Below are 57671 nucleotides of genomic sequence, written 5' to 3'. Positions count from 1 at the left end.
CGAACGCACTAATGTTCAAGACGTCGCCTTCGGCTTCAGGCAGTTAGTGGACGTTGCTGCGCGGGCGCTCTCCCCCGGGGTCAACGACCCGACGACGGCCGTGCACGTGATGGGGCACATATCTGGCTTGCTGTGCCGCGTAGTGGAGTTGTCGCCGGGCACCAAGTGTCTGTGTGATGACCAAGGCGTGGTGCGAGTGATCCTGTCCATGCCGGGCATGGCGGATCTTTTGGATCTGGCGCTGGCCCAGCCACGGCTTTACGGGATGGGCGACCCCGCGGTTGCCAAGCGATTATTGTCCGTACTGGAGGAAGTATCGTGGTGCGACCGCACTGGTCTTTACCATGCGGAAATCCGAGCCCAAGCGCAAAAGATGGGCATGGCTGTAGAAACCGGCAACCACCTTCAGGAGGAACGCACAGAACTTCTGGCGCTAGTGCACAGGCTCAGCACGAATGAACCGCACCGCAGCCCATGAGGCAACCGCTTTTTTGTCGTTTTCGTACAAATGCGCGCCCTGGACACCAAAAGACATATCCTCGATAAATGGCACCGAAGAATTCCACTCCTGCGGCCCACAAGCCCACAGCCGCGCAAACGTCAATGGCGGCCGGCACCACGTCGGTTACTTTGGAGCGGCTGCGCGCCAACATTGGGCCGCTGTCCACCATGATGCTGCGAGAACTTGAAAAAACCCTCCCGTGGTATCGCCGCCTCAGTGCTGACGAGCGATCCTCTCTTGGCCTTGTGGCACAAAACGGGATTTCAGCATTCGTTTCCTGGTACGAGCACCCTTCGTCACCTAGCTGGGTCCTCTCCGATGTATTCGGCACAGCACCGACGGAACTGACCCGTTCGATCAGCCTCCAACGTGCCCTACAACTGATCCGGACTGTGGTCCAGGTAGTGGAGGACCGTGTTCCGGAGTTGGCGGATGCCCATGAACAAGTCGCCCTCCGTGAGGCTGTTCTGCGCTACTCGCGGGAAGTTGCCTTTGCGGCCGCTGATGTTTATGCCCGTGCAGCTGAAAACCGCGGGGCTTGGGACACCCGGTTGGAAGCCCTGGCAGTGGACGGCATATTGCGCGGAGAGAATACCGATGCGCTCCAGTCCCGCATGTCAGCTTTAGGCTGGAAGACACATAGCAAGTTCACCATCATGGTGGGCCCGGCCCCTTCCGAGACTGACGCCTCATTCTTGGCGACGTTGCGCCGGGCGGCCGCACGTTTCGCCGCAGATGTAATGGTTGGGATTCAGGGCGATCGACTGATCCTAGTGCTAGGCGAGGTGGCCAACCCCGAATCTGCCTATCATCGGCTGAGTGAATTGTTTGCCCCCGGCTCTGTTGTCTATGGGCCGCTAGCCCAGGACCTGGCTGGCGCAACAGCGTCAGCCAAAGCAGCATTTGCCGGCATGGCCGTTGTCCGAGGGTGGACAGCCGCGCCCCGGCCCGTCTCCGCCGACGATCTGTGGCCCGAACGAGTCATTGGCGGAGACGATTCCGCCCGCCGCGCACTGTTGACCAACATCTATCAACCCCTACTGGGAGCCTCCAACGGCCTGGTAGAAACACTGAATAGTTATCTCCAACACGGACACTCACTTGAGGCTGCGGCCCGGGACCTTTTTGTCCACTCCAACACCGTCAGGTACCGATTACGCCGTGTTTGCGACGTCACCGGTTGGGATCCGCTGGTCCCCCGAGAAGCTTTCGTCCTACAGACAGCACTCGTGGTGGGACGCCTCTCTGCTGCCGTGAAGCCAGCGCCTGATCGTCCAGTCCCACGCTCGACCTAACCGCGTTTTAGACGCTGCTCAACGGGCTCATACTGCCTGTCCCTGACAGCTGAAGGTGCTTGCCCCTGACACCCGACGGTGTTGGCGCAACACACACATATTGTAGACTTCCTACAAATCATCCACCTGAGCTTGGTGTGCGCAAACACCCTACAAAAGCTTATAAGTTTGGAAAGCTGGTTAATGTGCTTGCAATAGTCTGCCCTGGACAGGGTTCACAGTCTCCCGGCTTCCTCGCGCCCTGGTTAGAGCGCCCGGGCGTCGAAGCGAAACTCGCTGCGCTCAGCGAGGCAGCTGGCATCGACTTGATCGCCCACGGCACTACCTCCAGCGCCGAAACCATCAAGGACACGGCAGTGGCACAACCGCTGATCGTGGCTGCGGGCTTGATTACGGCTGAGGCCCTTCTGGACGTTCCCTTGGAGTCTTTGAACGTTGTCATGGCAGGCCACTCGGTGGGTGAGATCACCGCCGCCGCCCTGACGGGTACGCTCTCCAGCTCTGACGCCATGGCCTTCGTCAGGGAACGTGCCAACAGGATGGCGGACGCCGCCGCAGCGACGCCTACGGGTATGGCCGCCGTCGTCGGTGGGGATCCGGAAGAAGTCCTGGCAGCGATTGCCGCCGCGGGCTTGGCTCCGGCCAACATGAACTCCAAGGCTCAGACGGTAGCTGCTGGAACCCTGGAACAGATCGCCGCACTTGTCGCAGCTCCGCCGGCAAAAGCCCGCGTTATTCCGCTGCAGGTTGCCGGAGCTTTCCATACCCATCACATGAAACCGGCCGTCTCAGCGCTCACGGCCCTGGCACCGTCGCTTACTCCTCACACTCCCAAGGTGCCCCTGCTCTCCAACTACGACGGCGGCGTCGTCCGTTCCGGGGAAGCGGCACTTGAATCTCTCATTGCGCAGGTTTCACGTCCTGTCCGCTGGGATCTGTGCATGGAGACAATGACCGGCATGGGTGTGAGCGCACTCATTGAGCTCTCCCCGGCAGGTACATTGACCGGGCTGGCCAAGCGCGGCATGAGCGGGGTCGCGACCGTAGCCGTGAAGTCACCAGCTGATTTGGAATCTGCCAAGGAACTGCTGGCCGCCCACGCCCAGCGGGAAGAGGAAAACAAGTGAGTACACCCACATTGAAGCAGCATACGATCCGCAACGGCTCCCGTATCTGGGGTATTGGCGCCTACCGCCCTGACATCATCGTCACGAACGAGGATGTCTGCCAGTGGATAGATTCCTCTGACGAGTGGATCCAGCAGCGCACAGGCATCATCACCCGCCACCGCGCGCCACGTGAGGTGTCAGTGGTGGACATGGCAACTGGTGCCGGCGCCGAAGCCATCCGGCATGCAGGCATCGAGCCCTCCCAAATTGGAGCCGTGCTGGTCTCCACGGTCACCCACATGTACGCCACACCATCCGCAGCCGCTCTGGTTGCCGAGAATCTGGGTGCGTCACCGGCACCGGCCTACGACATCTCCGCAGCCTGCGCCGGTTATTGCTATGGGATTGCCCAAGCCGACGCTCTGGTCCGCGCCGGAACTGCAGAATACGTCCTAGTCATCGGCGTTGAGAAGCTCTCTGACGTCATCGACAACCACGAACGCACCATTTCCTTCCTCCTGGGCGACGGCGCAGGTGCTGTGGTGATCGGCCCATCCGACGAACCCGGCATCAGCCAGTCCGTCTGGGGCTCGGATGGCAGCAAGTGGGACACCATTGGCATGACCCATTCGCTAAGGGATGTTCGTGACTTTAGCGAACAGGCAATGAAGGGCGACGACGTCGCCCTGGCCGCTGCTGATGAAGCTCACGCGACCCTGTGGCCCACTCTGCGCCAAGATGGCCAAACTGTCTTCCGCTGGGCTGTATGGGAAATGGCGAAGATGGCCAAGAAAGCGCTTGAGCTCGCGGGTATCACCGCCGATGACCTGGGTGCTTTTGTGCCACACCAAGCCAATATGCGCATCATCGATGAACTCGCTAAGCAGCTCAAGCTCCCCTCCCATGTGGTGGTCGCCCGCGATATCGCAGATGCCGGGAACACGTCCGCAGCCTCCATTCCATTGGCAACACACCGTCTGCTGGCAGAGAATCCTGAGCTTTCCGGTAAACTCTCGCTTCAGATCGGCTTTGGTGCCGGACTGGTATTTGGTGCCCAAGTAGTGCGCCTCCCCTAGATTCAGACAACGCAGCAAACCATATGTGATGGTTTGCTCAATACCGCCTGAAAAGATCAAGTCCTTGATCGCAAATGAACAACATAGAGAAAAAGGAGCCGTCAATGGCTAGCAACGAAGAAATCCTGGCCGGCTTGGCCGAAATCGTCAACGAAGAGACCGGCCTGGCCCCTGAGGCTGTAGAGCTGGAGAAGTCCTTCACCGACGATCTGGACATCGATTCCATCTCCATGATGACCATCGTGGTCAACGCTGAAGAGAAGTTCGACGTCAAGATCCCTGACGAGGAAGTCAAAAACCTCAAGACCGTTGGCGACGCCGTCAACTTCATCGCCGGCGCACAGGCGTAGTTAGAAGCTGCACGAGCCCTCAGCAACGCATGTGCGTCACAGGGCCACCGCAGATAGCTGGCACCGTCGTGTGCCAGCTATCTGCGGTAGATCCAAAGTGTCCTGTACTTTATTCTTTTTAGAGAGTTGAACCATGGCCCGCAAAGTAGTGATCACTGGACTCGGAGCAACTACGCCGATCGGCGGCGACGTCCCAACCCTGTGGAAGAACGCCCTTAAGGGCGTCTCAGGTGTCCATACCCTGACCGATGAGTGGGTAGAAAAGTACGACATTCCGGTACATTTCGCTGCCAAGGTCAGCAATCTTGCTTCTGAGACTCTCAGCCGCGTAGAGGCCAAGAGGATGGATCCCTCAACTCAGTTCGCTGTGGTCGCAGCCCGCGAGGCCTGGAAGGATTCCGGTCTTGAAGAAGTGGACCACGACCGTCTGGCCGTGGCTTTCGCGACCGGCATTGGCGGCGTCTGGACGCTCCTGGATGCCTGGGACACCTTGCGTGAAAAGGGTCCGCGACGGGTCCTTCCGATGACTGTCCCTATGCTTATGCCTAACGGTCCCGCTGCTGCTGTCAGCCTCGACTTGGGTGCTCGAGCAGGAGCACATACACCCGTTTCAGCCTGCGCTTCCGGCACTGAGGCTATGCACATCGCTCTGGAGCTGATCCGATCCGGCAAGGCCGACGTCGTAGTTGCCGGTGGCGCTGAAGCTGCCATACATCCTCTTCCCATGGCAGCCTTTGCTGCCATGCAAGCACTGTCAAAACGCAATGACTCCCCCGAAACAGCATCACGTCCCTACGATCTGGACCGTGACGGCTTTGTCATGGGTGAAGGAGCTGGCGCGCTGGTCCTGGAGGCCGAGGAACATGCCTTGGCCCGCGGTGCCCGCATCTATGGTGAGCTCGCCGGGACCTCCGTCACGGCAGACGCCTATCACATCACCGCACCGGACCCAGAGGGCTTGGGCGCAACCCGGGCTCTGAAGGCTGCATTGTTTGACGCCCGCGCCCAAGCCGAAGACGTAGTCCACGTCAATGCTCACGCCACCTCCACTCCTGTGGGCGATCGCCCCGAGTCCATTGCTCTACGCGCAGCTCTAGGTGACCACGTGGACAATGTGTGCGTCTCTGCTACGAAGTCCCAGATGGGGCACTTGCTGGGCGCCTCAGGGGCCGTAGAGTCTGTTCTGACTGTTCTGGCCGTCTACCACCGATTGGCGCCGGTCACGATCAACTTGGAGCACCAAGATCCGAGCATCGAGCTGGACGTCGTGACGGGTACCCCGCGGGAACTTCCCGAGGGCCAAGTTTTGGCCTTGAACAATTCCTTCGGTTTTGGCGGGCACAATGCCGTTGTTGCCATCCGTAGCACTGGTCCCAAAGTAGAGATGGTCTAACCCAACCGACATTTTCCACACAAGAGGCGCCCACCATTTTTCAGGTGGGCGCCTCTTGTGTGCAGCTGTCATTCTCTTTTTGCGCTGTCATGTCTCACCCCTGTGTAGACACTTGATGTCTCACTTTGTTGTAGACAGTTGATGTCTCACCGCTCTGTAGACAGTTCGATATTTGGGGAGGCTGGTGATTGCGGTGGTCTGATGGTGTCGGATGTGGTTTTGCGTCTACGCAGGATCGTGGTGGGTGCTGCCTTGAAGCCGCGGGGTTGGTCGTTGCCGACGTAGCGTTGGCCTTTTGGTGGTATGGGATGGCTGATGATTTCCGTGCCGAAGGTGTCAAAGAACATGATCTGAACGTCGTCGTGCATGATGTTCACGGTGGTACTGATGTAGTCCGTGCCCATTCGGAATTGCGTGCCTAGGACGGTGACGTTGCCGTTCTTTTGGACTTTTCGCTGGGTGCTGGATCGGCTGGTTCTCATGGGTTTCTCTGGCTCGGGTGGCGTGGGTGCCGGGGCTCTAGGGGTGGCGTCCCAGGCCTCCTGCGGTGTCATACCCGGTACAAGTGCTTGGTGCTCACGCTCGGTGTTGTAATAGTGGTCGAAAACGTCAATCTGGGCCTGCAGGACGGCTAGAGAAGAGGCTGCTGGCTGGCGGTGGAGGTATTTGTGCAGCGTCTGGTGGAAGCGCTCATTCTTGCCCTGGGTCGTCGGTTTGTAAGGCTTGCCGGTGATTGGCTCAACTCCTTGAGCCTTGAGGAATTCAACTAAGGCCCCGCGCTTGCCGCGCCGAGTTGGGTTGAAAGAGGCACCATTATCGCTGAGGAACCGTTGAGGGAGGCCATGCCGGTCGATGGCGGTTGCGACGATCCGGAGGGCGGCCTCACTGGTCTCGCCGGAGGCTGCCAAGGAAGCCAAGGCCATGCGGGAATGATCGTCCACGAGCTGGAAGATCGCCACTTTCGTTCCGTCCGCCAGTACCCATTCGGTGGAATCAATCTGCCAACACGAGTTTGGCTGGGGATAGGTGAAGCGGATATAGGCGCTACGGGGCTTTTTCCTTGGCTCTGGGACCACGACCCCGGCCCGGGAGAAGATCCTCGCCACTGTCGCCCGAGACGGTGTAGTAAAGCCTTGCCGACGCAGTTTCGCCATCACGGACAAGGGGCCGTGATCAAAGCCGGCATCTTCAAGCTCGGCCCGTGTGCCTAGCAGTAGATCGGTCATGGAATCCGGAGTGGCCTTGGGTTGAGTCAAGGCGATCGGAGGCTTCTTCTCCAAGGCTTTGACTGGTCCGACTTTCTTCGCTGCTGCCCGGACTTGATAGAACCAAGCACGGGAAACATTGTGTTGTTTGCAAAAGGCGCTGACAGCCCCACGAGGAGCATCCTCGGACCAAGTGGCAACAGCATGACGGACTTTGATGGAAGGCTGAGTTTTAGGCACAACCCTTCATCAAAGCCCACCAAGTGTCTACACAGCGACGAGACATAGTGTCTACACAGCGGTGAGACATAAATGTCTCAAAAGGGGTGAGACTTCACAATTCTCTTTTTGCGCGTGAGCGCTTATCGTGAGCGCTTATTTAGCCGACGTGGTGCAACCAACGCACTGGTGCTCCCGCCGCGGCATGCCTAAACGGCTCCAATTCTTCATCCCAGGCTTCGCCGAGTGCCAGCGAGAGCTCGTGGTAGACGGCGGAGGGCTCTCCCTTGCCAGCCTCATAGGCATAACGGATACGGTCCTCCGAGACCATAATGTTGCCGTGGACGTCGGTGACGGCGTGAAAGATGCCCAGTTCGGGGGTGTGCGACCAGCGGGAACCGTCGACGCCAGCGCTGGGATCCTCGGTGACCTCGTAACGAACATTGGCCCACCCTCGGAGAGCAGAAGCCAAACGGGCACCCGTCCCCGCGGGTCCTTGCCAAAGGAATTCTGAGCGCTGAACATTGGGCGCAGCAGGCTGTGCAGTCCACTGCAAGCTGATGCGCCGATCCATCACGCCAGCGATGGATGACTCTATATGCGGGCACATGACAGCCGGGGCTGAGTGCACAAATAAAACTCCGCGCGTCAAAATGACGTTCATTCCATCCTCCATTGCAGTAGGTGCGTCTTCCCCAACGACCTTCTAATGGATGGAACGAGCCTTGCGCGAGATTGATCTACACTGTCCCTGCTGGCCTGCCTTTAATTTCAGGTAAAACGATATCAGCGCCGCTGGTTTTTACCGGCAAACGTTGACACTCTCTTATTGTGCCGCAGCGAAGGCGTTTTCGCCAGCGTATGCTGCCACGAAACTTCTATCGTGTTCTACGCGCGGGGATGGGCTTGCCGGTAGCCATCTCGAAGCCTGTCAACCGATACGTGGGTGTAAAGCTGCGTGGTAGAGAGCGAAGTGTGGCCCAAAATTTCCTGTACTGCGCGCAAATCGGCGCCTCCGTCCAAAAGGTGTGTCGCGGCGGAGTGCCTCAATGTGTGAGGTCCCGTTGCTGATGTGTCTCCCAACTCCGCGAAAACACGTCCAACAACTGCACGCACCGTACGCTGATCGATTCTGCCACCGCGGGCACCCAAAAAGAGTGCGGGACCGCTACTGGCATGGGCTAGCACGGCCCGGCCTTGCCCTAGCCACATCTGCACCGCTTTTTCTGCCGGAATACCGTAAGGTACCACCCGTTCCTTGTCTCCCTTTCCCAACACGGTGAGCGTGCGACGCTCATAGGAAAGATCGTCGACGTCCGCTCCCGTGAGCTCACCTACGCGCATACCTGTTGCGTACAGCAGTTCCACCATGGCATGATCCCGGAGGGCTAGGGGGCTTCCGTCTGCGGCCTGCGCAGCCAGCGAATCCATGAGACGGCGGACCTGCTGCTGTTGTAGGACGGCCGGCAAATTGTGGTCTCTTTTGGGTGCCTTTAGCCGTAGTGCGGGATCGAACCGCAGCAGTTCCTCCCGCAACGCCCATGACGTGAAGCTACGTGCTGTGGCCGAACGCCGTGCCAGCGTGGATCGTGAAAGCCCCGCGGAATTCTGTGTACCCAACCAGCGGCGCAATAGTCCCAGCTCTAATCCGTCCATGGTGGTGACACCCTCCGTGACGGCATGGAGTAGTAGGGAATCGACGTCACCGCGATATGCGCGGACCGTATGGGGTGAGCGTCCCCGCTCGGCAAGAAGATACCGTTCAAAGCCGGCTGCTGCTGCTGCCAGTTCTTGGGGCAGTCTGATGCGTTCTTCGTGGTCCACTCTCCCACTGTGCGCTGTTGCGCCCGCTCGAGCAAGCCACCCACGGGTCAACACCTTCTTTTCCAGCCTGAGTTCGCCCTTTCTGCTAGCCCCAAGAGTTCCAGCCGCCCCAGTCCGGCAAGCACGGCTGTGGCGCCAATTCCGGCCACAATGGTGAGTTTGTCCACGGATGTGACAGACCGCAACGGCAGCGCATCCAAGAGCATAAGGTCCTCAACGCCCAATCCATCATGGACCGCCGGTGCACCCAGTTGCTCTGGAGTCAGCTGGGTTCCTGGAGCACCTGCCAGCTCGGCCACGTCCGCAGCATCCGTGACACAGACGGCAGATCCCTCACGCAACAAGCGATGACATCCCGCGGAATTCGCAGAATATACCGATCCCGGCACGGCGGCCACCGTCCGGCTCAGTCCGTCTGCGTGGTGGGCCGTACTCAGTGCACCCGAGCGCCATCTTGCCTCCACCACCACAGTGACCTCACACAGTGCAGCGATCAAGCGATTCCGTTGCAGAAAGCGATAACGCGTGGGATTGGCACCCGGCGGGACTTCAGCAACGATGGCGCCGTTCTCTGCTACGGCCCGTAATAGGTCCTCATTTCCGGTTGGATAGAATCTGTCCACGCCTCCTGCCATAATCGCTAGAGTTGGCAGAAACTGCCGGCCGGTGGCTGCCCCGATGGCACCCCGGTGAGCCTGAGCATCGATCCCATAGGCACCTCCGCTCACTATGGTGAAGCCACGCTGAACTAGCGTTGCCGCCATCTCCATGGCAACGTTGGCGCCATAACTGGTGCTGTCTCTGGATCCGACCAGCGCTATGCAACGTTTTTGTTCGGGTATGACTAATGCTCGGCCTCTTACCCAGAGCGCAATGGGTTCATTCAGTTCCAGCTCTGAAAGCGCGACTGGCCACTCAGGGTCTTCAGGGACAAGGAGTTGTCCGCCCAAACGCTCGACAACTCGCAGGTCCCGCTCGGGCGCCAGATCTGTCAGCCTAGGTCGCCATCTCAGCAACGCAGCGGCAAGCCCCGGCCATCTCGGCACTCCCGAATCATTGAGTACCGCATTCATCTCCTGTTCCAGGGCGGCACTGGAGGAAGCCCCGCTACTAACGAATGCCAGAGCATCCTCTGGACCCGCCACTGCGATCAACGCCATCCCAGCAAGATCAGATGGCTCCATGAGTCTTGTCAGTGCAGCCCTGGCCACACGGAGACTTTGGCTAGGCGGAGACTGTATGGCTCCTTCGTGATGTGATCGCTCACTGCCGTTCATTGTCCCGCTCCTCGTTGTCGTAAAGTCAGTGCCAGACTGACGTCGTCAGGCCCTGGGTGGGTCCGGCCATTGAGGTCTGCCACGGTCCACGCCAAGCGAAGCACCCGGTCATATCCTCGAGCGGTCAAGATGCCAGCACCCATGGCCCTGTCCACAAATTCAGTGTCTTTGGGCGGCAGCCGTAAGGGGCCCCGCAAAATTTTCCCGGTGAGCTCGGCGTTGTGCTCCAGACCAAAGGGAATCAGCCGTTCACGCTGGCAATCGCGAGCCAGTTGAACACGTTGGGCAACTACGGCAGTGGATTCCCGTGGGGTCTGATCTGAAAGCTGGGATAGCTGAACCTTGTTAACCTGCAGTTGAATGTCCACACGGTCCAAAAGCGGCCCGGAGAGTTTCCCAAAGTAGCGTCGCCGGGCCATGGGTGTGCACTGGCAGTCGATCCCCTTGCCAGTGGCTTTGCCACAAGGACAAGGGTTCGCAGCCAGCACCAGCTGAAAACGCGCCGGGTAGGCTGCCGTGCCAGCTGAGCGGTGCAGGACCAGTTCCCCGCTCTCCAGCGGTTGTCGGAGAGCTTGCAGGACCCGCATGTCGAATTCCGGTGCCTCGTCAAGAAACAAGATGCCATTGTGGGCTCGCGAGGCCGCACCAGGGCGGGGGATGCCGCTGCCGCCGCCAATAATTGAGGCAGTGCTGGCGGAATGGTGAGGCCGTTCATAGGGCGGTCTGCGCACCAGGGCGGTCACACCGTTCCCTGCATCGTCAAGGGAATGAATGGCCGTCACTTCCAAAGCTTCTTGATCCGTAAGCTCTGGTAAAAGCCCCGGCAGTCTCTCAGCCAGCATTGTCTTCCCCGACCCGGGTGGGCCCACCATCATCAGGTGATGGCCCCCTGCGGCAGCAATTTCCAGAGCCAGCCTGGCCTCCGCCTGACCCGCCACTTCGGCGAGATCCACGGCCGCGTGTCCCTTACCGGCCGGCTCAGAGCGCGCCCTACTAGCAAGCAACGAGTCGTTGAATGTGGTGCTCCCGAGCACAAGATTTGGCGCTTTGGCTTCAAAGTCCAAAGCAACCTGGGCCAATGAGTCATACCCACGGACTTTGGCACCGGCGACCAGCTGCGCCTCAGCAAGGTTGGCCTCGGCCACCACGAATTCCACGCACCCGGCGCCGAAGGCGGCCAAAACGGCAGGCAGTACGCCACGGACCGGGCGGAGGCGCCCGTCCAAGCCCAACTCCGCCAGAAACACTGTCCGCTCAGTCCTACGCACGTCACCGGCAGCGTTCAGTGCCGCCATGACGATCGCCAAATCGAAGCCGGAGCCCCGTTTGGGCAGGGACGCGGGAATCAGATTAACCGTTATTTTGCGCCGGCTCAAAGGAATTCCCGAATTCTGTGCGGCCGAACGGATCCGTTCCCTGGCTTCATTCAAGGACGCATCCGGCAGTCCCAGCAGGACAAACGCTGGCAAGGTTTGACCGATGTCGGCTTCGACCTCAATCACGTGACCATTGAGCCCTACAAGAGCCACGGAGAGTGCCCGTCCCAATCCCATTTATGCCACGCCCCGTAGATGGTCAATCCGTGGCGTGGAGCGGCCATCCATGACGATTCCAACAGCGTCTATGCGCAGTGCACCCATGACATGGCGGTGCTCACGCGCCCACAGCACGGCCAAAGTGCGCAGCCGCCGAAGTTTGGCATCTGTCACTGCCTCCAGTGGGTCACCGTACCGAAGGGACCGCCGCGTCTTTACCTCCACGACCACCAGATCCGCACCGTCCAGGGCCACCAGGTCTATTTCACCGGCGGTGCAGCGCCAGTTGACATCGACTACGCGTAACCCTGCATCTTCTAGAAAGTCCGCTGCCAGCTGTTCCCCGGCCCTACCCAGCTCATCCTTTGATCTCATCTCTGCCTCCACGCTCAAGCCTGGCGTAAGAGAATAACTGGAAGAAGTGGGGTCGGGCAGAATGTGGACAGTCCCCTCCCGGGCACCCGCTGTGGAGGGAGGTACGGGGGCCCGCGCTTGGGGCGAAGCCTACAGGTGGCCTAGCTCCCCGTCCTTAGGGATCTGCAGATCATCAGACTTGATTAATTCCTCGACGTTAACGTCCTTGAAAGTGATGACACGCACACTCTTGACGAAGCGGGCGGTGCGGTAGACATCCCACACCCAAGCGTCCTGCAGTGTCAGATCAAAGTAGACCTCGCCGTCGGCCGCCCGTGCTTGCAGATCCACGTGGTTAGCCAGATAGAACCGACGCTCCGTCTCAACAACATAGCTAAAGAGATTCACGACGTCACGGTATTCGCGGTAGAGCTGAAGCTCCATGTCGGTCTCGTAGTTTTCCAAATCCTCAGCGCTCATGCTTCCATCATGCATCACTTGGGCCGCACCCACGAACCCTGCACGCGTGGGACCATAAATCTAGGTCAATCGCCAGCTCTTCCGATGAAAGTCATTGGGCCCGTGGGCGGCAATGGCGCTGCGGTGGGCTGCCGTGGCGTAGCCCTTGTTATGTTCCCAACCGAATTGTGGATAGCTGGTGGCATGTTCAATCATGATGGAATCACGCTCTACTTTGGCCAGAACGCTGGCAGCAGCCACGGAAAGGCACGTCATGTCCGCTTTGATGCGGGTCTGCACTGTCATGGGCACCCCGGGAATCTCCACATCGGCAACCTCGACGCCGAAGCGTAGCTCGGGTTGGACCGGCACCGAAAGCCAGTCCTGATTGCCGTCAAGGATAACAAAGCCGGGCAGCAATTCAGCAGCCACTTGCGCCAGAGCGCGCGTGCCGGCGAGTCGAAGGGCCGCCATCAAACCAACGGCGTCAATCTCGGCTGCCTCTGCGTGGCCCACCGCATGGGCCAACGCCCACTCTTCGATGGCCGGGACCAACGCCTGACGGACCGGCTCGCGCAGCAGCTTACTATCCTTCACCCCAGGCAGTTCACTCGCTGTGGCGGCGTTAATGACGACCACGCCAACGCTGACCGGACCAGCGAGTGCCCCACGGCCCACTTCGTCACATCCGGCTACCAAGGTGTAACCCTGTGCGGCAAGTTCGCGTTCCCATAAGAGGGTGGGCGGCGCTATTGACACTATTTTCCCGCCGGAATACTTTGAGGCGATCCTTGGCTGGTCGACTGCGGCGCAGGAACGTCAGCGAACACGTCTGGATAGTCACCCAAAATTCCCCAGTGAGCCAGCGGCCAGGCGATGACAACGGCGCGCCCTTCAACATCGGCAATCGGGACAAATCCTGTCCCGCTAGTGGCCTCATGGGCACGCGAGTCTTCTGAATTGTTCCGGTGGTCCCCCATGACCCACAAATGTCCGGCCGGGACAGTGACATCAAAAGTGATATCTGAAGGATTGGCGCCAGGAAACAAATATGGTTCGGTGATGGCCGCACCGTTGATGGTTATCTTCCCCTGCGCAGTGGATCCCTTGATATGGTCCCCCGGTAAGCCAATCACCCTTTTGACCAAATGCTGTTCGGAACTATCAGGGGCAAGGCCGACGAACGTCGCCACATCACCTACCCAGGTGAACGGGCCAGTCTTCGGCGCCGCCTGCTTCAGCCAACCCTGAGTGTCCTTGAAGACCACCACATCCCCGCGCTTGAGAGCAAACGGCTCCGGCACCAGCAGGTTGACGAAGATCCGGTCGTCAATGCGCAAAGTGTTTTCCATGGATCCAGAAGGGATGTAGAAAGCGCGAAAAAGGAAAGTTTTGATCAAAAATGACAGCACGACCGCAATGGCTAAGATCGTGACAATTTCTTTGCCCCAGGCCCAGCTCGCATTAGTGAAGCGTTGCAGGGCTGTCGCCTCGGTATGCACGTCTTCGTGCCGTGGAGAATCAAAGTGTCTGGCACCATCGTCATGAGCTACACGGGAATCGGGTTCGTTCACTCGCTCCGGCTGCAGCCGTTCACCATCCTCGCCTGGACCGCCGGGCACGTTTTCCTGCATGGTGCTTCCTTAAAGTTCGTCTGACACGATGGAACTAGCGGTTTCCTACTAGTCCTTTCCTACGGAGCGTTAACGGGGTCGGACTCCAACACGTGAAGTCGGCCCAACGGCCAAACTGTAGCCCAGGGCCGGCCGATGACCCTGCTGGCGGAGATGAGTCCGCCGCCAGGCGCGCCAAGCAACGACCGCGAATCTGCAGAGACGTCTCTGTGGTCACCCATGAGCCATAATTTACCCTGTGGGACACTCACTTCGAACTTCAACTCGCTGGGCAGGTCCCCGGGATACAGGTAACTCTCAGTAATGGGGACTCCATTGATTTCAAGCAACCCCGCGGCAGAACAGCATTTCACGGTGTCCCCAGCCACACCCAAGACTCGCTTAACGTAGATGTTGTTGTTGGGGACCAGACCCAACCATTGCCCGAATCCGACGGCAGAATCCGTGAGCTGGCCCAATCCGGAATTCAATGGCTCAAATGAACCACGCCCGTCAAAAACAACCACGTCCCCGCGCTGGATTGGGGTACTAGCAAAGTCCATCCGTGAGACCAAGACGCGATCTCCGCTTTGGAGCAGCGGCTCCATGGATGCTGACGGGATGTAATACACGTCCACCCACACATTCCTGACCACAGCGGTGAGCAAAAACATCACCACGATGGCCAGAACAACAAAACGCCAGCCCAGTTTCCTGGGCTGGCGTTTTGCTTGGTTCAAAGTGCGAGTCCCCTGTTACTTAGCGGGGATGTTGTCGCGCTTTTCCTTGATCTTTGCAGCCTTGCCGCGAAGGTTACGCATGTAGTACAGCTTGGCGCGACGAACGTCACCCTTGCTGACAACTTCGATCTTGTCCAGGACCGGGGAGTGTACCGGGAAGGTACGCTCGACGCCGACGCCGAAGGAGACCTTGCGAACCGTGAAGGTCTCGCGGAGGCCATCGCCGTGGCGGCCAAGGACGAAGCCCTTGAATACCTGAACACGTGAGCGTGAGCCTTCAATGATGTTCACGTGAACATTGAGGGTGTCACCGGCACGGAAGGGGGGGATGTCGCTGCGCAGGCTAGCTGCGTCAACAGAATCGAGAAGATGCATTTTCTCACTCCAGGTAAACGCCACAGGTCATTTACTTTGTGTCACGGACTCGCTGGATGGCGCAAACCAACCAAGAGAACCGAAAGATGAAAGACCGGTTTTCACTGATGGAATCCCGGTGTGCTGCCCTGTTGACGGCCGTTCCCCCTATGGCAGGGACGAGCCCAGTCAGGCACATCTATATATTTTGCCACATGTTCAGCTCTGTGGACTAATCGTCCCCGCGCAGCACTGCGCGACCCTCAATGACGGCGTAACCAAGTTCCCAAAGGATATTGCGTTCCGTCTTGCTGAAGCTGGACACATCCAAGGCATCGATCAAGTCAGGACGGCGCGTCGCAGTGCGGCGAAGCTGGTGTTCCCGGCGGAATTTAGCAATCTTGCCGTGGTTTCCGCTGAGCAAAACCTCAGGGACCTCACGTTCACGCCAGCTCGAGGGTTTCGTGTAAACGGGATATTCGAGCAGCCCGTCCGAATGCGATTCCTCGATGAGGGATTCGGGGTTTCCCACCACGCCTGGGACCAAGCGCCCGATTGCCTCCACCATGGCCAAGACCGCCACTTCACCACCATTGAGCACATAATCACCGAGGCTGACCGCACGGACGGTAAATTGTTCGCCTGCCCATTCCAGCACGCGTTCATCTATGCCTTCATAGCGACCACAGGCGAAGACAAGATGAACCTCTTCGGAAAGTTCGTAGGCCAGCTTTTGGGTGAAAACCTCACCGGCGGGTGAAGGCACGATTAGCGTGGGCTTGCGCTCTGGAACGGAGGCCGGCGACGTCTCTGCGATCTCCGTCAAGGCCTGCGCCCACGGTTCGGGCTTCATGACCATGCCGGCTCCGCCCCCGTACGGGGTGTCATCCACGGTACGGTGGCGATCCTTCGTGTACGTGCGCAGATCGTGAACGTTTAGCTCTAATAGTCCATCGGTCCGGGCTTTACCTATCAGGCTCAGATCCAACGGTGCCAGGTACTCGGGAAAGATACTGACGACGTCGAAACGTATCACTTGCGTGTTCCCTCGACTCCGGTCCCGTCTCCCGCGTCTTCCTCAACGCTCACTTCCTTGTTCACCGTGAACAGGCCTGCGGGCGGGGTGAGGAGAACGTAGCGTTCCTCAAGATTGACCTCGGGAACGATCTCGTCCACGAACGGAACCAGGACCTCATCGCCCTCGGTGTCGGTAACTATCAGCAAGTCTTGAACGGCCTGCGTACGTAGGCCGGTCACCTTGCCAACCACTTCCGAGCCAACCCTCACCTGAAGGTTTAGTAACTCGTGTTCGTACCAGGCGTCGTCGTCCTCATCATCCTCGGATTCAAAGACCAGCACGGCACCGCGGAGCAGCTCAGCCTCATTGCGGGTGGAGGTACCTTCGAAGCCGAGCAGGAGGATGTCCTTATTCCAGCGCGAACTGCTCACCTTCAGCGGGCCCAGCTTGCCGGACTCCACAGCAAATTCGGCACCCACGGCGAACCTGGAATCGGGTGCGTCGGTGAGGACAAGTGCCGTCACTTCTCCGCGAATACCGTGTGGTTTACCAATTCGGGCAACCTGAACCTGCATGGGAACTCCTCCAAATATGAGCTTAAACAAGGGAAAAAATTTGGCCCCGGCACCATATATGGTACCGGGGCCAAACCAGTGGCTTTAGTGCTGAAACCTTGCCATGTCCCGCCTGAGCGGTACATGGACCTGCGCGAATTGGCTAGCGGCGGCGGTCGGTGTCGATAACGTCGACACGGACCGGTTCGCCGTCGGATAAGGCTGAGACCACGGTGCGCAAGGCACGAGCGGTTCTGCCCTGACGGCCAATAACGCGGCCAAGATCGTCTTGGTGAACGTGCACTTCGAGGGAGTCCCCTCGGCGGTTGTTCTTGACGCCGACCTTGACATCCTCGGGAGAGTCAACAATCCCGCGGACCAGGTGTTCCAGTGCTTCGGCCAACAATTTACTCGGCCTCGGTGGTCTCAGCAGCATCATCGGAGTCGGCCTTCTTGGCCTTCTTGGTGATGGCTTCCTTCACGATGAGGTTCTTGGCCTCGGGAGCAACAAATGCTTCCTTGGGAGCCTTCATCTTCAAGGTGCCTTCTTGACCGTGGAGGCCCTTGAACTTCTGCCAGTCTCCGGTGATCTTCAGAAGCTTGGCAACAGGCTCTGACGGCTGAGCGCCAACGCCGAGCCAGTACTGAGCACGGTCACCCTTGATCTCGATGAACGAGGGCTCTTCTGTCGGGTGGTACTTGCCGATTTCCTCGATGGCACGGCCGTCACGCTTTGCGTGAGAGTCCATGACGACGATGCGGTAGTACGGGGCACGCATTTTACCAAAGCGCTTAAGGCGAATCTTAACGGCCACTTTTGTGGTTACTCCTGTTTCGAGAATGGGCGAATTCCGTTTAACGCTCCCGTGGGGCGGGCCGCTCGGCGGATTTCTAAGGACAGGATCATCGAACGGAGAGAGGGGCCGAACGGATCGAGTACCCAATCATTATGCCAGACGTTGCACCATTTGCGCGACGTGTGAGCCCAATGAGTGCGCGTGTTTTGCGTCATGACCCCAACTGGCCCGCATTTGATGTTCAAAAACTCCCCTTTTCGGGAGTTTTTGAACATCAAATGCGGGCCAGTTACAAATAGGTGTCGGGAGAGACGCTCAGGGATTATTCGGCTGAGAAAAAGAAGAGACCCATTTTGGCGTTTTCCTCGGCTGCCTTAAGAGCAGCCTCCGCCATGGCCGTCAACGCCCGCAGCAACGGCTCCGTGATCTCAGGGGTGGATTCCATCTCTTCGGCGGCAGCCCACTCGGCCGCCAGTTCCACCACGTCCTCGGGATCTTCGCCAGCGTGGAGTTCGGCAAAGACCTCCAGTAGGGCGTCGGGGACGGCAAAGAGCGTATCCAGCTCAATGTCTACCAAACTCAGTTCAGCGGCCACGCCCGTGGCATGAACTTTTTTCACTGCTAATTCTCCCAGCACCTCAATTTCAAAGTCGCTGAGGCCCGGAGTGGGCAGAACTGGTACGTCAACAGCCGTTGGCTTCCTGGACTCTCTGGCCTTGGCGCGGGCAACTGCTTGGTGATGGTCGGCGATGAAGAACTCGGAGTACAGGGCCACGTAGATGCCTTTCGCGAATGATTGTGCCAAGTCAGCGCCAGGTGCATTATGTTCCTAAGCTGCGGCGGGTACATCCTCAACACTAACGCGAATTCGGTTCTTCCATGGATCATCAAAGACTAGTTCAGCTCCGGTGTTGGCAACAGCAATCTTAGAACGCGTTAGCCGCTCCGCCAGGGCACCGACGTCGTCAATGCCGGGCAACAAAATCAGCACCTCACCCAGTCCCAAAGTATCCTTGCGGGGACCTGCTCCGCGGCTATTCCAGACGTTCATGGCCATGTGGTGATGGTACCCACCGGCAGAGACAAAGAGCGCCTGGCCGTTCCATCCGGCAGTCTTCTCGAAGCCGAGGGTATCAACGTAAAACGACTGCGCGGTCTCCACATCTCCCACTTGCAAATGAACGTGCCCGACGGCGGCCGGCGCGTCACGCTGACCGGTCACCCCGTCCTCGCTGAGGTGCTCGTTCAGGTACTGCTGCGGCGGAAGGGCAAGGGTGCCCATCTGGACAGCGCCCTTGCTCCACTTCCAGTTATCCCGGGGCCGATCCCAGTAAAGTTCGATGCCATTACCCTCGGGGTCAGTGAAGTAAAATGCCTCCGAGACCAGGTGGTCGGCACTCCCAACGAAGGCCTGGGCGTCATAGTGGGCAGCGCTGGCAACCGTTGAGGCCAAAGCGGCTTGGTCCTGGAATAGGAGAGCCGTGTGGAATAGTCCAGCTTCCCCGCGGCCGGGGATGTGTAGTCCCCCGGCTGGCATAAGATGCACCAAAGCCGAGGCGCCGCGCCCAAGATACAGCCCGCCGTCGTCCTCGGAAACAACGCTCAGCCCTAGGGCTTTCTGGTAGTAGTTCTCCATGGCGGCCAGGTCACGGACCTTGAGCATCACGGTGCCCATATTCAGGCCGGCGGAAAGCTGGTTTTGCACGTTTGTCATCTTTGCTCCAATAGTTGTTGCTGCTTGAAGCATACTTGAAATAACTTGAAGCTTCAAGCAATTTCTATTGCCATGTGATGTAACGAACGGCGACAGGATGCGCTTTGAGCATGCCGCAGCGGGAGAGTCCAGAGTGGAGAATCTCCGGGGAACGCGCTGTTTGCGCACATGAAGTTCGACGGCGGGCCAGGTTCGCGAGTGATTGCAGCTTCGAAACCGCCCAGATCAAACAGCAGAGATCAAACAGCAGAGATCATGGCTATACGTCGACCAGCAACATCTAAGCCCAGAGCTATTTCCTGCCTACGCACTGCCTGTAAACCGGCGGTGAGTTCCTCCGGGAGAATTTCGACGAAACCGCAGCTTGCATAAAACGGTCCATTGAACGGGACGTCCGCAAACGTGGACAGGGTCATCTCGTGGAACCCGGATTCCCGGGCCCACGCCTTTGCCGCGTGGACCAGAGCCCTTCCAATCCCCTGGCGTCCGTAGTCCAAGCTGACGGCGAGCTGTTCAAGGTGGGCCCGCCCGTCAATCGCCACCAGACGGACGAATCCACGTGGCGGGCGGCCAGCGACCATGATGTGTAAGGCCTGTGCATTGTCCGCGGCCGTGCCTGGCGCAGGAAAATCCGAAGCTGAAATAGGTGGTACGAGGCACTCAAACCTCAGGTCTGCCTCAGCCTCCAGTTCGGGCAGAAGTGAGAACTCACTCAGCGCTGCAGGTCGAATTTCTAGCATGCCACCAGTCTAATGCGGGGATCTTTCCAGCCGTTCGGCGTCAAATATCTTATTCAGAGAGCACCGTTTCTCCCCTACTCGCCGTCCACCTGCGCGATGAACTGGGCAATGAGGGCGGCACCGTCCGAAGTGTCTTGGGGTCGGTGACCTCCCCGGCTGATTTCATGTCTGGCACCGGTGGTCACCAGGTAAGCGGCGATCTCCTCAAAGAGCGGTTCCCAACCACCCGTCACCACTAGGGTGGGCACCCCGGGAACAATGTGTAGCGGCGCCTCCCACGACGGACTTTGCAGGTGGGTGCGTGCAGCAAGCCTGGCGACCGCTTCACTGCCCGTAGTGCCAGCCATGCCCAAGGATGCTTGCGAACCGTCTGGCGACGGAACTTCCATGGCCCCACCCAGTCGCCGGTAGTCAGCCAAAAATTCTGCGTCAGTGAGCGAGGCCCTCCGCGCAAACAGGGGCTCTAGACTCTCACGGTACGCAGCGCTCGCTGGTAGTTCCGCTGAGAGCGAGAGGACCGCCGGTTCCAACAGCACCATTGACCTAACCAGGTCAGGGCGGTCCACAGCCGCCATCATGGCAGAGATGGCACCTTGGGCATGGGCCACCACGTGACCGCCATCCCCCAAAGCATCAATAACCATCCGCGCGTCGGCGGTAAAGTCAGTAGCCATGGCAGGATCGACGGCGTCGAAACCGGTCCGTTTGAGAAAGAGTGCGTCATAATGGCCAGCCAGAAGATGCTGACGCGGCCAGGCCGCAGCCCCGTAACGATCGAGGCCGTGGACAAACACAATCCGGGTTTTGGTCATTGCAGCAGGCTACCGGATGACTCCGGTTGCCGTCCTGGACGCGGTCTACTTGCCGAGGAACTTCTCAAATCCCTTGGGCAAGTTCAGACTGGACGGGTCAAAGTCCTCGGTGGCGCCACCGAATGCGGCTCCGCTGGGCAGCGACTTGGGCTTGTTCGCCTTCTCCTGCGCAGCCTTGAGCTCGGCTGCAGCTTTGGCAGGGTTACCGGAGCGCGCTTTTTTCTTCGGATTTTGCTTCCCTTTACGGGCACTGGCAAACCCTCCCGGCCCTGCCATTCCGGGCATCCCGGGGATTCCGCCACCCTGAGCCATCTTCTTCATCATTTTTTGTGCTTGGCCAAAGCGCTCCAACAGGCCATTGACCTCGGAGACCTGAACGCCTGAACCTTTCGCGATACGAGCACGGCGAGAACCGTTGATGATCTTCGGTGCCGAACGCTCGTGGGCAGTCATGGAACGCACGATTGCTTCAACGCGGTCGATCTCACGCTCGTCAAAGTTTTCCAGCTGCTGACGCATGTTTGCCGCGCCGGGCATCATCATCAACATCTTCTTCATCGAACCCATTTTGCGGATCTGTTGCATCTGGGAGAGGAAATCATCCAGCGTGAAGTCTTCTTGGTCGGCGAACTTGCGCGCCATGCGCTCAGCTTCGCCCTTATCCCAGTTCTTTTCCGCCTGTTCAATGAGAGTGAGGACGTCCCCCATGTCCAAGATGCGCCCGGCCATGCGGTCCGGGTGGAACAGTTCGAAATCATCCAAAGACTCGCCTGTGGAGGCGAACATGACCGGCTTGCCAGTGATCGACGCCACCGAAAGCGCGGCACCACCGCGGGCGTCGCCGTCGAGCTTGGTCAGCACCACCCCGGTGAAGTTCACGCCCTCGTTGAACGCCTGCGCCGTGTTCACGGCATCCTGGCCGATCATGGCATCGATGACGAACAGGACCTCGTCGGGGTTGATGGCGGCGCGGATATTTGCAGCTTGCGCCATCAGCTCAGCGTCAATACCCAGCCGTCCGGCGGTGTCAACGATCACGACGTCGTACAGTTTGGCCTTGGCCTCGGCAATACCGGCCTGGGCCACAGCGACGGGATCACCGGTGGCATGCTCAAACTCGCTGCTGACGCCGGGGTGCGGAGCAAAGACGGGCACGCCAGCGCGCTCACCGTTGATTTGGAGCTGCTTGACGGCATTGGGGCGCTGCAGGTCAGCGGCGACCAGAAGTGGGCTGTGCCCCTGGCCCTTGAGCCACTTGGACAGCTTTCCGGCCAGCGTCGTCTTGCCAGCGCCTTGCAGACCCGCGAGCATGATGACGGTGGGAGGGTTCTTCGCCAGATTGATCCGGCGAGTGGCACCACCAAGGATCGTGACCAGTTCCTCATTGACGATCTTCACGATCTGCTGTGCCGGGTTCAGGGCCTCGTTGACCTCGGAGCCGAGGGCACGCTCGCGAACCTTTGCCGTGAATTCACGCACCACGGATACGGCGACGTCGGCGTCCAAAAGTGCGCGACGAATCTCGCGCACGGTGGAATCGACGTCAGCCTCGCTGAGCCGGCCCTTGCCGCGCAGATTCTTAAAAGTTGCTGTCAACCGGTCAGATAGGGAGTTGAACACGCGCCGTGTACTTCTTTCGTCTGGATACAGCCAGCACCCGCCCGGCATGGCCAAAAATGACCAAGCCGCTGCGGCAGGTGCGGCGTTCGAATTGCAGAATGAGAACGGCGGGCTGCTTGTAGAGGCCAGCCCGCTCCCTTTCCTGTAGGACTCAACTATCAAGGGTATCAAGTGCGACGGCGGCCTTGGGACACGTCCGAAATTCTTTTCTCACCTTGGCTGGCGAGAGCGCTACCGGCAAAGCCGGGAGAGAACTTAGCCATTTTGGCCTCTCCAAAGGAGAAATCTGCAGACCAAAGTGGCATGCTGGAGGTGTGACCACAACCACGAAGAAGCCCAAAGCCACGCCGGATCCACCCGGCACCGCCAAGAACGACGCCGAAGCGCAAGGGGAGGCTCTCGGCTCCCCCAAAGCCTCCGAGAGAATCAAAACTCTTCTAATCCTTGGTGCGTCCGGCGATCTGACCGGACGATTGTTGCTGCCGGGCGTCGCACGCCTCATTGCTTCAGGACGAGCACCCGGACTGGCGCTGGTAGGAGCCGGAAGCGACGATTGGTCGGCACAGAAATGGCAGGAGCGCCTTGCAGAAAGCTTCGCTGACGCTCTAGCTCCCGGAGGGGAGTCGACGCCGGCCGGGATCAAGGAACTGAAGGCCGTGGCGAAAGCGAGCACCTACCACCAGTTGGACGTCACTGCCAAGGGTGAGTTGGGTCAATTCTTGCGGGACGTCCAAGGACCCGTGGCTTTGTACTTTGCGTTGCCGCCAGCCATCAGTCAAAAAGCTTGTCAGGTCCTCAAGAAAAAAGACCTCCCCCGCGGTACCAGGTTGGTCATGGAAAAACCTTTCGGATCCAGCGCCGAATCAGCCCATGCCCTCAACGTCACACTCGCCAAACTTGTCGCCGAGGACCATATTCATCGTGTGGACCACTTTTTGGGAAAATCCACGGTCCTTAACATTATGGGCCTGCGTTTTGCCAACAGATTGCTGGAACATTCATGGAACGGCAATCACATCGAAAAAGTGGAAATCATCTTCGATGAAGACCTAACCCTGGAAAACCGTGCCAGATATTACGATCATGCCGGAGCTGGGCGTGACATGATCCAAAGCCATCTGCTGCAAGTCATGGCGATTATAGCCATGGAGCCTCCTGCCACACTAGGTGAAATGGATGTGCGCTCCAGCATTGCTGCCGTTCTACGGGCCAGCACAGTGGGTAATGCTGCCAAGCCTAACCTTCTCGATTCTAGCCGCCGGGCTCGCTACACCGCTGGGAACATTGGCAAACGCAAGGTCCCCGATTACCTGTCGGAGGACGGTGTTGATCCCGCTAACGACACCGAGACTCTTGCGGAGGTGGAGGTCTACATCAACAACTGGCGGTGGGCCGGTGTCCCCTTCATCCTGCGTTCAGGCAAAGCCCTCGGCCGGGCCCGCAAAGAGGCGGTAGTGACGTACAAGGCTGTCCCACACCTCCCACTTGGCTTCAATGGCCTGGACTCACCTACCCGTCTGCACATTGGTTTTGGCCCGGAGACGCTCACGTTAGATCTGGATGTCAACGGACCAGGCGATTTATTCACGCTGGATCGCGTGCGTCTCGAGACGGAGCTGGCCCGCGATCCTCTTTTGCCGTACGGCGAAGTGTTGGAAGGCGTGCTTAAAGCGGATCCGCTCTTGTCCGTCCGCGGAGACACTGCCGAGGAATGCTGGCGGATCGTTGAACCAGCGTTCGCGGCGTGGAAGGCCGGGACCGTGCCGATGGAGGAATATGCCGCTGGCTCCGACGGTCCTGCAGACTGGACCACCAGCAACGACTGAGATCTTCCACTGCGTTTCCCACTTCCGCGTCCTCCCACGCTGCCGAAAACCTGGCAGCGTGGGAGGACGCGGAACTCGACGGCTAAATCGCTGCCACACCACGTTCGCCGGTGCGGACTCGGACGGCTTCAAACACCTCAAGCATCCACACTTTTCCGTCGCCCGCGTGGCCCGTGTTGGAGCTGGCCACGATGATGTCCACTAGGTCCCAGGCCTGCTCGTCAGAAGCCAACACCTCGATGCGAATCTTTTGGTGTAAATCAACGGTGTATTCTGCGCCTCGGTAGATTTCCGTGTGCCCACGCTGACGTCCATAGCCGTGGGCGCCGCTGACTGTCAGCCCCTGAACGCCATAAGACTCCAGTCCGTTGCGTACATCGTCGAGTTGTTCGGGTCGGATGATGGCGGTGATGAGTTTCATGCTTCTACCTTTACTTCTGTGCGTTCGGCGATGGGCTCAGAGCGGCGGAGGGCTGTTTCACCGTGTGAGGGGAAAACTCCCGGGTGAAAGCTTCCTGACACGCGTCCTGCGAGATCGTAAGCTGATTCGGCGTGCACGGAGATGTCAATTCCGGCGAGCTCATGTTCTGCGGAAATCCTAAATCCCATAGTCTTGTTGATGATCCAGCCGAGAGCGTATGCGATCACGAACGAGTAGAGCAGCACAGCAAAGGCGCCAATGGCCTGCTTGCCAAGGAGTTCAAAGCCTCCCCCGTAGAACAGGCCCTGACCAGCTGCCGGAGAGTTGGGGTCCGCGATGAGACCGATGGATAAGGTACCGATGATGCCGCCAACTAAGTGGACACCGACGACGTCGAGCGAGTCATCAAAACCGAGCCGAAACTTTAGGCCCACTGCCATGGCGCAAACCGCACCGGCCAGTAAGCCGAGCGCCATCGACCACATAGGAGTTAGTGCCGAACACGCTGGCGTGATGGCGACAAGCCCGGCGACGGCCCCCGAGGCGGCTCCTAGGGACGTGGCGTGGCCATCGCGGATCTTCTCCACTAGAAGCCACCCGAGGATCGCGGCACACGGGGCAGCAAGCGTATTGATCCAGGCATAGCCGGCCACGGCATTGGCCCCGAGGGCAGACCCAGCGTTGAATCCAAACCAGCCAAACCAGAGCAACCCTGCACCCAGCATGACGAACGGCATGTTGTGTGGACGGTGACTCGGATCTTTACCGAAGCCCTTTCGCTTGCCCAAGATCAGGCATAAAGCCAGTGCGGCGGCGCCGGCGTTAATGTGGACCGCGGTGCCGCCAGCAAAGTCAATGACACCCAATCCTTGGCCCAACCAGCCACCCGTATCCCTTCCACTGGCGTCCTTAGTGAAGGAAAATACCCAGTGCGCTACGGGGAAGTACACCACTGTGACCCACACAGCAGCAAAAACCATCCAGGCACCAAACTTGGCCCGGTCGGCAATCGAACCGGAAATCAGGGCCACGGTGATAATCGCAAAGACGGCTTGAAAGCCCACGAAGGCGATCTCTGGAATAGTACCGACGAGCGGAATGTCGTGGCCGGTGCCAAGAACACCCTGCAGCCCCAACTTTTGCAGCGGATTGCCCAACAGGCCCCCACCAACGTCATTGCCAAAGGATGCGGAGTAGCCAAACAGCACCCAGAGCACACCTACGACCGCGATGGCCCCGAAGCTCATCATCATCATGTTCAGTACGCCTTTAGCCCGTGTCATGCCTCCGTAAAAGAAGGACAAGCCCGGGGTCATCAGCAGCACTAAGGCTGCCGAGATCAAAACCCATGCGGTGTCACCAGTGTTCATCGGTGTCGCCTTTCGTTGCAGGTAACCATGTCGCCAAGTTTTACTCGGCCAGAAAATCTGGACACCTAGAACTATTCCGCCGGCATGTTTCCGCAGCACGCGTTATAAGTTGCTGTTAAGTTACAAAAGGTGGCGGCAGGTTAATTCCTGCCGCCACCTTTTGTTTCGGGCATGTTTCCCCGCGAGGTCTTCGCGCTTTTTAGAACAGCGAAGTTTAGGACAGCAGCGCGTCCACAAAGCTTTCCGCTTCAAAGGGGGCAAGATCGTCAGCGCCTTCTCCCAGTCCAATGAGCTTGACTGGAACTCCCAGAGTCTTCTGGATAGCTACCACTATGCCGCCTTTAGCCGTGCCATCAAGCTTGGTCAGCACGATCCCGGTGATATTGACGACGTCCGCAAACACCTTTGCCTGAGTCAACCCGTTCTGGCCCGTCGTTGCATCCAGCACCAACAGGACCTCATCCACGGTGGCTTGCTTTTCAATGACTCGTTTGACCTTGCCGAGCTCATCCATCAGACCGACCTTGTTTTGCAGGCGTCCTGCGGTATCGATCATGACCACATCTACTTCACCGTCAATGCCTGCTTTCACGGCTTCAAAGGCGACTGACGCCGGGTCAGCGCCGTCGACGTCGGACTTCACTGTGGGGACACCAACGCGCGCGCCCCACGTGGCCAGCTGCTCGGCCGCCGCGGCACGGAAGGTATCCGCGGCACCTAAAATAATGTCTTTATCCTCCGCCACAAGTACCCGGGCCAGCTTGCCCACCGTGGTGGTTTTGCCGACACCGTTCACGCCTACCACCATGAGCACAGCGGGACGGTCTTCGTGACGGTCAATGTTCAATGACCGGTCCATACTCGGATCCACTAGCTTGATGAGCTCTTCACGGAGCATGGCCCGGACATGTTCGGGCGTGCGGGTGCCTAAGACTTTCACGCGCTCACGCAGGACGTCCACAAGTTCCATGGTGGAGTCCGTACCAATGTCTGCAAGCAGCAGTGTCTCTTCGATTTCTTCCCAGACGGATTCATCGATCTTCTCACTCGAGAGCAGCGCCAATAGTCCCTTGCCGAGCGCGTTATTGGATTTGGCGAGGCGGCTTCGCAACCGTACCAAACGACCTTCCACAGGCAGCGGCGTCTCAAGCGCGCTAACGGTTTGTTCAGCCGTGTCGCCCTGCACGGTTTCCACCGTCGACGGCGGGGCCCCCGCATCAGGGCGCTCTTCCAGCAAGGTGCCGGTGGCGTTTGTGTCAGCTGAGCTGCCCACGGGATCGTTGGCGTCGCGAGGGCCGGTGTAGTTCTGTGTGTTCTTCCGGGCCTTCAAGAAGACAGGGACGAGGCCTCCAACGACGGCGAGACCAATGACGATGTACAAGATGATGGCTAGAGTTTCATTCACGATTCCAGTCTCTCATGTGGTCCCGTCCATTCGGCGGGAGCGGCTGTGGCAAACTCAAGGGTGATGAGCAAAAATTTCCCTGCGTCAACCGCACAGCCTGTCAGTATTCCAAGCGAGATCAAGGTCTTGGTTGCTGCCGCTTTCCTCATAGCCATTGGCTTCGGAATCGTGGCGCCAGTGTTGCCACAATTCGCCCAGAGCTTTCATGTAAGTGTTGGCGCCGCCGCGATTGTGGTGAGCGTCTTTGCCTTCACCCGGCTGATCTTTGCCCCCCTCAGCGGCGTGTTGGTGGAACGGCTGGGTGAGCGTGGCACATACATCACCGGCATCTTGATCGTGGCAGCCTCATCAGCAGCATGCGCTTTCGCCCAAAGTTACTGGCAGCTGCTCCTCTTCAGAGGGCTGGGCGGCATTGGCTCAACCATGTTCACCGTCTCCGCCATGGGCCTACTGATCAGGCTCGCTCCCCCACAGGCGCGTGGCAAAGTTTCCAGCCTATACGCGGGTTCATTCCTCCTAGGCAACATAGCGGGTCCTGCCGTGGGTGGCTTGCTGGCAGGGTTCGGGCTGGCGCTTCCATTTTTGGTCTACGCCGGTGCCCTGCTGCTCGTGGCTCTTTTGGTGGGCACCATGTTGCCGAACACGCGGACAGGGGTAGAAGCAGGAAAGAGCACCCGTACCAAAGCCGGACCCGTTCCTGTCAAAACGGTCAGCCAGGGGGTCTTGCCGTTGCGAACGGCCCTGGGCATTCCGGCGTATCGCGCCCTGCTAGTCTCTAGCTTTGCCAACGGATGGTCCGCCTTTGGCATTCGGATGGCTTTGGTGCCCTTGTTTGCTACTGCGGCTTTAGGTGCAGGCCCGGAAGTCGCCGGCATATCTCTGGCTGTCTTTGCCATCGGTACCGGTGTTGCGCTGACTTTTTCTGGAAAGTTGGCGGACACATGGGGTCGCAAGCCCATGATCCTGTTGGGCTTAGCCGTCAATGGGATCGGAATGGGAATCCTAGGCTTCACCGGTGACGTCATGTGGTTCTTCGCCATCTCCCTGATAGCAGGGTTGGGCAGCGGCTTAATGGGCCCGGCGCAACAAGCCACGGTAGCGGACGTGATCGGGAACAACCGCTCCGGCGGCAAGGTGTTGGCCACCTTCCAAATGTCCTCAGACTTTGGTGCCATCATCGGTCCCATTGCCGCTGGCTATCTAGTGGATCTATTCTCCTACGGCATTGCCTTCTCCATGGCGACTGCGGTAGCGCTTATCGCTTTGATGTTCTGGCTGCCGGCCCGTGGGACCCATCCCACACCCCCAGAACTGGTCCCGGCGCCCGCTGCCTCCTAGCAGAGGAGATGCTGCTCCTCAGACGGGACGACGCGCGGGATCCATGCGTTGGCTGATGACGGTGGAGACGCCGTCGCCCCTCATGGAAACGCCATACAGTGCGTCCGCTATCTCCATGGTGCGCTTTTGGTGGGTAATGATAATGAGCTGACTGGACTCCCGTAGTTCCTCGAAAATGGTCAGGAGCCGGCCAAGATTTGTATCATCCAGCGCAGCTTCCACCTCATCCATGACATAGAACGGTGACGGCCGGGCCTTGAAAATGGCCACGAGCAACGCCACAGCCGTCAGCGAGCGCTCGCCACCGGATAACAGGGAAAGCCGCTTGATTTTCTTTCCAGCGGGGCGAGCCTCCACCTCGATCCCGGTGGTGAGCATGTCCGAGGGGTCAGTCAGCACCAGCCTGCCTTCGCCCCCGGGAAAAAGTCGCCCAAACACGTGCTCAAACTGGGTAGCGGTGTCTAGGTAAGCAGACGTGAAGACTTCCTCCACCCGTTGGTCCACTTCCTTGATAATGTCCATGAGGTCCTTGCGGCTGGATCGCAGGTCTTCCAACTGTGTGGAAAGGAACTGATGACGTTCTTCCAACGCCGCAAACTCCTCCAGTGCCAGCGGGTTGACCTTGCCCAGCGCCGCCAAATCCCTTTCGGCCCGTTTGAGACGCTTTTCTTGTTCTTCACGCACGAAGGGAATGCCTTCTTGAATTTGTTCCCCCGCTTCATCCACTGCTACGCGCAGGGCCGCCCACTTATCCGCTGATTCACCGGGACCGGCTGGAACCGGCACCCCTGGTCCAAATTCCGCCAGAAGGTGATCAACGCTCAGCCCCAGCTCCTCGATGGCTTTGTTTTCCAACGCCTCGATCCGCAGGCGCTGCGCAGCCCGGACTAATTCGTCCTTGTGGACGGAATCGGTCAGCAGCGCCAGTTCTTTATCCAATTCCACGGTGGTGGAGCGGACGGCCATGAGTTCCACGTCGCGTTGAGCCGCCAGTTCCTCCGCAGCATCGCGTTCCTGGGCGGCCAGCGAGATCGACGCCTGCACAAACTCCAAAACACGCTCCACAGCCGAAGCCACTGCAGCCGCCTTACGAGCCTGAAAGTGCCGTCGCTTTGCCCGCTGCTGCGCCTGTTCCCGGGCCGTACGCTCAGTGGCAGCCGCCCGCTCCAATGCTGCGGCGCGATTGCGGAGCGCCCCAAGTTGCTCTTCCGTGCTGCGCAATGCCAGTCGGGAGTCCATCTCCACGGCCCTGGCCGCAACAGCCTGCGCCGTCAGAGCATCACGGCCGTCCATGGAGGGTTCCGTTTCAACAGGGGCTTCTTCTTCTGCCAACGCCAGGCGCGCGGCAATTTCCGAGAGCGCTACTTGCTCCTTCTCAAGGTTGTTTGAGGCTGCCTCAAGAGATTGCGTATGACGCTCGGACTCTCCCGCGGCGGAGCGCAGCATAGCGCCCAGCGTGCCAAGCCGCTCCGTGACAGCGGCCAGACGCGCATCGGAATTGTTCAAGGCGGCCAACGCCTGCGCCTGCGCCTGCGCGGCAACGGTCCGTTGGGACACGGCAGCGGCCAAAGCAAAACGGGCGCGCTCTCCTTCAGCGCTGACGGCGCGCAGTCTCGCATCGGTCTCCTCCACGGCGGCCCGCAGCTCTAGCAGTGACGGTGCGCTGGCGGAGCCGCCGCTCACGGTTCGAGTAGTGATCACATCCCCGTCATGCGTCACAGCGATCAGCTTGGGGAAACCTGCCAGTACCTTCTGCGCCGCGGTCAGGTCCTTCACTAAGATCACTCCAGCAAGGAGCGTGTCTAGAGCCGCGTCCATTCCCGCGGTCCCGCTAACTTGTGCACGGGCGACGACGGACCCGGCCACCGCCGCTACGGCAGCGGACACCTCACCGGATAAAGCGTCAGGTGAGCCCGCACCGAGGGTGTTTTGTGCGCCTCCACCGGCGCTCCCCCGCTCCTCTGAACCCACGCTCCCGGTCACGACCAACGTGACCCGTCCGGCGTCGTCCGCCTTCACCTTGGCAAGAGCTGCAATCGCGGACCCATGGGAGTCCATGGCGATACCTTCCGACGCCGCTCCCAAGGCCGCAGCAATCGCTAATTCATAACCGGCAGTGACAGTCACCAAATGGGCCAGCGCGCTGAGCACTCCCGGATGTCCCGCGGTGAGTAGCTCCGTGGACCCGTCTTTGCCACGCAAGCCCACAGCCAGCGCATCACGACGGGCGGAAAGCGAATCGCGCTCACGATCCGAGGCCCGTTGTGTCGCCGTCAACTCCTCGATGCGCGCATCGAGTTCAGCAAGGATTTGGGCGGCTTCTTCGTGATCGGTGTCTAGACGCTCTTCGCCCTCTTCAGCGCCAGCCACCGCGGACTCAAGGGCCGCAAACTCCTGTGCCGCCGTGCTGTGGCGTTGTGCCCCCGCTGCCCGCCACTCGTGGAGACGTCCGATCTCCGCTTCGGCCGATTCCACGCGAGAATGCGCAGCTGCCACCTGACCGGCCAGCCTCGCAAGGCCCTCGCGGCGATCGGCGGTGGCGCGCAGCAGGTCACGAACACGCTGTTCCTCCGCCCGCACGGCAGCCTCAACGTCCATCTTGATCTCCATGGCCGTCTCCAGGCTGATCCGGCGCTCCTCCAAAAATAGGTCAAGTTCCGCTTCTTCAGCGCGCAGCCGTTCCGCTTGTGCGGCAAGTTGGTCCGGATCGCGGCCAGGATCCGGGACTGCGTCACTGGAACCGAGGTGCCGTTGGCGTTCCGTGGCCAGCTTGCCCAATGACTTCAGCCGCTCACTCGTAGCGGAGAGCTGGTACCAGTTATCCCGTGCCGCATTAAGCAGGGGTATGTCAGCGGCCGCCCGTTGTTCAAGGCTCGTCTGACGGGCACGGTCATGCTGGCGTTGCTGCTCAACAATTTCGCGTCGCTTTTTCAGCTCTGCTTCGGCTGCAACATCAGCTTCAACGGCGGTGGTAAGTCCCACGATCTCATCTGCCAGAAGACGAGATTTCGCATCGCGGACGTCAAACTGTACCGACTGAGCGCGCCGGGCCACTGCTGCTTGCTTGCCCAAGGGCGTGAGCTGACGGCGGATCTCACCGGTGAGATCGCTCAGCCGGGCAAGGTTCGCGGACATCGCATCCAACTTGCGGAGCGTTTTTTCCTTACGACGGCGGTGTTTGAGGATCCCGGCGGCTTCTTCAATAAAACCACGCCGTTCCTCGGGTGTGGCGTGCAGGACTTTATCCAGCTGCCCCTGCCCGACGATGACGTGCATCTCTTTACCCAACCCGGAATCAGAGAGCAGTTCTTGAATGTCCAGCAAACGGCACGCGGCACCGTTGATCGCATACTCCGAACCCCCAGTGCGGAAAAGAGTTCGGGAAATAGTAACCTCGGAGTATTCGATGGGCAGTGCGCCGTCAGCGTTGTCTATGGTCAGGGCCACATGAGCGCGGCCCAGCGGCGGACGCCCTACGGTTCCGGCAAAGATGACGTCTTCCATCTTGCCCCCGCGCAGTGTCTTCGCGCCTTGTTCGCCCATAACCCATGCCAGGGCATCCACCACGTTGGACTTACCGGAACCGTTAGGTCCCACCACGGCAGTGACCCCGGGTTCAAAATCGAAGGTGGTGGCTGAGGCAAACGACTTGAAGCCGCGCACGGAGAGACTCTTTAGATGCAAACTTTTTCTACTCCTGTGCCGGCCCGTTCTTCATTACGACAATCTACCGTGGAAAGCGCATTTTGCCGTGCTTTGGCGTTCAACTCTCACGTTTGCCTGCAACAGATAAAAGTGTGTATGCGTCATGGCGCATGTGCGGATAACCCGCCACAAGGTGCATAGTTAAGCTTGGTCATTAATATCGCAGTGGCGACACAGCATTTGTGTGCCCTGGAGCACGGTCGGTAAAACGCCGGTATTCAATGGCTGGTACCGCACAAGACAATAAAGAGAAAAAGGCTGGAACTTGATCGGCAACGCGACATTTCGTCACCACAACACCGCCTTACTCGCTGTCACAAGCGTCGAAGCTCCGGTGGTAGTCAGCTCCTCCGACTTTGACGAGCGTCTGGCACCAAGCCTCAAGCGTCTCAAGCTCTCCAAACGGCTGCTGGAACGCGTTGCTGGCGTCCAGGAACGGCGCTGGTGGGCTCCGGGCACCTCTTTTGACGACGCCGCAATAGAGGCTGGCGCTAAGGCTCTCGCAGAGGCCGGGATCGAGCCGGGGCAGATTGGCCTGCTGATCAACACCTCGGTGACCCGACGCAATCTCGAGCCCAGCGTGGCAGTGAAGATTCATAACGGACTTTCCCTTCCGTCCTCCGCCATGAACTTTGATTTGGCCAACGCCTGCCTTGGTTTCGTCAATGGCATGACGCTGGCGGCAAATATGATCGACTCCGGCCAGATCAAATATGCCCTCATCGTTGCCGGTGAGGACGCTCAAACGACGCAGGAAACTACTTTCCGCCGGCTTAATGCGGAGACTTCAACTCGTGAGGATTACCTGCGCGAGTTTGCCACACTGACGTTGGGCTCAGGTGCCGCCGCCGCGGTCATGGGCCCGGCAGATGCTCACCCGGGCTCGCACCGAATCCTCGGAGGGGTCTCTCGGGCCGGCACCGAACACCACGAATTGTGTGTGGGTGGTCCTGACGGCATGTTCACCGACACAAAAGGTTTGCTCGACAACGGTCTGGAACTTGTCACGGATGCGTGGCACGAGGCACACACAGATGGTTGGGACTGGCGCTCCATGGACCGCTACGTGACTCATCAGGTTTCTAACTCCTATACGAACGCCATTATCAAAGCGGTAAATCTGGTCAAGAACAGGGTGCCCATCACGTTCCCCAAGTGGGGCAATGTGGGGCCGGCTTCGCTGCCAATGACTCTTGCCCAGGAAGCTCAAACCCTCAACCCCGGAGACCGCGTGCTGTGCATGGGAGTCGGTTCGGGCCTCAATACAGCGATGATGGAAATTGCGTGGTAGCAGAGGCTGCATCCGTCCTTGAAATTCCTGATCCATGGCCGGGAGTCAAAGCCTCTTGGCGCCGCACCCTGTCAGTGCCATCAACGTCAGCCGTGGATTCCCCCGGAACTCGCCACGAATGGCACTTTTTAGACAATGCCGCTGACGTTGCGGCCACAGTGGCTGCCACGGGTGTTCAGCCGGCGGGTACCTTGCTGTGCGTGCACGGCAACCCCACCTGGTCCTATCTTTGGCGTACCTTGCTTTCCGGCGCCACCACAGGCGCCACAGCCACCACAGGGCCGTGGCGCGTCATCGCCGTTGACCAACTGGACATGGGTTTCTCCGAGCGCACCGGCACGTTTCGTCGGCTAGAGGACCGCATCACTGACTTAGGTGATCTAACGAACGCGCTTGGCCTGACCGGCCCCGTCGTCACTGTGGGCCATGATTGGGGCGGCATCATCTCCCTCGGTTGGGCTACACGGCACAGGGATGAACTGGCCGGTGTGGTGCTTACCAACACAGCAGTGCATCCGGCGGGCTTCTCGCTGCCGCCAGCATTGAAGCTGGCCCTCCATCCTGCTGTCCACGGCTGGGGCACCACCACCACATCAGCGTTCTTGCGCGTCACTCACGGTTTGGCTCAACCACCTTTGACCCCCGATGTCCGTGCCGCCTTCATGGCCCCGTACCGATCCGTCTCCCGGCGTGCTGGCGTGGGAAATTTTGTGGCTGATATCCCTGCCACTTCGAGCCACCCATCGTGGTCTGCTCTGGACGAAGTTTCTTCAGGAATCCAAACTCTCGGAGTCCCCGCCTTGATGATGTGGGGACCCAAAGATCCCATCTTTTCAGACCGTTATCTGCGCGACTTAATCCACCGGCTTCCCCAAGCGGACGTCCACCGCTTCGAAGGCGCCAGTCATCTGGTCCAAGAAGATCGCGATATCGCCACTCCGACCTTTGACTGGCTGGCAAAAAACCTAGTCGGCAGAGGCCACGTGCCTGCTATCCCCGAGGCCACACGCGAAGCAGCTTACTCCCCCATGCTGGCCGAACTAGATGCGCGCTGCGAGGACACCTCCGTTGCGATCGTCGATATGGCCCCGGGCTCAGCTTCGAAGGTCTCTAACACTTTAGTCAACCGTTCAGCGTCCTGGGCGGAGCTTGCTCGGGACGTTGACGACCTCGCCGCGGGTTTGGCCGACCTTGGGGTCACTGCGGGCAAACGCGTGAGCTTGCTAGTCCCGCCTGGCATTACCCTGACCACACTTATTTACGCCTGCTTGCGCTTGGGCGCTGTCATCCTTGTTGCGGATGCGGGCTTGGGCACACAAGGCATGAGCCGGGCCATCAAGGGTGCCGGCCCAGACTTTTTAGTGGGGATTGAACGTGCGCTGGCAGGCGCCCGCCTGTACAACTGGCCGGGTATCCGGATCAGCTCAGTGGACTTCCCCGGGGTTACGGGCAGTTCCAAACGAGCGTTGTTCAACGTTGCCGCCACGGTGCCGGAGATTATGGCCAAAGGCAGCGTGCTCCGACGCTCTAACCCGGCCTCGGCGTTCACCCCTGCTGCTCCTGACGATGACGCGGCAGTGCTGTTCACTTCGGGTTCCACCGGACCCGCCAAAGGTGTCGTATATACACACCGTCGGTTGGCTGCCATGCGCGACACCCTTAAAGCCACTTATGCGCTCAAAGCGGGAACTGGACTTGTCGCGGGGTTTGCCCCCTTCGCACTTCTGGGACCCGCCCTCGGTGCCACCTCGGTCACACCCGATATGGATGTCACCTCCCCTCGAACCCTGACGGCCGCTGCGCTGGCGGCCGCTGCGGCTGCGATCGACGCCACCGTTGTATTCGCGTCTCCGGCCGCCATGGTGAACGTGGTGGCCAGTGAAGCCCATCTAACACCCGAGCACAGGACCGCACTGGCCCGAGTCGAACTGGTCCTCTCGGCCGGAGCGCCACTGTCGGAACCCCTTCTGGCAGAGGTTGCGCAGCTGGCTCCCAACGCTGCGATTCACACGCCGTACGGCATGACCGAGGCCCTGCCGGTCACGGATATCAGTCTCGACGGTATCCGCGAGGCCGGGGTCGGAAACGGTGTTTGCGTGGGAAAGGCCGTGAGCGGGGCTGTTGTCGCCATCACTGCGCTAAACCCGGATGGAACGCCCACTCTGGAACCGAGCACGGCCCCCGGCATCACAGGAGAAATCTTGGTCGCCGCCCCCCATGTGAAGGCCCGGTACGACCGCCTGTGGATCACCCAAGAGCACAGCGCGGCCATCCCCGGATGGCACCGCAGCGGCGACGTCGGGCATTTCGACGATGCCGGACGCCTATGGGTGGAAGGCCGGCTAGCACATGTGATTACCACCCCGGCCGGGGTTCGTACGCCTGTGGCAGGAGAGCAAGCTGCGGAACGACTCCCCGAAGTATCCCGTGCCGCCGTCGTGGGCGTTGGGCCTGTTGGGACTGCGGCGGCCGTGGTGATAGTGGAAACGGTGCCGCAGACTAAGCGTGCCGGACTTGCGGACACTGCTTTGGCGGCTGCGGTGCGCAGCGCCGCACGAACCGTGGATCTGGAAGTTGCCGCCGTGCTCTGCATTCCCGAGATGCCCACAGATATACGCCATAATTCTAAAATCGATCGGGCCAAGCTCGCAGTGTGGGCGTCGCGTCTGCTCTCAGGCGGGCGTGCAGGTAAGCCGTAATGGAAAGTTCGACGCCGGCCCCCGCCAACCCGGGCACGTCACCCCTGCGCGTGTTGGTGACGGGAACCAGCGGCATGTTGGGCCGTGCCGTGGCCCAGCGCCTCCAGGATGCCGGGCACCACGTGCGTTCGCTGCAGAGGCGCGCGGTGCATGACCCGTGGGAGTCAGTTCAGGGATCGGTGACGGATGCGGGCGTGCTCACGCGCGCAGTGGACGGTATGGATGCCGTCATCCACTTGGCGGCCAAGGTTTCATTTACTGGACCGTGGAGCGAATTTCAGTCGACGAATATTGAGGGCACGCGGGAATTGCTCGCCGCTGCGCGCCAAGAAGGTGTGCCGGACTTCGTGTTCGTCTCTTCCCCATCAGTGGCGCACTTTGGTTCCTCGATCGTCGGAGCCCCCGCCGGGGCGGCAGATCCCGAGCGTGCCCGAGGTTTCTATGCCCAGTCCAAAGCCGCTGCCGAACAGTTGGCCTTGGCCGCTGACTCCCCGAACTTCCGCGTCGCCGCCATCCGCCCCCATGTGGTGTGGGGTCCCGGCGATACCCAGCTGGTGGAACGGGTGGTGGAGCGCGCTAGGGCAGGACGTTTGCCACTGCTCGACGGCGGCCGCGCGCTGATCGACACCACCTATGTGGACAACGCCGCAGAGGCAATCGCGCGCGGGCTCACCCGCATGGACCACGCACATGGGCAAGCATTGGTTGTCACCAATGGCGAGCCACGTCCCGTGGGAGAGCTCATCGCCGGTATTTGTGCGGCTGCCGGCGTCCCTGCACCCGCGTTCTCCGTGCCGGGATGGTTGGCCCGTGGCGCTGGCTCTGTCCTGGAAAAGGCTTGGCTGGCGGCGGGAAACCGAGGATGGGTTAACGACGAACCTCCCATGACTCGTTTCTTGGCTGAGCAGCTCTCCACGGCCCACTGGTTTGACCAGCGGCACACCCACGATGTCCTGGATTGGAAACCTTCAGTGTCTCTGGATGACGGCCTGGCCAAACTGTCGGACCACTACTCGCAGCACTTGTAGGCCTTCCGCCTGGGCCGTGGCAGCTTGCTGGTCTTCTTGGAGCTCCCTCCAGAACCTCTAGCCGCGGTTACAGCCGGGCGTTGCGGGGCTTGGGCTGGCAGACGGGGCAACTATAGGAGGAGCGATTCATGAAGGTATCACGGCGGATCTTCGTGCTCAGTCCAAGCTGCGCGCAGCGCAGGCAAGGTTCGCCCTCACGTCCATAGGCGTTTAGCGACCGCGAGAAGTATCCCGAAGCCCCATTAACGTTCACATACAACGAGTCGAAGCTGGTTCCACCAGCTTCCAGAGCCCGAGCCATGACGTCCCGGGCGGCGTCGATAATGCGTTCGGTGTCAGGACGGCGGAGGGTATCCGTGGGCCGGGCGTAGTGCATCTTGGCGGCCCAGAGCGACTCATCGGCGTAAATATTGCCGATTCCAGACACTACGCCCTGGTCCAGCAGCGCACGTTTCAGGCCCGTCTTACGTGCACGGAGCCTGCGGTGCAAGGCGTCCACGTCGAAGTGCGGGTCCAAGGGATCGCGCCCAATATGCGCAGCTTCGGCGGGGATTGTGGGCTGATTGCCTAATCCACAGCCACCAGGCCCACCGTCGTCAGTGGGGACCAGGGAAGTAACGAAGAGGCCGCCAAAGATGCGTTGGTCAATGAAGCGCAGTTCCTCCGGAGCGTCTTCGCGAGGCGTAAAAGTAAGCCGAACCTTCAGGTGCTTTTCATACGGTTGTTCGGGTGATTCCACGAGCAACTGACCACTCATGCCCAAGTGGGCCACCAGTGCCGTATGAGGTTCCCGCGTCGATGGCGCATCGGATAACGGCATCCACAGGAACTTGCCACGTCGGACCACATCCAGGACAGTCGTGCCGATCAAGTTCCCGGTGAAGTCTTCCACGCCGAGTCCATGGCGTCGGATGGAGCGCGGGTCAGGGACGGAAACTCCCGTGATGGACCGCCCTGCGATCCAGCGTTCCAGGCCGCGACGGACAACCTCGACTTCAGGCAGCTCGGGCATGGTTAAAGTTCAGGCTTGCCCGCCGAAGCGGAAGATGGTGCCAGAAGAGTGGAGGCCGTTGTTGCAGCCGCGGGGATGGTCGGAGCAGCCGTTGCGTCGCCCACGCAGGAGGCAACGGCGTCGTCCTTTTTAGCACCAGGACGTGACCGCTCCTGCAAAAGCTGCCAACCGGCGGAGGCGGCAGAACGCTCCGCCTCTTTTTTAGAGGGGCCAGAACCCGTCCCGTAGTGATGCCCGCCGATCATCAGCCGGGCGGAGAAAGCCCGGTCATGGTCGGGTCCTGTGCCGGTGATCTCGTACACAATGGTGCCCAAGTGGCGTGCTGCGGCAATTTCCTGGATGTTCGTCTTCCAGTCAGTGCCAGCACCTAAAACATCGGAATCGGCCATGAGCGGACCCACCAGACGCATGACAAGCTGGCGAGCCTCTTCGATTCCATTGCTCATGTAGGTGGCCCCGATGAGAGACTCCATGGTGTCCGCCAAGATGGATGACTTGTTACGACCCTTGGTGAGCCGTTCACCCTGACCCAGATAAATAAACTCGCCAATACCTAATTCGCGAGCAATGCTGGCCAAGGCGCGCGTGGAGACAACCGCGGAGCGTCGCTTAGCCAGATCCCCCTCAGGAAGCGTTGGGTTATCACGGTACAAGGCATCAGTGACGGAGAAGCCCAGAATCGAATCGCCGAGAAACTCTAAGCGCTCGTTAGTGGGAAGTCCGCCGTTTTCATAGGCGTAGGACCTATGTGTCAGGGCAAGACGAAGCGTCCCGGCATCAATAGTGACACCGAGACGCTTCAAAAGCAGTTTGTGAGCGTCCGTAAGATCCGGTGATGGAAGATCTACGGACATGCCACTCCTGCTCTCAGTATTAAACTAATCAAACGGACCAATTGGCCGAACGCAGGTCTTAGACCTCAGCGACCTTACGGCCCTTGTATTCCAAGAACAGTGCAGTGCCAGCAGAGTCGGTGACGACCTTAGCCTGGTGCGGCAGGCTGTAAACAACCTGACCGTTTTCGATGGTTTTGACCAGAGCAGGCGCGGTGGCCTTCCACTGGGAACGACGTGCGCGGGTATTGGCACGGGACATCTTCCGCTTCGGAACAGCCACGGCAAACTCTTTTCTCTCGATAACCCGCAGGCATATGCCCACAGATAAAAACTTATTTGCTAGTTATCTTCGCCGGTTAAGCCTTGAAGGGCTGCCCACCGAGGATCTAGGACCTCGTGGTGGTGCCCCGGCTCATCCGCAAGGAGTATTCCGCATTCAGAACACAAACCCTCACAGTCTTCCCGGCACACCGGCTGGAACGGCAGGGCGGTTACCACTGCGTCCCGCAACACCGGTTCAAGATCGATAGAATCGTGCTCGACCCAACGTTGCTCGTCTTCGTCTTCATCAAGGCCCGCAGGCGGTTCCTCGTAGAAGAAAAGTTCTTGCACATCAACTTCCAAGTCATCCTCGAAGTTTTCCAAGCAGCGAGAACATTCGCCAGTCACATCGACCAACACAGTTCCCGAGACCAAAATTCCCTCGTGGACAGCCTCAAAACGGAGTTCCAGATCCAAATCGGTTCCAGGCGTCACTTTGATGAGCGGAGTGCCAAAATCTTCCGGCACAGGCACCAATTCATTCATTTTCCACATACTGCCGGGGCTTCGCCCAAGCTCCCTAACACCGATGGTGAGGGGCGTGCCATGGTTGGACTTGTTGCCCAACGTGGTTGCGCTAATGTGAACTCCTGAATAAAGATAGGACCGACGTATTATCTTAGCCCGATTATGCGCTGGCTTCAAAATGAACGTCTCCGGGCCAATTCGGCCTTGTCCAGTCTACTGCAGGCATGGCCCGGGAGTCGACTTGGCACTGGTGAGCCGCGCGTGATGTAACTCTCAGCGGGCGTCTATTGTCCAGACTGCCGCTGATACCAGCCCTCCCCCAGCATTTGACTTTCCTCTAGCGCACAACTCAGCGTGAATTCCACGCCGGGTGCACTATGCGCAGAACTCACGGCGAGTTTGGCGCCTGCCGGAACTGGCGGTTACAGCGGCCGGGGAATAATCGGCACCGGACGCGTATCCGGCCCCACGTCACCTTGGAGCCGGCGCAATACCGCTCGGGGCACGTAGTCGGAGACGTCCCCACCCAGAGTATGAATTTCCTTGATCAAGGTTGAGGATAAGTGCAGGTATCTGCTGTCACCGGGTAGAAATACTGTCTCCACACCGGAAAGTTGACGGTTCATCGTTGCCATGGGCAGTTCGTAATCGAAATCTGATGACGAACGCAATCCCTTGACGATCGCGGAGACACCACGGGCATGACAGTAATCTGAAAGCAAGCCCTCACCCATGGGCTCCACCAAGATTCCGGAGAGCGCCGAAAAGGTGGTCCGGGACATTTCCAACCGCTCCGCCAGGCTGAACCGGTAGTTCTTGGCATAGTTGGTAGACACGGCCACGATTACTTCATCGAAAAGTGCAGCAGCTCGTGCGATCACTTCTATGTGGCCCTTATGGAGGGGGTCAAAGGATCCTGGGCATACCGCGCGTCGCATATAAATGAATCTAGCCGACGATTCCCACCGTGTCTGTGTGCCTTACGGCGCGTCTCTGAAATCACGCACGACGGCGGCACAGGCTCGCGCACGAACCTCACTCAAGTGCCACTTCAGAGTGGACGCCAACAACCATGGTTTCTCCTGACTGGCCCATTTTGCCCCACGCGTTCTGATTCGCGCTCTACTGGCCAGTACAAGATTTGTGGTGTACTGGCCAGTACAAGGGAACGTCGAGAGGACCTCAATGAAGAGCACAGCTGATTTCACCGTTTACGGCAAAACCGTCCTGATCACCGGCGCTGGCATGGGGATGGGCCGCCTGTATGCCCTTCGTGCAGCCAGGGAAGGCGCGGCCACGCTCATTTTGTGGGATGTCAATCCGGTCGCCATTGCTGCTGTTGGCACGGAGGTCCTCGCGCTCGGCGCCAAGGCTGTGATCCAAGCACTTGACCTATCAGATCTTGGTGCCATCAAGGACGCTGCACAGGAGTTGCGGACAGTACATGGCATCGAGGCTCCGGATGTTTTGGTCAACAATGCCGGCATCGTCAAGGCAGGACCTTTCTGGGAGCACGATTCTCTCAAGGACACCGGCCCGACCATGAGGATCAACGCTCTGGCCCCAATGTATGTGGCCGCAGAATTCCTTCCCGCCATGATGAAAAGTGGGGAGCCGGGGCGAATACTGAACATCGCCTCCGCGGCAGGGACACTGGCAAACCCGAACATGAGCGTCTATGCGGCGTCCAAGTGGGCGTTGATCGGTTGGAGTGATTCCCTACGCCTTGAGCTCCAACGCGCAGGCTCCCTCATCAAGGTCACCACTTTTTGCCCCAGTTACATCAGCACTGGCATGTTTGAAGGTGTCAAGGGCCCCCTCCTCACACCCATCATGACTCCGGACATCGCCGTCGGGCGCGCTTGGCAAGCCATGCTCCGAGCCCAGCCGTTCAAGCTAACCCCGTGGACGGCCAAACTAGCCGTGGCCCTGCGCGGGGTCCTACCGACCACCGCATGGGACTTCGTGGCGGGCAATGTATTCAAGGTGTATAGCAGCATGGACCACTTCACTGGCCGCCAAGGGTCTGCTCAAACACCAGAACCGGCACCGCAGGGGTTGAAAACGGAGCAATCAGCACAGGTGCCGGCCGATTCTTCGAAAGGGCAGTAATGACAACACCGTGGCAGCGCACCGCGGAGGGCGCAAACCTTTTGGGAACAAATGGCTCCCTCGGCGTGACCATCTTTGAGGAAATTACCACTCTTGCGAACCGGCACAAGGCGATCAATCTGGGCCAAGGTTTCCCGGACGAGGACGGTCCCGCGGAGCTGAGCCGGATAGCCCAGAACGCCATCGCCACCGGTCATAATCAGTACGCGCCGGGCAAAGGCATTCTAGAACTGCGCTTAGCGATCGCCGAGCACCAGGAACGCTTTTACGGGCTCGCACCGGACCCTGAGAGCGAAGTCATCGTCACCACGGGTGCCACAGAAGCCATCGCCGCAGCCATTCTGGCCCTGACCGGGCCTGGGGATGACGTCCTCACGTTTGAGCCGTTCTACGATTCTTACGGAGCCATGATTGGTCTCAGCGGAGCCTCCCACACTACCGCCGCGCTTCTGGCTCCTGACTTCATGCCAGACCTGCTCACCTTGGAAAACAGCTTCAGCAAAAACACCAAGATGGTCATCGTCAACAATCCACACAACCCCACGGGTGCGGTCTTTCCCCGGGAGGTGCTCACGGAGGTGGTGCGGCTGGCGCGTAAGTACGACGCCGTCATCCTCACCGATGAGGTGTACGAGCACCTGACCTTTGGGCCTCGGCACATACCCGTCGCCACGTTGCCTGGTGCCGCCGAGCGCACGCTGACCATTTCTTCTGCCGGCAAGACCTTTTCCTTTACAGGTTGGAAAATTGGTTGGTTATCTGGACCGGCGGAACTGGTTGCCGCTGCCCGGACCGTCAAACAGTTTCTGACGTATTCTTCTGGCACCCCTTTCCAAACCGCCATCGCGGCAGGGCTTCGGATGGAAGAGTCCTTTTTCACGGACGCTGCTGCAACGTTGAAGCGCAAGCGAGACATCCTCAGCGAGGGTCTGCGCGCGGCCGGCTTAGACGTCCTTACTTCTCAGGGCACCTACTTTGTCAACGCGGACACCTCAACACTTGGCATCACCGACGCCACGGCGCTGGCCCGGCGACTACCGGAGCTGGTCGGCGTGGCAGCCATCCCCGTCCCCGTGTTTTGCCATAGTGAGGGCGCTAGTCGAACCCGCTCCTTACTTCGCTTTGCCTTTTGCAAGAAGGAGTCCGTCCTAGAACAGGCTGCTGAGCGGATCGCGACACTCAAGGACAGGCTTTAGTGCCACTCTCCAGCCGCTTCCTGCGCGCCAGCGGCGTTCACGCCACCCTGGACGCCGATCCCTGGCATGTGGAGGCCTTTGTGCTCAGCATTGACAATGCTGAGCAGTCGCACGTGAACTTGGCCGATCCTGCAAACGTGTTTTATGAGTATCTGCGCCGGATCGCCAATGTCGTGGACCTCGTTAAGCCTGATGGTGAAACCGTCAAAGCCCTTCACTTGGGCGCCGGAGCGCTAACGCTGGCCCGGTATATCCAGGCCACCCGGCCCGGCTCGGTGCAGTACGCCGTGGAGCTGGAACGGGAGCTGCTGGACTTCGTCCTGGAACATCTGCCTCTGCCGGCCGGCACAGATCTGACGAGCCATATTGGGGACGCCCGCGAGGCGTTGGGCGAGCTGCCTGCGGGTCTGCTGTTCGACGTCGTCATTCTGGACATTTTTAGCGGTCCGGACGCGCCGGCTCACCTGGCCTGCACTGACTTTTATCGAGAGGCCGCCGCCATTGTGGCGCCGGGCGGTTTCCTGATCGTCAACGTTGGCGACGAACCGGGCTTCACTCTGGTCACCAGTCAGGTGCGGGCGCTGCGCGGCGCGTTTGACGGCGTGGCAGCCTACGGGACCTCTAACCTGTTCACCAGACGGTATCCGGGAAACATTATTTTGATCGGTCATGCCCAGGGCTGGTCTTCGGAATGGTCGGACGCCCTGGTGGCAGCCGGGCCGCATCCAGCCACCGTCTTGACGGGTGTAGAGCTGGACGAGCTTACTAACCCGCTCGCATGAGGCCTAGACGGCACTCGGCTCTGCAAACCAGAGCCGGGTTTCACCATATTTGCGTTCAGCCAACAATTCCAACGACGCCGGCCAGCTAGGCTCTGGTGTGCGGGCCGAACGCTCCACCACCACGATGGCATAAGAGCTCAGCCGTGGACCCAGTAGATCCAGTACGGCGCTGAGCTCGGCTTCGCCCAATGGGTACGGCGGGTCCATGAATACCAGGTCCCACTCTTCTACCCCAGCCTCCGCCACGCGCATAAGAAAGGTCTCCACGCGGGAGCGCTGAACCGTGACTTTCTTGGAGCCAAGCACTTTGTTGATGAGCTCAGCGTTGCGCTGGCAGACTGCTGCGGCCTTCTCATCAGACTCCACCAGCTGCACTGATTTGGCCCCTCGGCTAGCACTCTCCACGCCCAATGACCCGGATCCTGCATAGAGATCAAGCACACGCACATCATCGAGCATATTCATGGATTCCAAGCGCGAAAACAATGCCTCTTTGACTCTGTCCGTGGTGGGGCGGGTCCCATCACCGGCAACGGAAACCAGTACTGTTCCCCCCGCTATCCCGGCCACTATCCGGCTCACAGCAGCACCGCTGTGTGGGGGAATTTTCTAACCACGTTCAAGGAAGGCCTCATTCTTTTCTGTCACAAACGTATCAATTTCAAGTTTTAGGGCTGGGTGCTCTTTCAAGGTGGGGTCCCCGGACACTATTTCCACAGCGTCCGCTCGCGCCCGCTCAATGAGTTTCTCATCCCGCAGAACACTCAACATGCGCAGCCCGGATCTTCCTCCGGACTGTTTGGCACCGAGGATATCGCCTTCACGACGGAGGTTTAGATCCTCGCGCGCCAACAAGAATCCGTCATTGGTCTCGGCAACAGCTTCAAGTCGCTTCCGGCTTGGATGTCCCCGCTCCAAACTAGTCACGAGCAGGCAGGTCCCCGCGTGTCCACCACGGCCCACACGTCCTCGAAGCTGATGCAGTTGGGACATCCCGAAGCGGTCCGCGTCCAGGATGATCATGAGCGTGGCATTGTGCACGTCAACGCCGACCTCAATGACTGTTGTCGCGACAAGAACGTCAATGGCACCGGCAGCAAATTCTGCCATGGTTCCTTGTTTATCGACCGAATCCAGGCGCCCGTGCAACACTTCAATCCGTTTACCAGACAGCGCTGGCAGAGACCGTAGATACTCCACCACTTCCAGCACGCCCGCCCGGGGCCGGTCTCCGCTCTCAAGAAGATCGCCACTTTCAAGAAGCTCGGCGCCGTCATCGGCGCCGTCACCGATTTTGGGGCACACTACGTACACTTGGTGCCCGGCATCGATCTCTTCGCGGGACCGGGCCCAGACGCGTGATTCCCACATCGGGTGCTCGGCCAGCGGAGCCACGTGGGTGATGATGGGTGCCCGGCCAGCGGGCAGTTGCGTCAGTTCGGAGACTTCAAGATCACCAAAGACGGTCATCGCCACTGTGCGGGGAATGGGCGTGGCGGTCATGACCAGCAGGTGTGGCGGCTTCACCGCTTTGGCGCGCAGGGCATCGCGTTGTTCCACACCAAAGCGGTGCTGTTCATCCACCACGATCAACCCCAAGTCAGCAAATTGCACGTTTTCGGAGAGCAACGCATGGGTGCCGATCACGATTCCGGCTTCGCCGGACGCCGCAGCCAGGAGCGCCTTCCGGCGAGCCACGGCGGGCATGGAGCCGGTGAGCAGAGTGATGTTCGTGGCTTGTGGCCCGCCGAGCAGACGCCCTTCCCCGAGCACACCAAGAAGTGCCGAGATGGAGTGCAAGTGCTGGGCGGCAAGTACCTCGGTGGGAGCCAAAAACGCGGCTTGACCTCCGGCGTCGACCACTTGCAGCATGGCACGCAACGCAACCACCGTCTTGCCAGAGCCCACTTCTCCTTGCAACAGTCGCTGCATGGGGTGCTCTGCGGAGATTTCCTTGGACAGTAGCTCTCCTATTTCCTGCTGTCCGGAGGTGAGCGTGTAAGGCAGCTTGGCGTCAAAGGCTTCCAGCAAAGCGCCGGTGGTAGGGGCGCGTCCAATGGCCTGCTGCGCCTTGGTGCCGCTACGCTTTTGGGCCAACGCTGTCTGCAACGCCAAGGCTTCTTGATAGCGGAAGCGCTTTTGCGCCCGCGGCCAATCCTCCATTGAGGCGGGCACATGAATTTGTTCGTAGGCCTCCCACAGCGGCATGAGCTTCTCACGGGCCGCGTACTGGGCTGGGACTGGGTCCGCAATTTTCCGCAAATCCAATGCTGGCAACAACGCTTTGATGACGTTCTCCGTCTTCCAGCTCGGAAACTTCGCCGTGGCTGGATAAACCGGCACCGGCATGACCGCCTGGAGTTCTGCTTCGTGTTCCGCTAGGGAGTCATCCGGGAGGAGAACGTAATCGGGGTTGGTCAGTGACTTGCTGCGCCCGTACAGACTCACGCGACCGGAAAACAAGGCCAAGACGCCGGGGGTAAGTTCCTTCTTTGCTTTATAGCCGTTGAAGAAACTAATTTTTAGTGGAGAAGGCCTTCCGGTGTTGTCAGTAATGACCACGTCGCTGATAGTGCCCTTGCGCTTTTGCATATACCGCGTGGATAAGCCCACCACCCGGGCCAAAATAGTGACTTCTTCCTCTAACGGAAGCTCGTCCAACTGTGTCAGTTCCCCACGGGCCAGGTAGCGCCGCGGAAACTGGTGGAGCATTTCTCCCACCGTGGTGATGTCCAGGTTTTTCTGCACGGACGTCGCGGAGGCCGCGCCTACTAATCGGGAGAGCTCAAGGGCCAGATCGGCAGCTGCCTTGGTCTGTGGGGGTTGCAGCTGCTCCGGCACTCCGCCGGGATCGCTGGCCGGGACTCCGCCGGGATCGCTGGCGTGGAGTCCGCCGTCGTATTCCATAAAACCGTCAGAGGAGGTCATGGGCATCTTCGGTGGCGTTGGGGCTCAAAGCCGAGATGCTGACATTGTTTGGATCACCCACGGCCTGAATGGCATCCAGCGCGATGGCCGGGGACGGCACATGGACATGGACCCGCCAAGGGTAGGATCCGGCGTCGTCCGCCTCTTCGGACACGGCGCTCATGATGACTGAATCGCCAAGCTCATCCAGCTGCATACGCAACCCTGCTGCGGCGAGCGGTGACAAGTTGACGGTACACATGACTTCCACACCGGCTTGTTCGGGCATGGTCAAGGCGATGTTGGGGTCTTGGACTTTATAGCCGGACAGCCCGTCGAGGAGGTCTTCTTGAAGAGGCTCTCCCAGAACCACCGAGCGCAGGCAGTCCAAAATCAGCAGCAGCCCCACTCCACCAGCGTCCACCACTTTTGCCTCGGTGAGAACGCCGAGCTGCGACTCAGTAAGGACCACGGCAGTCCGCGCAGCGGCCACTGCTCCATCGAGGGTGAGGGCAAGCGCATGGTTGGAATCGTCACCGCCCAGAGTTGATTCCACCTCGGCAGCGCCGCGGGCAGCTGCCTCCAAGACCGAAAGAATGGTGCCCGGCATCGGCTCGCTCAGCGCAGTCCAAGAGCGTAGTTGAGCACGGTGCAGGGCGGCTGCCAGCAGCGGACCGTTGAAGCGCGGTTGGCCGGCAAGGGGCTCGGCCATGGCAGCGAGGAAGACCGAAAACAGGGTGCCGGAGTTGCCCCGCGCGGACTCCATGGCTGCCCGCCCTGCGGACGCCAGAGTGGTTCCAACGTCTGCGGGCGGCAAGTGGAGCAGCGCCTGCGAGGCTGAGCGCACCGTCAGGTAAAGGTTGGTTCCGGTGTCAGCATCTGCCACCGGGTAGATGTTGATGGCGTTGAGCCTGTCGCTGTGGTTGGCCAGTGTTTGTTCGGCCATAGCCAGCCATCGGCGAATGACGGGTGCAGTGGCGGTTATCTTAGACTGCAAAATGATCCCATCCCACAGCGCCATCTACGGCGCTTCGAAAGTTCCGTCCGCCCAAGGTCACCGCCGGTTGATTGGCGTCCTCGGACAGTACCGAGCCTATCCTAATGAACCCGGCAGGCAGTGCAGCAGAGGGTGGGAATGTGGACAAGAGCCCGTGGTCTTCCCCTCCTGTGAGTACCCATTTCAGCGGGTCGGCCGCCAAAGCTTGGGCACATTCAGTCAGTTTTTGCGCATACTTTTGCAGTACGACGCCGTCCAGGTCCAGGCGGGTGCCGCTGGCCGCGGCCAACCGACCGGAATCGCGGAGCAGACCATCAGAAATATCCATCATGGAGGTTGCTCCAGCATTTGCAGCGGCGGGTCCAGCTTCCAATGGCGGCCTTGGCCGGTTGAAGAGGTCCGCAGCTTCTTGGAGGGAAGGGGAGTACTTTTCAGGTGCTAAGAGGCTTTCCTGCAGGGCCCATCCAGCTGCGGCCACCCCCAAGTTGCCGCAGACAGCTAGTTGATCCCCCGGCTGCGCCCCGCTACGCAGGACGGGTTCGCGGCCTTGGAGAGATCCGGTGACAGCCACGGTGACCACCAGTTCGGATCCGCCGGAGAGATCTCCCCCCGCTACTGAACACTCTTGGGCTCCCAACGCGACGATCGCCGCGCTCAAGCCGTCAGCCAACGCCTCGACCCAGCACACCGGCGTGGTCCCCGGCAAAGTGAGGCTGACTACCATGGCCGTGCCGTATGCACCCATGGCATTGATGTCGGAAAGGTTTTGCGCGGCGGCCTTCCATCCCACGTCAAAGCCCGTTGTGGCGTACCCGTTGGGCCAGATCAGACGGAAGTCCTTGTCCTGGACCTGAGTGTCGATGGAGATGACGGTGCGTCCGTCCGGGGCGGCGATGATGGCACAGTCGTCGCCAGGTCCCAGCAGCGTGGATGAGCCAGCGTTCAGGCGCGGGAAGATGCGCGCTAGAAGCCCTGATTCGGAAAGCTGGTCAACTGTCAACGTCATTCTTTAACCGTAATGGTTGGGACTGACATTCCTTAACCCTCCTCAGATGACGCAGGCGGGTACACGGCGCAAGATCGGGGCCACCACACGCCACTGCGGTTGCGGCTGCGGCTTCCACCGTCGGCGTCGCCGTCGGCGTCGGCGAGAACTGCCTACTCGCCGTCGGCCGTGCCCTCATTTGGCCCGTCGCGTCGCTCACGCGCGATCCATGGCGCGCGGCCGCGGCATCTTCCGGGCACTGACCGCCGCCAGAGCCCGATCGGCCCTGGCACAGGGGAAAACGCTGGTCCACAGTGATTCTTCCGAGTTTTCCCGCCCCATTCTGGAACGTTCCGGCCTGGTGAAAGTCTCCTCCGCCGTCCCCTATTTCTGGCGACGCTAGAGTACGACGCCGTCCACTCGCGGCAGGCGTCAAACTCACGCCGAGTCTTGCGCCAGTAGCCAAGACGCGTCAAACTCGCGCTGGGTTCTGCGCCGCAGGGGACAAGAACACGTCACAGCACACAGCCGGCTCCGCCTTGGAGGCGACTTCCGTGCTGTGACGCATCAGCTGAAGCGGTCACTGCTCATTCATAGGTATCCGGACACCGCGCTCGGCTGCCACCTCGATGGCACGCTCGTAACCGGCGTCGGCGTGGCGGATGACGCCGGTGCCGGGATCATTGGTCAGCAGCCGTTCAAGCTTCTCTGCGGCCAAGGGCGTGCCATCGGCCACGGAAACCTGGCCTGCGTGGATGGATCGGCCGATTCCCACACCACCGCCGTGGTGAATGGAGACCCAGGTGGCACCGGAGGCCGTGTTTAGCATGGCGTTGAGCAGGGGCCAGTCAGCAATTGCGTCGGAGCCGTCCTTCATGGCCTCAGTTTCCCGGTACGGGGACGCTACGGAACCGGAGTCCAGGTGGTCGCGGCCAATCACGATGGGCGCGGAGACCTTCCCGTCCGCTACAAGCTGGTTGAACATGACACCGGCCTTTGCCCGATCCCCATAGCCTAGCCAGCAGATGCGCGCTGGCAGGCCCTCAAATTCAACGTGCTCCGCTGCTGCGTTAAGCCAGCGGTGCAGATGCGCGTCCTTGGGAAAGAGCTCCTTCAAAGCTTCATCCGTCACACGAATATCCTCAGGGTCCCCGGAGAGGGCAACCCAGCGGAACGGCCCCATCCCTTCGCAGAAGAGCGGGCGGATGTAGGCCGGGACGAAGCCGGGGAAATCAAAGGCCCGGTTATAACCACCCTTGCGAGCCTCATCCCGGATGGAGTTGCCGTAGTCAAAGACCTCGGCGCCAGCGTCCTGAAATTCGACCATCGCTTGCACGTGGCGTGCCATTGCGTTTTGGGACTTCTTGGTGAACCCTTCCGGATCTGATTCGGATTCGGGGGCCCACTCTTCCAGCGTGTATTCGGTGGGGAGGTAGGAGAGGGGATCGTGCGCGCTGGTCTGGTCAGTGACGATGTCCACGGTGAACTCGCCGGCTTGGTGGCGGGCCAGAATCGCCGGGAACAGCTCTGCTGCATTGCCAACAACACCGACGGAAAGAGGCTTCTTCGAAGTTTTAGCCGCTAGAACGCGCTCAAGGGCTGCATCCAAGGAAGGGGCCAGCTCATCCAGGTAGCGCTTTCCGACGCGGCGTTCCAGGCGCTCTGCACTGACATCCACAATCAGGCATGCACCGCCGTTCAAGGTGACAGCTAGAGGCTGGGCACCGCCCATGCCCCCGCAGCCAGCCGTCAGGGTGAGTGTTCCGGCCAGCGTCCCGCCGAAGCGCTTTTCAGCGATGGCAGCAAAGGTCTCAAAGGTTCCCTGCAGGATGCCCTGGGTGCCGATGTAGATCCATGACCCCGCGGTCATTTGCCCATACATCATCAATCCCTCGGCCTCGAGTTTGCGGAATTCAGGCCAGGTGGCCCAGTCCCCCACCAAATTGGAATTGGCCAGCAGCACTCGCGGGGCCCACTTGTTGGTGCGGAATACACCCACGGGCTTGCCCGATTGCACCAGCAGAGTTTCGTCATCTTCGAGCGTCTTCAGCGTGGCCACAATGGCGTCATATGCTTCCCAAGAGCGCGCAGCGCGTCCTGTGCCGCCGTACACCACCAAGTCCTCGGGACGCTCAGCAACTTCCGGGTCCAAATTGTTCATGAGCATGCGCAGCGGAGCTTCGGTCTGCCAGGATTTCGCGGAGAGTTCCGTGCCACGGGCTGCACGGATACTACGGGAGGGGTCATGCATGGTTGCCATGATGTTTCCTTAAACTGTTGTTTCAAAGCCGAAGGCCGACGGCGCGGCAATTATGTCCTAACCCCAATCAAACCTTGTGGGAAGCGCAGATTCTAGGGCTTCCCAACGCGAGGTGTCTGTGATCTAAGACAGCAGGACAGAAGCTAGTGGTGGTCGTTAGACCCCTACCAGCTGGAATGAAAGCGTCTCTTTGGAGAGCCGCACGCATACAAAACATCAACAAGACCGCGCTCCTGATCAGGCTCCATTCTCGGCACGAATGATCTTCTTACAGCCTGGGCTTTTACCCCAGCCCGGCAGTATTCAGGTAGGCCTTGAGCGAGTCCGTGGACAGCGCCGAACCGATAGCGGCAATGGCGGCGTCATCGCGCACGACGATCGATTGCCCGTCTGCGCTGGTACCGGTCCCCAGTGTGGGCAGCGTGAAGGAAAGCACGTCAGGACCACGAATATTACGCAGGCTCAAAGCTAACTGCCCAGCCGTGACCGAGTCCAGCCCCTGGTCAACACTGACGAACGGCGAAAATTCGGTGACTAAGTTTGTCAGGGCAGCAGGGTTCGCTAAGTTTGCCGGTGTAAGGACAGTATTCAGAACGGCCTTGAGGAAAATTTGCTGATCCTTCACCCGCTGGTAGTCACCGTCGCTAAACGCATACCGCTCCCGGACAAAGTCCAGGGCCCGGTCCCCATTGAGCTTTTGCGGGCCCTGCGCGAATTTTACTCCACTTTGATAGGAAGTGAACGGCAACGGCACATCAACCGTGACACCGCCTAAAGCGTCGGTGATCGCTTTGAAGCCTTCAAAATCAACGATGGCCACGTGATCTATTCGGGACTTGAACAGCCCTTCTAAGGTTTCCACCACCAACGGGACCCCGCCGTACGCCATCGCTGCGTTGATCTTTGCTTCGCCGAATCCGGGGATGTTCACCCAGGTGTCACGCATGATCGACATCATGAAAATATTTTTTCGGTCTGCCGGGATATGGATCCAGATCATGGTGTCCGAGCGTTGGTTCGACGGCAGCCCCTGCTTGGCCAAGGTCAGGGAATCGCCTCTGCTATCGCTGCCCAGCATCAAAATATTGACCGCGTCGGACGCCGGACCGTCCGTGGGTTTGAGCGGTCTGGACGCATCATTGGGAAAGGCTTGGCTAATCTTTTGGGTCTTTGTGTCAAAACTATGAGCCAAGTTGTAGACGAACATCGCGCTGACGACAGCAGCAATCACGAACACGGCGAGCACGCCCAACACGATGACCCGGCGAGTCTTGCTGCGCCGCTGGTTGAGCGCTGGCCCGACTTTCTCTTCACTCATGGCGTCATCTTCTCACCTTGACCTTGGTTTCTACCTCAGAGTCTTAGCTATTTTCTGCATCGTTGTGCTGCCGTGACCTGCCTGACTACCCGGTGTGGCAGCTAGCGAGGCACACCCTGTCCACCTGGGCAGATCTGAGCGGATAGGCTTGAAGCATGCGTGCGAACTCTTTGACCCGACTGTCTGCCCTACCGTTTTTGCTCGTCACTGTCCTTGCCGTGAGTGGCTGCGCCTCAACAGTTGAGGTGGCTTCGGCCAAAGATTCCAACAATCCCGCGTGCGCGCCGATGATGGTGGCACTTCCCGATGCACTGGCCGACGCCGGACGGCGCACCACCTCCAGCCAGGCCACGGCCGCTTGGGGAGACCCCGCAACGGTTGTCCTGCGATGCGGGGTGACCCCGCCCACTCCCACCACGGATATTTGCGTTGGTGTAAACGGCGTGGATTGGGTGATCAAGGAAGGCGATCCCACTTGGACGCTCACCACTTACGGCCGCGAGCCAGCCACTGAAATTCTTTTGGACCCGAAGAAAGTCAATTCCAGCACGGTTTTGGCCCAGCTTTCCAGCGCCGCCAATAAGCTCCCGCGCCTACGCGGCTGCGTGGGCCCCTCCGATGTGGAAAACCTGCCAGCTACCGGCTAAGCAGACCCCCAGAGTAGTTCTCAACGCGTACGCAGTCTCCACAAGGACGTGATCTCAAGTGTTCGGGCGCTAAAGAAGGGGTCCTTGTGATCCATGGACCGCGGATGCCTGGCTGGCGTTTCCATCCTGTCCACTACCTGCAGACCCCCAGCATCAATCCAGCCCAATAATTCCTCGCGTGAGCGCAATCCCAGATGCTCGGCGAGGTCGGAGATGACGAGCCAGCCTTCTCCCCCGGGTTCAAGGTGTTTCCCAAGGCCAGCAAGGAACGCCTTGAGCATGCGGCTTTTTGGGTCGTAGACAGCGTGATCAAGCAGCGTATTGGCGGCACCGGGCAGCCACGGCGGATTGCACACGATCAGCGGCGCCTTGATACCGGCAAACATGTCGCCAAATAACACGTGGACTTGTCCATCGAGTCCCAGTCGTGCCATATTTTCCGCGGCGCACGCAATGGCCCGAGGTTCGGTATCCGTGGCAATAACTTTCTTCACACCGCGTCGGGCAAGAATGGCTGCCAGCACTCCGGTTCCAGTGCCAACGTCAACGGCTAGCACAGTGGACGGCAACGGTGCCTGTGCCACCAAGTCCAGGTATTCATTACGGATCGGCGCAAACGTGCCGTAGTGCGGATAAATCACAGCATCCAAAGCCTGAACACGCACACCATTTTTGTGCCACTCATGGGCGCCGATGGCACCGAGGACATCTTGAAGTGAGACGGCGCTGGGCCCTGCGACATCCCCAAAGGCTGCTAGCAGCGCATCTTGCGCTGCGGGCGCACGGCGCAACGCAACGGCGGGTCCGGGCTGAAGGGGCACTAGCAGCGATCCTAAAATTCTGGCACGCTGGGATCTGCCCTGCCGGTGACGGTAGAAGGCCATGGCGACCTCTTCGCCGTCGTGCTTCTTACCCCCAGGGATTCGCCGAGCCATCGCGGAGAGCAGCTGGCGAGCATTGTGGTAATCGCCAGTGAACATAATTGCTGTCCCTTGGACCGCCAGACGGTAGGCATCATCAGCGGTGAGGGAATCGTCCGCCATGACCACGTTCTTAGCCGGCTTGGTCCCGCTGGCGCTGATCCACGCCGCCTCCGCAGGCACGCCGAGGTTCATCCACGTGATAGTGGGCGAAGAATCCGGGGCTGGATCGGTGATTATGTGAGCTCCTGGCAGTGCGGGGTGAGAGTGCGGGGGGGTGAGAGGGGAAGCGAGCGGCGTTTCTACCGCAGGCCAATCTTGCGGCTGAGTGCCAACTGCAGGAGTTCATCGATCAGCTGTGGGTAAGGAAGGCCTGATGCGGCCCACATCTGCGGGTACATCGACGACGGCGTGAAGCCTGGCATGGTGTTGATCTCGTTGATGATGAGCTCGCCGGAAGGCGTATAGAAAAAGTCCACCCGGGAGAGACCCTCCGCTCCCACCGCATCAAATGCCACGGCGGCCAGGTCACGCACGCGGGAGATATCAACCGCAGGCATCTCCGCGGGGCAGCTGAGGTTGACTGCGGTACCCTGGACGTATTTGGCGTCGAAATCGTAGAACTGGTGAGTCCCATCCACCACTGAGATTTCCCCAGGTAGCGAGACGCGGGGCCTGTCACTACCCCGTCCTTCCAGGACTGCCACCTCAATTTCGCGCCCGGTAATTCCGGCCTCGATGACCAGTTTCAGATCGTACTTTCGGGCTTCTGCAATAGCAGAGTCCAAGCCATCGGGGCCATCCACTTTCGAAATCCCCATGGATGATCCTCCCCGCGCTGGCTTGACGAATACGGGGAAGCCCAGTGCTGCTACTTTTGCCCGCACGCTCTCCGGGTCCACACTCCATGCCCGGTCGCTCACAGCAACGTACGGTCCCACTGCCAGCCCAGCGGCCTCAAAAACGACCTTCATGAAGTGCTTGTCCATCCCAATGGCGGACGCAGCAACACCGGCACCTACGTAGCGGGTGTCAGAAAGCTCCAGAAGCCCCTGAATGGTTCCGTCTTCACCCCATGGCCCATGCAGCAGCGGAAAAACCACATCTACGCCACCCAGCTCTTCCGGAACACGGCTCGATTCGCTGATCACCAGCTGGTGGCCGCCACCCAGGTGGGACAGGGACACTGATCTTCCTGCGGGCGAAACTTCAGGCATGGCTCCCGAGGTCAAAGACCAGTCTGCGATCTCAGTGCCAGCCAAAACCCACTGGCCGTTCTTAGCGATACCGATCGCGACGACGTCGTACTTGTCCTTGTCTATGGCACCCAGCACGCCTGCAGCAGTGACACAGCTGACGGCATGCTCACTGGACCGGCCGCCGAAAAGGACAGCAACTTTGATGCGCCCGGGCACGGGGGCACCTGCGCTAGGGGAATCAGTGCTCACGTCTAATCGCCTTCGGATTTCAATTCACGGGCCAGCAGTAGCGGCCCTAGGTCATCGACGCTCAGTTTACCTTCCAGAACTGCCACTACTGCGTTCGTAAGCGGCATCTCGACACCGACTTTGGCGCCCAAGTCCTTCACGGCCCGCGCGGATTTAATACCTTCAGCGGTTTGCGTCATCCGGTTGTTGACCTCATCCAGGGTGAGCCCCTCCCCCAGCATGCGCCCGGCAGTATGGTTACGGCTCAGGGATGAGGAACACGTCGCCACAAGATCGCCCAGCCCGGCCAACCCAGACAGGGTTTCTGCCTTGCCACCTAAGGCCAAGGCCAAACGTGTGGTCTCCGCCAAACCGCGCGTGATGACCGACGCCTTGGTGTTGTCCCCCATCTTGCGCCCCTCGCAAATACCAACGCAGAGGGCAATGACGTTCTTGAGGATCCCACCGATTTCCACGCCCACCACGTCTGCGTTGGTGTATGGGCGGAAGTAAGGCGGCGTGCAGACCGCAGCCACCCACCCTGCCGTCTCTTCATCAGCGCAAGCCACCACAGATGCCGTGGGTTCTTGACGGGCAATCTCCATCGCCAGATTGGGCCCTGAGACAACTACCACCCGGTTCGGCGTCAAGCCAAGCTCTTCCATGATCACTTGGGACATCCGCTGGTCGGTGTGCAGTTCCAGCCCCTTCATCAAACTCACGACGACGGCGTCCTTGGCCAGGTGTGGCGCCCATCCGCGCAGTTGCTCACGCAGGGTCTGTGCAGGGACCGCCACAATCACCAGCTCTGCGTCCTTGAGCACAGCAGAAATGTCCGTGGAGGCTGTGATGTTAAGGGGCAGTTCAGTGCTGGAGAGATAGCGTGGGTTGCGGTGGTGATCATTGATTTGCTCCACCACTTCCGCCCTGCGGCCCCACAAAATTATCTTGCGCTCAGTTCCTTGGGCGGCATCACCGAGAATCTTGGCAAACGTGGTTCCCCAGCTGCCGGCCCCCAGCACTGCAATCTTTGCCGGCACCAAGCCATCTACATAACTCACTAGCTCTCTCCTGCTTCCGACGTGTCCGCTGCGTTCTTGGGCTTTTTCGTTCCTCGTTCAACAAAGCGGCCATGGCTCGATTGCTGGTGAGCAGCCGGATCCCAGCGCTCGGTGGGAGCTTTCTCCCCTCGCAGTGGCTCCAACAACGCAGTGATGTCTTTCATAATGACTTCGGTCATGGCTTCCAGCGTGGCTTTATCCCCTGTTTTACCCATGAAGGCACTCAAGTCCACTGGATCCCCGACCACCACGTGGGCCCGTTTCCGCGGGAAAATTTTGAAACCTTTCCCATAGCGGGGGAACACTTCCTGAGCACCCCAGTGGGCTACCGGAATTACCTTCGCACCGGTTGCCAGTGCCAGCCGGGCTGCACCTGTGCGCCCTTTCATGGGCCACAAGTCAGGGTCCCGTGTCAGCGTCCCTTCCGGGTAGATGACCACGGCATCGTTAGCGTCAAGGACTCTCTGGGCAGCTTCAAGGGATGTCCCCGCCGCAGCACCGCTTCGCTCAACACGGATCTGATGCGCGCCACGAAGCAAGAATCCAAGGAAGGGAGTGCTAAAGAGACCATCTTTGGCCAAGAAATGCGGCATCACATTCTGGTTATAGAGCATGTGGCCCACCACGATGGGGTCAATCTCCGAAAAATGATTAGGGACCACGATGAAGCCTTCACCTGTGGGTAATTTTTCCAGCCCCTGCCATTGCTTGCCGATCAGCACATTCATCACAGGCCGGGCGACGTCGGCCACGAAGGAGAAAAATAGTCGAGTCTTCCA

At 59.7% G+C, this 57671-nt stretch carries 55 protein-coding genes and 1 pseudogene (2 of these 56 cut by a window edge); 17 read left to right on the top strand and 39 right to left on the bottom strand.

Annotation, left to right across the window (positions count from 1 at the left end):
* The 6 genes from LOH53_RS10565 to fabF all read left to right on the top strand — a co-directional run.
* Positions 1-478 carry the 3' end of a DUF2254 domain-containing protein gene (locus LOH53_RS10565; protein ID WP_230067697.1) on the top strand. Its footprint begins 857 nt before the window's first position, so 478 of the gene's 1335 nt are visible here — the last part of the coding sequence; the start codon falls outside the window, past its left edge; the stop codon is at positions 476-478.
* A 68-nt stretch (positions 479-546) separates the two neighbouring features.
* Entirely contained in the window at positions 547-1797 is a 1251-nt protein-coding gene (locus tag LOH53_RS10560; protein WP_376991363.1) for a PucR family transcriptional regulator, read from the top strand.
* Positions 1798-1982: 185 nt separating this feature from the next.
* Entirely contained in the window at positions 1983-2924 is a 942-nt protein-coding gene (locus tag LOH53_RS10555) for an ACP S-malonyltransferase (RefSeq protein ID WP_230067696.1), read from the top strand.
* Positions 2921-3982, top strand: coding sequence for a beta-ketoacyl-ACP synthase III (locus LOH53_RS10550; protein ID WP_230067695.1), 1062 nt, complete (start codon positions 2921-2923; stop codon positions 3980-3982). The genes LOH53_RS10555 and LOH53_RS10550 overlap by 4 nt, the downstream gene beginning before the upstream one ends.
* 104 nt (positions 3983-4086) lie before the next feature.
* Positions 4087-4332 carry an acyl carrier protein gene (locus LOH53_RS10545; RefSeq protein WP_230067694.1) on the top strand — a complete coding sequence of 82 codons (246 nt, stop codon included), beginning with the start codon at positions 4087-4089 and terminating at the stop codon, positions 4330-4332.
* A gap of 133 nt (positions 4333-4465) precedes the next feature.
* A complete protein-coding gene (fabF, locus tag LOH53_RS10540) occupies positions 4466-5725 on the top strand; it encodes a beta-ketoacyl-ACP synthase II (protein ID WP_230067693.1) in 1260 nt (419 codons plus the stop codon).
* Positions 5726-5871: 146 nt separating this feature from the next.
* On the opposite strand, the gene LOH53_RS10535 is transcribed toward fabF, so the two are convergent.
* The 20 genes from LOH53_RS10535 to ffh form a co-directional block, all read right to left on the bottom strand.
* Positions 5872-7170 (bottom strand): DDE-type integrase/transposase/recombinase, encoded by a 1299-nt coding sequence (locus LOH53_RS10535; protein WP_230067692.1) that lies wholly within the window; start codon positions 7168-7170, stop codon positions 5872-5874.
* A gap of 139 nt (positions 7171-7309) precedes the next feature.
* A complete protein-coding gene (locus tag LOH53_RS10530; RefSeq protein ID WP_230067691.1) occupies positions 7310-7813 on the bottom strand; it encodes a DUF3145 domain-containing protein in 504 nt (167 codons plus the stop codon).
* Positions 7814-8037: 224 nt separating this feature from the next.
* Positions 8038-8973 (bottom strand): tyrosine recombinase XerC, encoded by a 936-nt coding sequence (locus tag LOH53_RS10525; RefSeq protein ID WP_230067690.1) that lies wholly within the window; start codon positions 8971-8973, stop codon positions 8038-8040.
* A gap of 47 nt (positions 8974-9020) precedes the next feature.
* The gene (dprA, locus tag LOH53_RS10520) at positions 9021-10157 is read right to left on the bottom strand and encodes a DNA-processing protein DprA (RefSeq protein ID WP_230067783.1); all 1137 of its coding nucleotides are present in this window, start codon (positions 10155-10157) and stop codon (positions 9021-9023) included.
* Between the two features lie 89 nt (positions 10158-10246).
* Positions 10247-11803, bottom strand: coding sequence for a YifB family Mg chelatase-like AAA ATPase (locus LOH53_RS10515; protein ID WP_230067689.1), 1557 nt, complete (start codon positions 11801-11803; stop codon positions 10247-10249).
* On the bottom strand, positions 11804-12160 hold the full coding sequence (locus tag LOH53_RS10510; RefSeq protein ID WP_230067688.1) for a YraN family protein: 357 nt from the start codon (positions 12158-12160) through the stop codon (positions 11804-11806).
* A 129-nt stretch (positions 12161-12289) separates the two neighbouring features.
* Positions 12290-12619: a DUF2469 domain-containing protein gene (locus tag LOH53_RS10505; RefSeq protein WP_230067687.1), complete on the bottom strand. Its 330-nt coding sequence runs from the start codon at positions 12617-12619 to the stop codon at positions 12290-12292.
* Between the two features lie 60 nt (positions 12620-12679).
* Positions 12680-13357 carry a ribonuclease HII gene (locus tag LOH53_RS10500; RefSeq protein ID WP_230067686.1) on the bottom strand — a complete coding sequence of 226 codons (678 nt, stop codon included), beginning with the start codon at positions 13355-13357 and terminating at the stop codon, positions 12680-12682.
* Entirely contained in the window at positions 13357-14232 is an 876-nt protein-coding gene (gene lepB / locus LOH53_RS10495; protein WP_230067685.1) for a signal peptidase I, read from the bottom strand. The genes LOH53_RS10500 and lepB (LOH53_RS10495) overlap by 1 nt, the downstream gene beginning before the upstream one ends.
* Before the next feature lie 59 nt (positions 14233-14291).
* Complete coding sequence (gene lepB, locus LOH53_RS10490; protein WP_230067684.1) at positions 14292-14951, bottom strand: signal peptidase I; 660 nt, start codon at positions 14949-14951, stop codon at positions 14292-14294.
* 15 nt (positions 14952-14966) lie between these two features.
* Positions 14967-15326: a 50S ribosomal protein L19 gene (gene rplS / locus LOH53_RS10485; RefSeq protein WP_230067683.1), complete on the bottom strand. Its 360-nt coding sequence runs from the start codon at positions 15324-15326 to the stop codon at positions 14967-14969.
* Positions 15327-15537: 211 nt separating this feature from the next.
* Complete coding sequence (trmD, locus tag LOH53_RS10480) at positions 15538-16338, bottom strand: tRNA (guanosine(37)-N1)-methyltransferase TrmD (RefSeq protein WP_230067782.1); 801 nt, start codon at positions 16336-16338, stop codon at positions 15538-15540.
* Positions 16338-16898 carry a ribosome maturation factor RimM gene (gene rimM, locus LOH53_RS10475; protein WP_230067682.1) on the bottom strand — a complete coding sequence of 187 codons (561 nt, stop codon included), beginning with the start codon at positions 16896-16898 and terminating at the stop codon, positions 16338-16340. The genes trmD and rimM overlap by 1 nt, the downstream gene beginning before the upstream one ends.
* A 142-nt stretch (positions 16899-17040) precedes the next feature.
* Positions 17041-17283, bottom strand: coding sequence for an RNA-binding protein (locus tag LOH53_RS10470; RefSeq protein ID WP_230067681.1), 243 nt, complete (start codon positions 17281-17283; stop codon positions 17041-17043).
* Between the two features lies 1 nt (position 17284).
* Positions 17285-17692: a 30S ribosomal protein S16 gene (gene rpsP, locus LOH53_RS10465; RefSeq protein ID WP_230067680.1), complete on the bottom strand. Its 408-nt coding sequence runs from the start codon at positions 17690-17692 to the stop codon at positions 17285-17287.
* Between the two features lie 304 nt (positions 17693-17996).
* On the bottom strand, positions 17997-18479 hold the full coding sequence (locus tag LOH53_RS10460; protein WP_230067679.1) for a hypothetical protein: 483 nt from the start codon (positions 18477-18479) through the stop codon (positions 17997-17999).
* 24 nt (positions 18480-18503) lie between these two features.
* On the bottom strand, positions 18504-19388 hold the full coding sequence (locus LOH53_RS10455; protein WP_230067678.1) for a VOC family protein: 885 nt from the start codon (positions 19386-19388) through the stop codon (positions 18504-18506).
* Positions 19389-19627: 239 nt separating this feature from the next.
* Positions 19628-20128 carry a GNAT family N-acetyltransferase gene (locus tag LOH53_RS10450; protein WP_230067677.1) on the bottom strand — a complete coding sequence of 167 codons (501 nt, stop codon included), beginning with the start codon at positions 20126-20128 and terminating at the stop codon, positions 19628-19630.
* Between the two features lie 74 nt (positions 20129-20202).
* Positions 20203-20940, bottom strand: a complete 738-nt coding sequence (locus tag LOH53_RS10445; RefSeq protein WP_230067676.1) for an alpha/beta hydrolase — start codon at positions 20938-20940, stop codon at positions 20203-20205.
* Between the two features lie 45 nt (positions 20941-20985).
* Positions 20986-22560: a signal recognition particle protein gene (gene ffh, locus LOH53_RS10440; protein WP_230067675.1), complete on the bottom strand. Its 1575-nt coding sequence runs from the start codon at positions 22558-22560 to the stop codon at positions 20986-20988.
* Between the two features lie 425 nt (positions 22561-22985).
* On the opposite strand from ffh, the gene LOH53_RS10435 reads away from it, so the two are divergent.
* Entirely contained in the window at positions 22986-24386 is a 1401-nt protein-coding gene (locus tag LOH53_RS10435) for a glucose-6-phosphate dehydrogenase (RefSeq protein ID WP_230067781.1), read from the top strand.
* 82 nt (positions 24387-24468) lie between these two features.
* On the opposite strand, the gene LOH53_RS10430 is transcribed toward LOH53_RS10435, so the two are convergent.
* The 3 genes from LOH53_RS10430 to ftsY form a co-directional block, all read right to left on the bottom strand.
* Positions 24469-24807 (bottom strand): P-II family nitrogen regulator, encoded by a 339-nt coding sequence (locus LOH53_RS10430; RefSeq protein ID WP_230067674.1) that lies wholly within the window; start codon positions 24805-24807, stop codon positions 24469-24471.
* The gene (locus tag LOH53_RS10425; protein ID WP_230067673.1) at positions 24804-26177 is read right to left on the bottom strand and encodes an ammonium transporter; all 1374 of its coding nucleotides are present in this window, start codon (positions 26175-26177) and stop codon (positions 24804-24806) included. Before LOH53_RS10425 ends, LOH53_RS10430 begins: the two co-directional genes overlap by 4 nt.
* A 214-nt stretch (positions 26178-26391) precedes the next feature.
* Positions 26392-27582 (bottom strand): signal recognition particle-docking protein FtsY, encoded by a 1191-nt coding sequence (gene ftsY, locus LOH53_RS10420; protein WP_230067672.1) that lies wholly within the window; start codon positions 27580-27582, stop codon positions 26392-26394.
* 63 nt (positions 27583-27645) lie between these two features.
* Here ftsY and LOH53_RS10415 point away from each other — a divergent pair, with 63 nt between their 5' ends.
* A complete protein-coding gene (locus LOH53_RS10415) occupies positions 27646-28920 on the top strand; it encodes an MFS transporter (protein ID WP_230067671.1) in 1275 nt (424 codons plus the stop codon).
* 18 nt (positions 28921-28938) lie between these two features.
* Here the strand turns inward: LOH53_RS10415 and smc are convergent, their stop codons facing one another.
* Positions 28939-32604, bottom strand: a complete 3666-nt coding sequence (smc, locus tag LOH53_RS10410; protein WP_230067670.1) for a chromosome segregation protein SMC — start codon at positions 32602-32604, stop codon at positions 28939-28941.
* A gap of 286 nt (positions 32605-32890) precedes the next feature.
* Here smc and LOH53_RS10405 point away from each other — a divergent pair, with 286 nt between their 5' ends.
* Genes LOH53_RS10405 through LOH53_RS10395 form a run of 3 tightly spaced genes read left to right on the top strand, consistent with a single transcriptional unit; the run spans position 32891 to position 37643 of the window.
* Entirely contained in the window at positions 32891-33916 is a 1026-nt protein-coding gene (locus LOH53_RS10405; protein ID WP_230067669.1) for a 3-oxoacyl-ACP synthase III, read from the top strand.
* Positions 33910-36615, top strand: a complete 2706-nt coding sequence (locus LOH53_RS10400; protein WP_230067668.1) for an alpha/beta fold hydrolase — start codon at positions 33910-33912, stop codon at positions 36613-36615. Before LOH53_RS10405 ends, LOH53_RS10400 begins: the two co-directional genes overlap by 7 nt.
* On the top strand, positions 36615-37643 hold the full coding sequence (locus tag LOH53_RS10395; protein ID WP_230067667.1) for an NAD-dependent epimerase/dehydratase family protein: 1029 nt from the start codon (positions 36615-36617) through the stop codon (positions 37641-37643). The genes LOH53_RS10400 and LOH53_RS10395 overlap by 1 nt, the downstream gene beginning before the upstream one ends.
* 67 nt (positions 37644-37710) lie before the next feature.
* On the opposite strand, the gene mutM is transcribed toward LOH53_RS10395, so the two are convergent.
* The 5 genes from mutM to coaD form a co-directional block, all read right to left on the bottom strand.
* Positions 37711-38655 carry a bifunctional DNA-formamidopyrimidine glycosylase/DNA-(apurinic or apyrimidinic site) lyase gene (mutM, locus tag LOH53_RS10390; protein WP_230067666.1) on the bottom strand — a complete coding sequence of 315 codons (945 nt, stop codon included), beginning with the start codon at positions 38653-38655 and terminating at the stop codon, positions 37711-37713.
* A 2-nt stretch (positions 38656-38657) separates the two neighbouring features.
* Entirely contained in the window at positions 38658-39509 is an 852-nt protein-coding gene (rnc, locus tag LOH53_RS10385) for a ribonuclease III (RefSeq protein WP_230067665.1), read from the bottom strand.
* Positions 39510-39567: 58 nt separating this feature from the next.
* The gene (gene rpmF / locus LOH53_RS10380) at positions 39568-39771 is read right to left on the bottom strand and encodes a 50S ribosomal protein L32 (RefSeq protein WP_230067664.1); all 204 of its coding nucleotides are present in this window, start codon (positions 39769-39771) and stop codon (positions 39568-39570) included.
* 59 nt (positions 39772-39830) lie between these two features.
* Positions 39831-40307 carry a YceD family protein gene (locus tag LOH53_RS10375; protein WP_230067663.1) on the bottom strand — a complete coding sequence of 159 codons (477 nt, stop codon included), beginning with the start codon at positions 40305-40307 and terminating at the stop codon, positions 39831-39833.
* Positions 40308-40702: 395 nt separating this feature from the next.
* Complete coding sequence (coaD, locus tag LOH53_RS10370) at positions 40703-41218, bottom strand: pantetheine-phosphate adenylyltransferase (protein ID WP_230067662.1); 516 nt, start codon at positions 41216-41218, stop codon at positions 40703-40705.
* A 247-nt stretch (positions 41219-41465) separates the two neighbouring features.
* Here coaD and LOH53_RS10365 point away from each other — a divergent pair, with 247 nt between their 5' ends.
* Genes LOH53_RS10365 through LOH53_RS10355 form a run of 3 tightly spaced genes read left to right on the top strand, consistent with a single transcriptional unit; the run spans position 41466 to position 44370 of the window.
* Complete coding sequence (locus LOH53_RS10365; protein ID WP_230067661.1) at positions 41466-42392, top strand: SDR family NAD(P)-dependent oxidoreductase; 927 nt, start codon at positions 41466-41468, stop codon at positions 42390-42392.
* On the top strand, positions 42392-43588 hold the full coding sequence (locus LOH53_RS10360) for an aminotransferase class I/II-fold pyridoxal phosphate-dependent enzyme (RefSeq protein ID WP_230067660.1): 1197 nt from the start codon (positions 42392-42394) through the stop codon (positions 43586-43588). The genes LOH53_RS10365 and LOH53_RS10360 overlap by 1 nt, the downstream gene beginning before the upstream one ends.
* Positions 43588-44370, top strand: a complete 783-nt coding sequence (locus LOH53_RS10355) for a spermidine synthase (protein ID WP_230067659.1) — start codon at positions 43588-43590, stop codon at positions 44368-44370. Before LOH53_RS10360 ends, LOH53_RS10355 begins: the two co-directional genes overlap by 1 nt.
* 3 nt (positions 44371-44373) lie before the next feature.
* Here LOH53_RS10355 and rsmD read toward each other — a convergent pair whose 3' ends face one another.
* The 4 genes from rsmD to LOH53_RS10335 are packed head-to-tail and all read right to left on the bottom strand — an operon-like array spanning position 44374 to position 49280.
* A complete protein-coding gene (rsmD, locus tag LOH53_RS10350) occupies positions 44374-44976 on the bottom strand; it encodes a 16S rRNA (guanine(966)-N(2))-methyltransferase RsmD (RefSeq protein ID WP_326832768.1) in 603 nt (200 codons plus the stop codon).
* 3 nt (positions 44977-44979) lie between these two features.
* The gene (locus tag LOH53_RS10345) at positions 44980-47298 is read right to left on the bottom strand and encodes an ATP-dependent DNA helicase RecG (RefSeq protein WP_230067657.1); all 2319 of its coding nucleotides are present in this window, start codon (positions 47296-47298) and stop codon (positions 44980-44982) included.
* Positions 47285-48223, bottom strand: a complete 939-nt coding sequence (locus LOH53_RS10340) for a DAK2 domain-containing protein (RefSeq protein WP_230067656.1) — start codon at positions 48221-48223, stop codon at positions 47285-47287. Before LOH53_RS10340 ends, LOH53_RS10345 begins: the two co-directional genes overlap by 14 nt.
* Before the next feature lie 40 nt (positions 48224-48263).
* A complete protein-coding gene (locus LOH53_RS10335) occupies positions 48264-49280 on the bottom strand; it encodes a thiamine-phosphate kinase (RefSeq protein WP_230067655.1) in 1017 nt (338 codons plus the stop codon).
* Between the two features lie 214 nt (positions 49281-49494).
* Here LOH53_RS10335 and LOH53_RS10330 point away from each other — a divergent pair.
* Positions 49495-49662, top strand: a pseudogene (locus tag LOH53_RS10330) (GNAT family N-acetyltransferase); the annotation flags it as partial.
* A gap of 177 nt (positions 49663-49839) precedes the next feature.
* Here LOH53_RS10330 and hutU read toward each other — a convergent pair.
* Both hutU and LOH53_RS10320 read right to left on the bottom strand, forming a co-directional pair.
* Positions 49840-51519, bottom strand: a complete 1680-nt coding sequence (gene hutU / locus LOH53_RS10325) for a urocanate hydratase (protein ID WP_230067654.1) — start codon at positions 51517-51519, stop codon at positions 49840-49842.
* A gap of 283 nt (positions 51520-51802) precedes the next feature.
* Positions 51803-52837 carry an LCP family protein gene (locus LOH53_RS10320; RefSeq protein ID WP_230067653.1) on the bottom strand — a complete coding sequence of 345 codons (1035 nt, stop codon included), beginning with the start codon at positions 52835-52837 and terminating at the stop codon, positions 51803-51805.
* Positions 52838-52992: 155 nt separating this feature from the next.
* Between LOH53_RS10320 and LOH53_RS10315 the strand changes: the two genes are divergently transcribed.
* Positions 52993-53484, top strand: a complete 492-nt coding sequence (locus tag LOH53_RS10315; RefSeq protein ID WP_230067652.1) for a DUF3515 domain-containing protein — start codon at positions 52993-52995, stop codon at positions 53482-53484.
* Between the two features lie 20 nt (positions 53485-53504).
* Here LOH53_RS10315 and LOH53_RS10310 read toward each other — a convergent pair whose 3' ends face one another.
* Positions 53505-54527: a methyltransferase gene (locus tag LOH53_RS10310; protein ID WP_230067651.1), complete on the bottom strand. Its 1023-nt coding sequence runs from the start codon at positions 54525-54527 to the stop codon at positions 53505-53507.
* Here LOH53_RS10310 and LOH53_RS16830 point away from each other — a divergent pair.
* Positions 54526-54648: a hypothetical protein gene (locus LOH53_RS16830; RefSeq protein WP_268251091.1), complete on the top strand. Its 123-nt coding sequence runs from the start codon at positions 54526-54528 to the stop codon at positions 54646-54648. The genes LOH53_RS10310 and LOH53_RS16830 overlap by 2 nt on opposite strands.
* A 58-nt stretch (positions 54649-54706) precedes the next feature.
* Here the strand turns inward: LOH53_RS16830 and LOH53_RS10305 are convergent, their stop codons facing one another.
* The 3 genes in view from LOH53_RS10305 to LOH53_RS10295 are tightly spaced (at most 2 nt apart) and all read right to left on the bottom strand, a layout consistent with a single transcriptional unit that may run on beyond the window.
* A complete protein-coding gene (locus tag LOH53_RS10305) occupies positions 54707-55852 on the bottom strand; it encodes a D-alanine--D-alanine ligase family protein (RefSeq protein ID WP_230067650.1) in 1146 nt (381 codons plus the stop codon).
* A gap of 2 nt (positions 55853-55854) precedes the next feature.
* Positions 55855-56892: an NAD(P)H-dependent glycerol-3-phosphate dehydrogenase gene (locus LOH53_RS10300; RefSeq protein ID WP_230067649.1), complete on the bottom strand. Its 1038-nt coding sequence runs from the start codon at positions 56890-56892 to the stop codon at positions 55855-55857.
* On the bottom strand, positions 56892-57671 hold the 3' portion of the coding sequence (locus LOH53_RS10295) for a lysophospholipid acyltransferase family protein (protein ID WP_230067648.1). Its footprint extends 6 nt past the window's final position; only the last 780 of its 786 coding nucleotides appear in the window; the start codon falls outside the window, past its right edge; the stop codon is at positions 56892-56894. The genes LOH53_RS10300 and LOH53_RS10295 overlap by 1 nt, the downstream gene beginning before the upstream one ends.

This window comes from Arthrobacter cryoconiti (genome assembly GCF_020905375.1).
In the GTDB taxonomy this organism is placed as follows: domain Bacteria; phylum Actinomycetota; class Actinomycetes; order Actinomycetales; family Micrococcaceae; genus Specibacter; species Specibacter cryoconiti.
Note: the sequence above shows the minus strand (reverse complement) of the source record. Positions and strands in the feature narration are given on the sequence as shown.

Excerpts from the sequence above, each read along its gene's own strand:
- rnc (WP_230067665.1), bottom strand. The coding sequence starts at position 39,509 with ATGTCCGTAGATCTTCCATCACCGGATCTTACGGACGCTCACAAACTG.
- rimM (WP_230067682.1), bottom strand. The coding sequence starts at position 16,898 with ATGCAGGTTCAGGTTGCCCGAATTGGTAAACCACACGGTATTCGCGGA.
- mutM (WP_230067666.1), bottom strand. The coding sequence starts at position 38,655 with ATGCCCGAGCTGCCTGAAGTCGAGGTTGTCCGTCGCGGCCTGGAACGC.
- LOH53_RS10430 (WP_230067674.1), bottom strand. The coding sequence starts at position 24,807 with ATGAAACTCATCACCGCCATCATCCGACCCGAACAACTCGACGATGTA.
- LOH53_RS16830 (WP_268251091.1), top strand. The coding sequence starts at position 54,526 with ATGACCACGTTCTTAGCCGGCTTGGTCCCGCTGGCGCTGATCCACGCC.
- LOH53_RS10560 (WP_376991363.1), top strand. The coding sequence starts at position 547 with ATGGCACCGAAGAATTCCACTCCTGCGGCCCACAAGCCCACAGCCGCG.
- LOH53_RS10505 (WP_230067687.1), bottom strand. The coding sequence starts at position 12,619 with ATGAGCGCTGAGGATTTGGAAAACTACGAGACCGACATGGAGCTTCAG.
- LOH53_RS10310 (WP_230067651.1), bottom strand. The coding sequence starts at position 54,527 with ATGGCGGACGATTCCCTCACCGCTGATGATGCCTACCGTCTGGCGGTC.
- LOH53_RS10445 (WP_230067676.1), bottom strand. The coding sequence starts at position 20,940 with ATGACCAAAACCCGGATTGTGTTTGTCCACGGCCTCGATCGTTACGGG.
- rplS (WP_230067683.1), bottom strand. The coding sequence starts at position 15,326 with ATGCATCTTCTCGATTCTGTTGACGCAGCTAGCCTGCGCAGCGACATC.
- LOH53_RS10345 (WP_230067657.1), bottom strand. The coding sequence starts at position 47,298 with ATGACCTCCTCTGACGGTTTTATGGAATACGACGGCGGACTCCACGCC.
- LOH53_RS10425 (WP_230067673.1), bottom strand. The coding sequence starts at position 26,177 with ATGAACACTGGTGACACCGCATGGGTTTTGATCTCGGCAGCCTTAGTG.
- LOH53_RS10510 (WP_230067688.1), bottom strand. The coding sequence starts at position 12,160 with ATGAGATCAAAGGATGAGCTGGGTAGGGCCGGGGAACAGCTGGCAGCG.
- LOH53_RS10335 (WP_230067655.1), bottom strand. The coding sequence starts at position 49,280 with ATGACGTTGACAGTTGACCAGCTTTCCGAATCAGGGCTTCTAGCGCGC.
- LOH53_RS10340 (WP_230067656.1), bottom strand. The coding sequence starts at position 48,223 with ATGGCCGAACAAACACTGGCCAACCACAGCGACAGGCTCAACGCCATC.
- fabF (WP_230067693.1), top strand. The coding sequence starts at position 4,466 with ATGGCCCGCAAAGTAGTGATCACTGGACTCGGAGCAACTACGCCGATC.
- LOH53_RS10450 (WP_230067677.1), bottom strand. The coding sequence starts at position 20,128 with ATGCTAGAAATTCGACCTGCAGCGCTGAGTGAGTTCTCACTTCTGCCC.
- dprA (WP_230067783.1), bottom strand. The coding sequence starts at position 10,157 with ATGGAGCCATCTGATCTTGCTGGGATGGCGTTGATCGCAGTGGCGGGT.
- LOH53_RS10515 (WP_230067689.1), bottom strand. The coding sequence starts at position 11,803 with ATGGGATTGGGACGGGCACTCTCCGTGGCTCTTGTAGGGCTCAATGGT.
- LOH53_RS10320 (WP_230067653.1), bottom strand. The coding sequence starts at position 52,837 with ATGAGTGAAGAGAAAGTCGGGCCAGCGCTCAACCAGCGGCGCAGCAAG.
- LOH53_RS10530 (WP_230067691.1), bottom strand. The coding sequence starts at position 7,813 with ATGAACGTCATTTTGACGCGCGGAGTTTTATTTGTGCACTCAGCCCCG.
- coaD (WP_230067662.1), bottom strand. The coding sequence starts at position 41,218 with ATGCGACGCGCGGTATGCCCAGGATCCTTTGACCCCCTCCATAAGGGC.
- LOH53_RS10315 (WP_230067652.1), top strand. The coding sequence starts at position 52,993 with ATGCGTGCGAACTCTTTGACCCGACTGTCTGCCCTACCGTTTTTGCTC.
- LOH53_RS10360 (WP_230067660.1), top strand. The coding sequence starts at position 42,392 with ATGACAACACCGTGGCAGCGCACCGCGGAGGGCGCAAACCTTTTGGGA.
- LOH53_RS10365 (WP_230067661.1), top strand. The coding sequence starts at position 41,466 with ATGAAGAGCACAGCTGATTTCACCGTTTACGGCAAAACCGTCCTGATC.
- LOH53_RS10415 (WP_230067671.1), top strand. The coding sequence starts at position 27,646 with ATGAGCAAAAATTTCCCTGCGTCAACCGCACAGCCTGTCAGTATTCCA.
- LOH53_RS10395 (WP_230067667.1), top strand. The coding sequence starts at position 36,615 with ATGGAAAGTTCGACGCCGGCCCCCGCCAACCCGGGCACGTCACCCCTG.
- hutU (WP_230067654.1), bottom strand. The coding sequence starts at position 51,519 with ATGGCAACCATGCATGACCCCTCCCGTAGTATCCGTGCAGCCCGTGGC.
- lepB (WP_230067685.1), bottom strand. The coding sequence starts at position 14,232 with ATGCAGGAAAACGTGCCCGGCGGTCCAGGCGAGGATGGTGAACGGCTG.
- LOH53_RS10545 (WP_230067694.1), top strand. The coding sequence starts at position 4,087 with ATGGCTAGCAACGAAGAAATCCTGGCCGGCTTGGCCGAAATCGTCAAC.
- LOH53_RS10375 (WP_230067663.1), bottom strand. The coding sequence starts at position 40,307 with ATGTGGAAAATGAATGAATTGGTGCCTGTGCCGGAAGATTTTGGCACT.
- LOH53_RS10455 (WP_230067678.1), bottom strand. The coding sequence starts at position 19,388 with ATGACAAACGTGCAAAACCAGCTTTCCGCCGGCCTGAATATGGGCACC.